This window comes from Streptomyces sp. Y2F8-2 (assembly GCF_014905555.1).
Lineage (GTDB): Bacteria > Actinomycetota > Actinomycetes > Streptomycetales > Streptomycetaceae > Streptomyces > Streptomyces cynarae.
On the sequence record NZ_BNGS01000009.1, the window covers coordinates 57,404 to 114,263 of the forward strand.

General features: G+C 70.9%; 51 protein-coding genes and 1 pseudogene (2 of these 52 cut by a window edge). 10 read left to right on the forward strand and 42 right to left on the reverse strand.

All coding sequences use genetic code 11. The features are described from left to right. The 11 genes from SY2F82_RS27790 to SY2F82_RS27840 all read right to left on the reverse strand — a co-directional run. Nucleotides 1-186, reverse strand: partial view of an FAD-dependent oxidoreductase gene (locus tag SY2F82_RS27790; protein ID WP_200421892.1) — the beginning only. It extends 1,341 nt beyond the left edge of the window; the window shows 186 of its 1,527 coding nt (coding positions 1-186); its start codon is at nt 184-186; the stop codon falls past the left edge of the window. Between the two features lie 43 nt (nt 187-229). Continuing rightward, nucleotides 230-1,114: an SDR family oxidoreductase gene (locus tag SY2F82_RS27795; protein WP_200421893.1), complete on the reverse strand. Its 885-nt coding sequence runs from the start codon at nt 1,112-1,114 to the stop codon at nt 230-232. A 106-nt stretch (nt 1,115-1,220) separates the two neighbouring features. Next, nucleotides 1,221-1,703 carry a GNAT family N-acetyltransferase gene (locus SY2F82_RS27800; RefSeq protein ID WP_200421894.1) on the reverse strand — a complete coding sequence of 161 codons (483 nt, stop codon included), beginning with the start codon at nt 1,701-1,703 and terminating at the stop codon, nt 1,221-1,223. Between the two features lie 53 nt (nt 1,704-1,756). Further along, nucleotides 1,757-1,936 (reverse strand): hypothetical protein, encoded by a 180-nt coding sequence (locus tag SY2F82_RS27805; RefSeq protein WP_200421895.1) that lies wholly within the window; start codon nt 1,934-1,936, stop codon nt 1,757-1,759. Between the two features lie 427 nt (nt 1,937-2,363). After that, complete coding sequence (locus SY2F82_RS27810) at nt 2,364-3,095, reverse strand: DNA polymerase beta superfamily protein (protein WP_200421896.1); 732 nt, start codon at nt 3,093-3,095, stop codon at nt 2,364-2,366. 172 nt (nt 3,096-3,267) lie between these two features. Continuing rightward, nucleotides 3,268-3,501 carry a hypothetical protein gene (locus tag SY2F82_RS27815; RefSeq protein WP_200421897.1) on the reverse strand — a complete coding sequence of 78 codons (234 nt, stop codon included), beginning with the start codon at nt 3,499-3,501 and terminating at the stop codon, nt 3,268-3,270. A gap of 99 nt (nt 3,502-3,600) precedes the next feature. Further along, entirely contained in the window at nt 3,601-5,076 is a 1,476-nt protein-coding gene (locus SY2F82_RS27820; protein WP_200421898.1) for an SDR family oxidoreductase, read from the reverse strand. 326 nt (nt 5,077-5,402) lie between these two features. Next, complete coding sequence (locus tag SY2F82_RS27825) at nt 5,403-6,764, reverse strand: wax ester/triacylglycerol synthase family O-acyltransferase (RefSeq protein WP_200421899.1); 1,362 nt, start codon at nt 6,762-6,764, stop codon at nt 5,403-5,405. A 144-nt stretch (nt 6,765-6,908) separates the two neighbouring features. Continuing rightward, nucleotides 6,909-9,239, reverse strand: a complete 2,331-nt coding sequence (locus SY2F82_RS27830; RefSeq protein WP_200421900.1) for a GH92 family glycosyl hydrolase — start codon at nt 9,237-9,239, stop codon at nt 6,909-6,911. Between the two features lie 54 nt (nt 9,240-9,293). Continuing rightward, the gene (locus SY2F82_RS27835; RefSeq protein WP_200421901.1) at nt 9,294-9,548 is read right to left on the reverse strand and encodes a hypothetical protein; all 255 of its coding nucleotides are present in this window, start codon (nt 9,546-9,548) and stop codon (nt 9,294-9,296) included. Nucleotides 9,549-9,626: 78 nt separating this feature from the next. After that, nucleotides 9,627-10,019, reverse strand: coding sequence for a helix-turn-helix domain-containing protein (locus SY2F82_RS27840; protein WP_200421902.1), 393 nt, complete (start codon nt 10,017-10,019; stop codon nt 9,627-9,629). 104 nt (nt 10,020-10,123) lie between these two features. Between SY2F82_RS27840 and SY2F82_RS27845 the strand changes: the two genes are divergently transcribed. Then, nucleotides 10,124-10,969 carry an SDR family oxidoreductase gene (locus tag SY2F82_RS27845; RefSeq protein ID WP_200421903.1) on the forward strand — a complete coding sequence of 282 codons (846 nt, stop codon included), beginning with the start codon at nt 10,124-10,126 and terminating at the stop codon, nt 10,967-10,969. A gap of 34 nt (nt 10,970-11,003) precedes the next feature. Here the strand turns inward: SY2F82_RS27845 and glgC are convergent, their stop codons facing one another. From glgC to SY2F82_RS27860, 3 genes are all read right to left on the reverse strand, one after another. Continuing rightward, a complete protein-coding gene (gene glgC / locus SY2F82_RS27850; RefSeq protein WP_200421904.1) occupies nt 11,004-12,224 on the reverse strand; it encodes a glucose-1-phosphate adenylyltransferase in 1,221 nt (406 codons plus the stop codon). Between the two features lie 44 nt (nt 12,225-12,268). Further along, on the reverse strand, nt 12,269-13,420 hold the full coding sequence (gene glgA, locus SY2F82_RS27855) for a glycogen synthase (protein ID WP_200421905.1): 1,152 nt from the start codon (nt 13,418-13,420) through the stop codon (nt 12,269-12,271). Between the two features lie 74 nt (nt 13,421-13,494). Further along, nucleotides 13,495-14,208, reverse strand: a complete 714-nt coding sequence (locus SY2F82_RS27860; RefSeq protein ID WP_236041832.1) for a (2Fe-2S)-binding protein — start codon at nt 14,206-14,208, stop codon at nt 13,495-13,497. 239 nt (nt 14,209-14,447) lie between these two features. Between SY2F82_RS27860 and SY2F82_RS27865 the strand changes: the two genes are divergently transcribed. Continuing rightward, nucleotides 14,448-15,533, forward strand: a complete 1,086-nt coding sequence (locus tag SY2F82_RS27865) for a DMT family transporter (RefSeq protein ID WP_200421907.1) — start codon at nt 14,448-14,450, stop codon at nt 15,531-15,533. A gap of 39 nt (nt 15,534-15,572) precedes the next feature. Here the strand turns inward: SY2F82_RS27865 and SY2F82_RS27870 are convergent, their stop codons facing one another. Continuing rightward, nucleotides 15,573-16,784, reverse strand: coding sequence for a transglycosylase family protein (locus SY2F82_RS27870; protein WP_200421908.1), 1,212 nt, complete (start codon nt 16,782-16,784; stop codon nt 15,573-15,575). A 355-nt stretch (nt 16,785-17,139) separates the two neighbouring features. Here SY2F82_RS27870 and gndA point away from each other — a divergent pair, with 355 nt between their 5' ends. Further along, on the forward strand, nt 17,140-18,579 hold the full coding sequence (gene gndA / locus SY2F82_RS27875) for an NADP-dependent phosphogluconate dehydrogenase (protein ID WP_200421909.1): 1,440 nt from the start codon (nt 17,140-17,142) through the stop codon (nt 18,577-18,579). A 769-nt stretch (nt 18,580-19,348) separates the two neighbouring features. Here the strand turns inward: gndA and SY2F82_RS27880 are convergent. The 16 genes from SY2F82_RS27880 to SY2F82_RS27955 form a co-directional block, all read right to left on the reverse strand. Continuing rightward, the gene (locus SY2F82_RS27880) at nt 19,349-20,038 is read right to left on the reverse strand and encodes an aspartate/glutamate racemase family protein (protein WP_200421910.1); all 690 of its coding nucleotides are present in this window, start codon (nt 20,036-20,038) and stop codon (nt 19,349-19,351) included. Next, complete coding sequence (panD, locus tag SY2F82_RS27885) at nt 20,035-20,457, reverse strand: aspartate 1-decarboxylase (protein WP_200421911.1); 423 nt, start codon at nt 20,455-20,457, stop codon at nt 20,035-20,037. Before panD ends, SY2F82_RS27880 begins: the two co-directional genes overlap by 4 nt. A 748-nt stretch (nt 20,458-21,205) precedes the next feature. Next, complete coding sequence (locus SY2F82_RS27890) at nt 21,206-21,598, reverse strand: DUF2267 domain-containing protein (protein WP_067043084.1); 393 nt, start codon at nt 21,596-21,598, stop codon at nt 21,206-21,208. A 22-nt stretch (nt 21,599-21,620) separates the two neighbouring features. Beyond that, complete coding sequence (locus tag SY2F82_RS27895; protein ID WP_236041833.1) at nt 21,621-21,899, reverse strand: hypothetical protein; 279 nt, start codon at nt 21,897-21,899, stop codon at nt 21,621-21,623. A gap of 283 nt (nt 21,900-22,182) precedes the next feature. After that, on the reverse strand, nt 22,183-22,683 hold the full coding sequence (locus tag SY2F82_RS27900; protein ID WP_200422146.1) for an Hsp20/alpha crystallin family protein: 501 nt from the start codon (nt 22,681-22,683) through the stop codon (nt 22,183-22,185). A 48-nt stretch (nt 22,684-22,731) separates the two neighbouring features. Continuing rightward, nucleotides 22,732-24,546, reverse strand: a complete 1,815-nt coding sequence (locus SY2F82_RS27905) for an FAD-dependent oxidoreductase (protein ID WP_200421912.1) — start codon at nt 24,544-24,546, stop codon at nt 22,732-22,734. Further along, the gene (locus SY2F82_RS27910; protein WP_200421913.1) at nt 24,546-24,809 is read right to left on the reverse strand and encodes a UBP-type zinc finger domain-containing protein; all 264 of its coding nucleotides are present in this window, start codon (nt 24,807-24,809) and stop codon (nt 24,546-24,548) included. Before SY2F82_RS27910 ends, SY2F82_RS27905 begins: the two co-directional genes overlap by 1 nt. Nucleotides 24,810-24,814: 5 nt before the next feature. Then, nucleotides 24,815-25,261 (reverse strand): thioredoxin, encoded by a 447-nt coding sequence (trxA, locus tag SY2F82_RS27915; protein WP_200421914.1) that lies wholly within the window; start codon nt 25,259-25,261, stop codon nt 24,815-24,817. After that, nucleotides 25,258-27,897 (reverse strand): ATP-dependent chaperone ClpB, encoded by a 2,640-nt coding sequence (clpB, locus tag SY2F82_RS27920; protein WP_200421915.1) that lies wholly within the window; start codon nt 27,895-27,897, stop codon nt 25,258-25,260. The genes trxA and clpB overlap by 4 nt, the downstream gene beginning before the upstream one ends. Continuing rightward, nucleotides 27,888-28,262 (reverse strand): chaperone modulator CbpM, encoded by a 375-nt coding sequence (locus SY2F82_RS27925; RefSeq protein WP_236041834.1) that lies wholly within the window; start codon nt 28,260-28,262, stop codon nt 27,888-27,890. Before SY2F82_RS27925 ends, clpB begins: the two co-directional genes overlap by 10 nt. Further along, entirely contained in the window at nt 28,259-29,197 is a 939-nt protein-coding gene (locus tag SY2F82_RS27930; RefSeq protein ID WP_200421916.1) for a DnaJ C-terminal domain-containing protein, read from the reverse strand. Before SY2F82_RS27930 ends, SY2F82_RS27925 begins: the two co-directional genes overlap by 4 nt. A gap of 6 nt (nt 29,198-29,203) precedes the next feature. Then, complete coding sequence (locus SY2F82_RS27935; RefSeq protein ID WP_200421917.1) at nt 29,204-29,788, reverse strand: nucleotide exchange factor GrpE; 585 nt, start codon at nt 29,786-29,788, stop codon at nt 29,204-29,206. Between the two features lie 10 nt (nt 29,789-29,798). Next, nucleotides 29,799-31,703: a molecular chaperone DnaK gene (gene dnaK, locus SY2F82_RS27940; RefSeq protein ID WP_200421918.1), complete on the reverse strand. Its 1,905-nt coding sequence runs from the start codon at nt 31,701-31,703 to the stop codon at nt 29,799-29,801. 81 nt (nt 31,704-31,784) lie between these two features. Next, entirely contained in the window at nt 31,785-32,312 is a 528-nt protein-coding gene (locus tag SY2F82_RS27945) for a general stress protein (RefSeq protein WP_236041835.1), read from the reverse strand. Nucleotides 32,313-32,748: 436 nt separating this feature from the next. After that, a complete protein-coding gene (locus SY2F82_RS27950; RefSeq protein WP_200421919.1) occupies nt 32,749-33,315 on the reverse strand; it encodes a type 1 glutamine amidotransferase domain-containing protein in 567 nt (188 codons plus the stop codon). A gap of 497 nt (nt 33,316-33,812) precedes the next feature. Continuing rightward, nucleotides 33,813-34,262, reverse strand: coding sequence for a DUF1931 family protein (locus SY2F82_RS27955; RefSeq protein WP_200421920.1), 450 nt, complete (start codon nt 34,260-34,262; stop codon nt 33,813-33,815). 350 nt (nt 34,263-34,612) lie between these two features. On the opposite strand from SY2F82_RS27955, the gene SY2F82_RS27960 reads away from it, so the two are divergent. After that, nucleotides 34,613-35,002 (forward strand): DUF2267 domain-containing protein, encoded by a 390-nt coding sequence (locus SY2F82_RS27960; protein ID WP_200421921.1) that lies wholly within the window; start codon nt 34,613-34,615, stop codon nt 35,000-35,002. Here the strand turns inward: SY2F82_RS27960 and SY2F82_RS27965 are convergent. From SY2F82_RS27965 to SY2F82_RS27975, 3 genes are all read right to left on the reverse strand, one after another. After that, on the reverse strand, nt 34,999-35,253 hold the full coding sequence (locus SY2F82_RS27965; protein WP_200421922.1) for a hypothetical protein: 255 nt from the start codon (nt 35,251-35,253) through the stop codon (nt 34,999-35,001). The genes SY2F82_RS27960 and SY2F82_RS27965 overlap by 4 nt on opposite strands. Nucleotides 35,254-35,266: 13 nt before the next feature. Next, nucleotides 35,267-36,112, reverse strand: a complete 846-nt coding sequence (locus tag SY2F82_RS27970; RefSeq protein ID WP_200421923.1) for an aldo/keto reductase — start codon at nt 36,110-36,112, stop codon at nt 35,267-35,269. A 101-nt stretch (nt 36,113-36,213) separates the two neighbouring features. Beyond that, the gene (locus SY2F82_RS27975) at nt 36,214-37,401 is read right to left on the reverse strand and encodes an MFS transporter (protein WP_236041836.1); all 1,188 of its coding nucleotides are present in this window, start codon (nt 37,399-37,401) and stop codon (nt 36,214-36,216) included. 266 nt (nt 37,402-37,667) lie between these two features. On the opposite strand from SY2F82_RS27975, the gene SY2F82_RS27980 reads away from it, so the two are divergent. Beyond that, nucleotides 37,668-38,558, forward strand: coding sequence for a LysR family transcriptional regulator (locus SY2F82_RS27980; RefSeq protein WP_200421925.1), 891 nt, complete (start codon nt 37,668-37,670; stop codon nt 38,556-38,558). Nucleotides 38,559-38,633: 75 nt separating this feature from the next. Here SY2F82_RS27980 and SY2F82_RS27985 read toward each other — a convergent pair whose 3' ends face one another. Continuing rightward, complete coding sequence (locus tag SY2F82_RS27985; RefSeq protein ID WP_200421926.1) at nt 38,634-39,014, reverse strand: DUF2267 domain-containing protein; 381 nt, start codon at nt 39,012-39,014, stop codon at nt 38,634-38,636. Nucleotides 39,015-39,213: 199 nt separating this feature from the next. Here SY2F82_RS27985 and SY2F82_RS27990 point away from each other — a divergent pair, with 199 nt between their 5' ends. Beyond that, entirely contained in the window at nt 39,214-40,638 is a 1,425-nt protein-coding gene (locus SY2F82_RS27990; protein WP_200421927.1) for an NAD-dependent succinate-semialdehyde dehydrogenase, read from the forward strand. A gap of 57 nt (nt 40,639-40,695) precedes the next feature. Here the strand turns inward: SY2F82_RS27990 and SY2F82_RS27995 are convergent, their stop codons facing one another. The 3 genes from SY2F82_RS27995 to uvrA form a co-directional block, all read right to left on the reverse strand. Further along, nucleotides 40,696-42,477 carry a CdaR family transcriptional regulator gene (locus tag SY2F82_RS27995; RefSeq protein ID WP_200421928.1) on the reverse strand — a complete coding sequence of 594 codons (1,782 nt, stop codon included), beginning with the start codon at nt 42,475-42,477 and terminating at the stop codon, nt 40,696-40,698. A 163-nt stretch (nt 42,478-42,640) separates the two neighbouring features. Further along, on the reverse strand, nt 42,641-43,303 hold the full coding sequence (locus tag SY2F82_RS28000) for an SDR family oxidoreductase (protein ID WP_200421929.1): 663 nt from the start codon (nt 43,301-43,303) through the stop codon (nt 42,641-42,643). Between the two features lie 175 nt (nt 43,304-43,478). Further along, nucleotides 43,479-45,947 carry an excinuclease ABC subunit UvrA gene (uvrA, locus tag SY2F82_RS28005; RefSeq protein WP_200421930.1) on the reverse strand — a complete coding sequence of 823 codons (2,469 nt, stop codon included), beginning with the start codon at nt 45,945-45,947 and terminating at the stop codon, nt 43,479-43,481. Between the two features lie 481 nt (nt 45,948-46,428). Between uvrA and SY2F82_RS28010 the strand changes: the two genes are divergently transcribed. The 4 genes and pseudogenes from SY2F82_RS28010 to SY2F82_RS39155 form a co-directional block, all read left to right on the forward strand. Next, a complete protein-coding gene (locus SY2F82_RS28010; RefSeq protein ID WP_200421931.1) occupies nt 46,429-47,547 on the forward strand; it encodes a hypothetical protein in 1,119 nt (372 codons plus the stop codon). A 296-nt stretch (nt 47,548-47,843) separates the two neighbouring features. Beyond that, nucleotides 47,844-49,019 (forward strand): glutathione-independent formaldehyde dehydrogenase, encoded by a 1,176-nt coding sequence (locus SY2F82_RS28015; protein ID WP_200421932.1) that lies wholly within the window; start codon nt 47,844-47,846, stop codon nt 49,017-49,019. Nucleotides 49,020-49,320: 301 nt separating this feature from the next. Beyond that, on the forward strand, nt 49,321-51,498 hold the full coding sequence (locus tag SY2F82_RS28020) for an FUSC family protein (RefSeq protein ID WP_200421933.1): 2,178 nt from the start codon (nt 49,321-49,323) through the stop codon (nt 51,496-51,498). A gap of 62 nt (nt 51,499-51,560) precedes the next feature. Next, a pseudogene (locus SY2F82_RS39155) lies at nt 51,561-51,771 on the forward strand (short-chain dehydrogenase); the annotation flags it as partial. A 161-nt stretch (nt 51,772-51,932) separates the two neighbouring features. On the opposite strand, the gene SY2F82_RS28025 reads toward SY2F82_RS39155, so the two are convergent. From SY2F82_RS28025 to SY2F82_RS28040, 4 genes are all read right to left on the reverse strand, one after another. Continuing rightward, a complete protein-coding gene (locus SY2F82_RS28025) occupies nt 51,933-53,357 on the reverse strand; it encodes an aldehyde dehydrogenase family protein (RefSeq protein WP_200421934.1) in 1,425 nt (474 codons plus the stop codon). After that, nucleotides 53,354-54,232, reverse strand: coding sequence for an SDR family NAD(P)-dependent oxidoreductase (locus tag SY2F82_RS28030; RefSeq protein WP_200421935.1), 879 nt, complete (start codon nt 54,230-54,232; stop codon nt 53,354-53,356). Before SY2F82_RS28030 ends, SY2F82_RS28025 begins: the two co-directional genes overlap by 4 nt. Beyond that, nucleotides 54,229-55,575 carry an NAD(P)/FAD-dependent oxidoreductase gene (locus tag SY2F82_RS28035; RefSeq protein WP_200421936.1) on the reverse strand — a complete coding sequence of 449 codons (1,347 nt, stop codon included), beginning with the start codon at nt 55,573-55,575 and terminating at the stop codon, nt 54,229-54,231. The genes SY2F82_RS28030 and SY2F82_RS28035 overlap by 4 nt, the downstream gene beginning before the upstream one ends. Before the next feature lie 239 nt (nt 55,576-55,814). Then, nucleotides 55,815-56,860: the 3' portion of an MFS transporter gene (locus SY2F82_RS28040; protein WP_200421937.1), read on the reverse strand. The gene runs 157 nt beyond the window's last position; only the last 1,046 of its 1,203 coding nucleotides appear in the window; the start codon falls outside the window, past its right edge — the gene reads right to left on this strand; the stop codon is at nt 55,815-55,817.

Sequence of the window (56,860 nt, forward strand, 5' to 3'; positions counted from 1 at the left end):
GCGTCCGGCCTCCAGCACGGCGACGCTGCGGCCGCCGCGCGCCACCTCCCAGGCGGTGCTCAGGCCCGCGACCCCGCCCCCGACGACGGCCACGTCGACGGTGATGTCCTCGGTGAGGGCCGGCCGGGGAACCCCGGGTGCCGTTTCGATCCAGTACGACGTCTGCGTGCCGGTGTGGTCACTCATGGCGCACCGAGTTCCCCGGGGCGGGCCGTCGAAGCGCGGCCGGTCAGGGCAGTGGCGTGCCGCCCGTGGCGTTGACGATCTCGGCGGTGATGTAGCTCGCGTGCTGGGAGGCGAGGAAGACGTACGCGGGAGCGATCTCGGCCGGCTGGGCGGGCCTGCCCAGGGGTGCCTGCTTGCCGAAATTGGTGGTGTCCGGGAGCGTGGCCGGGATCAACGGGGTCCACACGGGCCCCGGGGCCACCGCGTTCACCCGGATGCCGTCGGAGGCGACCATCTGCGCCAGCCCCTGCGTGAAGGTGACGATGGCGCCCTTGGTCGTGGCGTAGTCGAGCAGGTGCGGACTGGGCTTGTACGCCTGGACGGACGTCGTGTTGATGATCGATCCGCCGGGCGGGATGTGCGGCAGAGCCTTCTTGCAGAGCCAGAACATCCCGTACAGGTTCGTCCGCATCACCCGGTCGAACTGCTCCGTGGTGATGGCCTGGATGCCGTCGGACTGGGCCATCTGGTACGCCGCGTTGTTGACCAGGACATCGATGCGTCCGAACTCGGAGAGCGCCCGTTCGATCAGCCGGTCGCACTGCTCCTCGTCACGGATGTCGCAGGACACCGGGACCGCCTTGCGGCCCGCCTCTTCCACGAGACGCGCCGTCTCACGGGCCTCGCCGCTCTCCTGCTCCAGGTGGGTGAACAGGATGTCCGCGCCCTCCCGCGCGTAGGCGAGCGCGACGGCGCGTCCGATCCCGGAGTCGCCGCCGGTGATGACGGCCTTCCGGTCCGTGAGGAGGCCGCTGCCGCGGTACGACTCCTCCCCGTGGTCCGGCGGCGGGTCCATGGGGCCGGTCCAGCCCGGATGCGGCTGGTCCTGCTGGGGGAACTCCGGCTGGGGATGCTGCTGTCCGGGGTGCTGAGGTGCGTTGTCGTTCACGGTGCGCCGAGTCCCCCCGCCGGACGGGATCGACACATGCACGGACGCATCGAAACAGACGCATCGAACACATCATTCGCGCACATATATTCGACTGAGAGAGTCCCTACAGCGCCCGGTACATGACGTGCAGGCCCACCCTCCCGAACCGGGGATGGTCGTACGCGTCCGGAACGGTGCCCACGATCGCGAACCCGAGTGACGTCCACAGCGCCACCGCGGGGTTGGTCTCGACGACCGCGTTGAAGACCATGCCCCGGTAGCCCTGGGCCTTGGCCGCGGCCAGGATGTACTCGGCGAGAGCGCGGCCGATGCCCTGTCCCGCGTGGTCGGGGTCCACCATGAAACCGGCGTTGGCGATACCGGCCGCGGGGCCACCGTAGTTGGGCGTCACGTAGGCCGAGCCGACGACCGCTCCGGTGTCGTCCTCGGCGACGTACACGCGTTTGGCCGGCGCCATCCACAGGGCGCGGGCCGCCCCCTCAGAAGTGTCCGGGTCCCAGGTGTAGGTCTCCCCGGCGGCGACGATCCGGTGCCAGAACGGCCAGATGCGCGGCCAGTCGCCGGCCGCGGCTGCTCTGATCAGCATGGGCGTGAGTCTGGCACGCCCATGCCGTCAGCGATCACGACGGGGCCGACGGGTCAGTCCACACTCGGCAGGATGTGCGGCTCGGCGAGGTCGTCCTCGTAGCCGGCCAGCCGGATGGGGGCGGAACGGGCCCACACGTCCAGGCTGCCGAGCTTCTTCTCGGTACGACGGCCCCCGCGCTCCGTGCGTTCCTTGGGGCGCTGTTCGTGATGCGTCGTCTTCTCCGGTGTCACCGCGCACTCCTTATGTGTCGGGTAACCCTCAGGACGTTCCGGTCCAGTGTGCCGCTGTGCCCTCGACGTCCGGTCGGGTATGAGTCAGAAAGGTCGGACGCGGTGGCGCCGGCAACTCGTGCGGGAGCAGGCCGTGGTGACCGGCCTGTTCCAGGACGGACCGTGGGTGTGGGTAGGACCCCAATGGCTGTCCGTACACCTCAGGTTAACCAAATGAGCGGGCTCCCGCTCGATGGGGCTGAAACAAGCGTGTAACTGTCTTGAGTCGTACGGCTTCCAACGGTCGCGCTTTCCGCCGTTTTGGCGGCGTTCAACATGGTTCGCGGCCACCCGTTCGGTCCCCTCCTCGAACTGCTCACCGGTACGGCAGGTGTACGGACCGGCGCTCACGGTGCTCGGTTCAGGTCCCGTTGGCCGATACGCGAGCTCACCCTGATCCGCTGATGACCGGCAACGGACAAGCGGCCTGCGCACCGGGCGCGTAGAAGTGGGCGCGGACACGGCGCAGCCATGCCTCGACGGCCGTCTCGTCGGGCCGTTCCGGCAGCGCGGCGCGCGCCTCGCCGAAGGCGTTCTCGTAGTAGCGGAGCAGGGGCAGCGCGGCCGTCGGGTCGGCGGCGACGCGCTCCCCGAACTCGTGGTACTCCTGCGGGTTCTCCACGCGGAGGGTCAGGCGCCCGGTGGTGTACAGCTCCAGGCCCTGGTGGCAGAGCCGCTTGAGGTGGCGGGCGTGTTTGGCGGTGCGTCTGCGCGTGTCGGCGGAGAGGGAGCCGTCCGCTCGGGCCTCCAGGCGGCGGAACTGCTGGGTTGCGTAGCCGAGATAGGCGTCACGGACCCGCTTGGCGCACAGGAAGGACGCCCGGATGCCGATCAGCTCCTCGCCGAGCGCGGTGCGCACCTCGTACAACTCGTCCGGGAGCCAGACCAGTTCCGTCGCGGTCGGATTGCCGCCGAGCGCGAGCCGGCACCACTTCGCGGCCTCGTGCAGGGTGCGGTCCGGGGCGGTGGAGACGTGGGACTCCTTGGGCGGGTGCAGTCCGTGCAGCCGCTCCGTGGCCGCCGCGAACAGGCCGAGCCGGTCCACGTCGGATCCCTCGTGGGCGAGCCCGTACGCGGTCGAGCCGACGATGCCGGACAGCAGGACGTTCGGAACGGTCACGGTCGCCCGCCTCCCTTGGTTCTCACGCTGCGCCGGGACGGCCGCGGTCAGTGGGGACTCGAGGTCATGGCGGGGCGTTAACCGCAGGGGCGGCACCACGGCGAAGGGTTTTCGCACGTACGCCCCGGGGCCTCCGCCTCCGGGGCGCACGCCGTACGGGACAGGCGGTCGCTCAGGGGAACAGCGCGATCCCGAACAGGATCAGCAGGATGATGCCGACGATCATCATGACGGTGGCCCAGGTGCTGCGGTGCTTCACCGGCTCGGTGGGGCCGCCGCCGCGCGGCCGGTCCTCCGGCAGGACGCAGTCCGCCGGACGATCGGACATGTAGAACTGTTCGTCGCTCGGGTAGACGTTGCGGGGATCACCGGCGGCGCGGGGATCGATCTCATGTGGAGTGGACATGGGACCTCCTTGCGCGGTGCTCGTCGAGGACGAGTTCCCGGCCGGCGCCGGATGACGCGTCAAGGGCGCCGCGTCACCGCCTTCGGGCCGCTTCCGGGCTCACCACTTCCCCGGCGCGTAGTCCTTCAGGAAGACGCCGTACAGGTCCTCGCCCTGTTCGCCGCGCACAATCGGATCGTATACCCGGGCCGCGCCGTCGACGAGGTCGAGCGGCGCGTGGAAGCCCTCGTCCGCCAGGCGCACCTTGTCCGGGTGCGGGCGCTCATCGGTGATCCACCCGGTGTCGACGGCGGTCATCAGGATGCGGTCCTTCTCGAACATCTCCTGGGCGCTGGTGCGGGTGAGCATGTTCAGGGCGGCCTTGGCCATGTTGGTGTGCGGGTGGCCGGCGCCCTTGTAGCCGCGGCTGAAGACGCCCTCCATGGCGGAGACGTTCACGATGTAGGTGCGGCGGGCCTGCGACGCCGCCATCGCCGGGCGCAGGCGGCTGATCAGGATGAAGGGCGCCGTCGAGTTGCACAGCTGGACCTCGAGCAGCTCGATGGGCGTGACCTCCTCGACCGTCTGCACCCAGCTGTTGGTGTCGTGCAGGTCGGGGACGAGGCCGCCCGCGTCGATGGCCGTACCGGCGGCGATGCGTTCCAGGGACGCCGAGCCGGAGACCAGCGCGAGGTCGGTGACGTCCTGCGCGGTCAGCGCGCCGCCGCCGGCCACGGGCAGCGCGGCCACGGCCCCGGAGCCGAACGTGCCGATGACCTCGGCGGCCGGCAGCTCGCCCGCCGGGAGCGGGGCGGACTCGGCTGCCACGAGTTCGCTGTAGGCCTGCGGGGAGCGGCGCACGGTCTGCGCCGCGTTGTTGATCAGGATGTCCAGCGGTCCCTCGGCGGCGACCGAGTCGGCGAGCGCCACCACCTGGGCCGGGTCGCGCAGGTCGATGCCGACGATCTTCAGCCGGTGGATCCACTCGTCGCTGTCGGGCTGGGCCTTGAAGCGGCGGATCGCGTCGTTCGGGAAGCGCGTGGTGATCGTGGTGTGGGCGCCGTCGCGCAGCAGGCGCAGCGCGATGTACATGCCGATCTTGGCGCGGCCACCGGTGAGCAGGGCGCGCTTGCCGGTGAGGTCGGCCCGGGCGTCGCGGCGGGCCCGGTTCTCGGCGGCGCACTTCTGGCAGAGCTGGTGGTAGAAGTAGTCGACCTCGACGTAGCGGGTCTTGCACACGTAGCAGGAGCGGGGGCGCTGGAGTATCCCCGCGATCCGGCCGGCCTCGGTGGCCGAGGACGGCAGGATGCCCTCGGTCTCGTCGTCGATGCGCTGCGCGGAGCCGGTGGCGGTGGCCTCGGTGACCGCCTTGTCGTGGGCGGTCTTGGCGGCACGGCGCTCCTGGCGGCGGCGCTGCTTGACCGTGCGGTAGATGTGCGAGGTGGCGCGGCGCACCTTGATCGCGTCGGGGTGGTCGACGTCGAGCTTGTCCAGCTCCTCGAGCACACTGAGGCAGACGGCGAGACGCTCCGGGTCGATGCCGGGCCCGTACGCCACCTCGTCCATGGCCGCCGGGCCGTCCTGTGTCACCGTCATCGCGCTGCCGTTCCTCGCTCTCCCGCGCAGCGCTCCGACCGCGCTCGCTTTCGAACGGGGAATTTTACGGAGCGGCGGGGCGGGTCACCAAACCCGCGATGATCACTTCAGCACTTCTGGGGTCCCCCGGCTCGAAGAGCTTGCCGGAAGTTCGAGGACGAGGCCGTGGGCCGACGGCGGGGGCCCGGGGGCGCAGCCCCCGGAAACGGGACCGGTAGCGGGGGCGGCGGAGCCGGGAGGACCCCGCCGACGAGCGGGCCGCCCACCACCGCGGACACGTGCCCCGGCACCACTCGGGATGCCGGGACCAACGCGTCCGTCCCCGTTCAGATGCGGCAGGCCGCCAGCAGTGTCTCGACCTCGTCCGGGACCGCCCGGGCCAGGCGCTCCAGGTCCGGGACCGCCCGGCCGTCCGCGACGAGCCCGTAGTGGACGCGGCCGCGGTACGTGGAGATCGCCACCGCCAGGGACTGGCCGCGGGCCAGGGGGGCGAGCGGGTAGACCTCGGCGAGCGGGTTGCCGCCGAGCCTCAGCCCGAGGCTGGGCAGCGGCACGCTGGTGACCAGGATGTCGAACCAGAGCCGTGCGGCCTGGCTGACCAGCGGTCCGCCCAGCCGGTGCCCCAGCGCCGGCACATGGTCGGCGAGCAGCGCGACGGCGCCCGCGCCCCGGTTGGGCCCGGCGTCCTTGTTGCGGTCCATGGCCGTACGGACCGTCCGCAGCCGCTCCAGCGGGTCCGGATCAGCGACCGGAAGCCGTATCAGGTAGCCGGAGAGCCGGTTGCCCTGTGGGTGCGCGGTGCGCGGCCGGCGCTTGGACACCGGGATGAGCGCGCGCGGCTCGACACCCGCGCTGCCGTCGCCGCGCTCATCCAGCCAGCGCCGCAGGGCGCCCGCGACGACCGCGATCAGCACGTCGTTCACGGTGCCGCCCGCCGACTTCCGCACCCGGTGCACATCGTCGAGGTCGATGGCGACACCGGCCGTACGGCGGGTGCCGCTGGGCTCGGAGGTGAGCGCGGACGAGGAGCGCATGCCGAGGGTGGACAGGGCGACGGAGGTGCCGATGTCGAGAGCGCGCCCCACGTCGGCGAGCGTGCCGCGCAGCAGCCCCGGGAGCCTGCGCACATCGGGCAGGAGGCCCCGGGCGGGCTCCGGCGGGCGCGGCCGGGGCTCGGGCATGTCCATCGGGTCCATGACGGCGGCCGCGAGGGTCAGCGCGCGCAGCCCGTCGGCGAGCGCGTGGTGGAACTTGAACAGCACGGCGAAGGAGGTGCCGTCCTCCCCCGGCAGCACATGCGCCTCCCACGGCGGCCGGCCGCGCACCAGCGCGCGCTCCATGAGCCGCCCGGCCTCGGCGTGGAAGTCGGCGGTGGGCGCGTGCAGCCGCACATGGCGCAGGGGGTCGAAGTCGGGATCGGGCTCCCGGGTCGCGCCGCCCAGGGCGAGCGGGAGGCGCGCGGCGGCGAGGTCGCGCGGCAGGCGTACGTCCGGCAGCCAGACGTCGCGGATCCGCATGCGCAGTCCCGGGACCGCGGCGGCGCGGGCCGCCAGCAGATCCGCGGCATGGGCGCCCGCGGTCGGCGAGTGGCAGGAGAACACGCCGAGGGCACCGAGGTGCATGGGGTGCCGGGCGGACTCGATGTTCCAGAACGCCAGGTCGAGTGGTGCGAGCAGGTCAGAAGTCAATGGCTTGCCTCGCGTCGACGATGAGGGAAGCACGAGTCAACCTCCGACAGACGATTACGGTCAAGTACGATCAGGCTACGTACAGTTAACAGCGGATTAAGTCCCGCCTCGCCGAGAGAGGCGGGACTGATGTGGCGGAAGAGGTCATTTCAGCGGGGGCGGCGCGGCCTGCGGTGCCGTACCCCACCCGGACGGCCGCGCGCCGACCGTGAACTCCAGCGTGCCCAGTCGGCGCAACGCGTCCGTCGTGACGTACGTGCGTTCGTACGCCGTTCCGTCGATGCGCACCTTCTGGACGTACCGGTCGCTCTGTGACGTGCCGGGTGCGGTGACGGTCAGCTTGCCGCGCGGGTAGTACGCCCGGTCGAGCACCAGGTCGACGCGGTCGAAGACCGGGGTGGTCAGACCCCAGGTGGGATAGCCGGGCTGCACGGGGAAGAGGCCGATGGACGACAGCACGTTCCAGGCGGACATGGTGCCGAGGTCGTCGTTGCCGGTCATCCCGGTCGGGCCGTTGGTGAAGAGGGTCAGCGCCGCGTGCACCACGTCCGTGGTCTTCCACGGCTGACCGGTCGACAGATACGTGTAGGGGGCGATCAGGTCCGGCTCGTTCTGCGGGTTGTACGTGGCCGCGTCGTAGTAGGCGTACGCTCCGTGCACCCACACCTCACGTGCGGTCTTCTCCGGGTCCTTGAGCAGCGCGTCGTAGGCGAAGAAGGCGTCGAGCCGGTCATTGGCCGCCTGCCGGCCGCCGATGAGGCCGACCATGCCGGGCAGGTCCTGCGGCACGAGCCACTGGTACTGCCAGGCGGTGCCCTCGTGGAAGCCCTTGCTCCTGGCCGGATCGGCCGGTCCTGCGAAGGCGCCGGACGCCTCGCGGGCGCGGAAGAAGCGGGTCGAGGGGTCGAAGAGGGTGCGGTAGTTCCGCGACCGGGCGGCGTAGCGGGCGGCGTCCGCGGGGTGTCCCAGGTCACGTGCCATCTGGGCGAGCATGGCGTCGGCGAGCGCGTACTCCAGCGTCACCGATCCGCCGTGGTGGTAGTCGGAGTCGCCGGGCTTGGTGTAGGGGCGGCCCTTGATGTAGGGCGCGAAGCCGTGTGCGATGTACTCGCGGTTCGCCTCACGGCCCGTGTACATGGTGTCGGCGGGCGGCAGGCCGTCGGCGTTCTTCTTCAGCGCGCGGTACGCCCGCTCCTCGTACCCCTTGAGCAGCCCCTGATGATAGGCGTGGGTCAGGTACGGGGTGACGGGGTCGCCGCTCATGATGTTCGTCTCGACCGGGCCGTAGCCCCACTTGGGCAGCCAGCCGCCCTGCTCGTCGACCTTCAGCAGGGAGATCGCCATGTCGCGCGCCTCGCGCGGCGCGAGCAGGGACAGCAGCTGGGACTGGGTGCGGTAGGTGTCCCACAGCGACCAGTTCTGGAAGTACGTGAAGCCCTGCGCCCGGTGGACCTTCTGGTCCCAGCCGGTGTAGCGGCCGTCGGCGTCGCTGCCGATGTTCGGCGCGAGGAACGACCGGTACAGCGAGGAGTAGAAGGTGGTGTGCAGGGGGGTGTCACCGCCCTGGACCCGGACGTCATCGAGACGGTCCTCCCAGGCACGGCGGGCGGCCTCCCGCACGGTGTCGAACGAACGGCCGTACGTGGTAGCGAGGTTGACGTCGGCGCCGTGTGCGTCGACGTACGACAGCGCGGTGGTCGCCTCGACGGTGCGGTCCTTGGTGGTGTCGAAGGTGACGTACGCGCCGTTGCGTCCGGGCCCCGCCGACTTCGTCGCCCCCGGGGTGATCGAGTCCTGGTACCAGGTCCCGTGCGCGGTGAACGGCCGGTTGAAGCGGGTGACCGTGTAGACCGTGTACGGCCGGGTGGAGCGGCAGAAGCCGCTGCCCGTGATCTCGGTGCGCACGGTGCGGTCGTCGAGGATCTCCACCTTGGAGGACACGTTCTTGTGCAGCGCCTGGCCCGCGTTGAGCAGCACGTTCGCCTTGTCGGTGGCCGGGAAGGCGTAGCGCTGCACGGCGGTGCGCTGGGACGCCGTCAGTTCGGCGTCGATGCCGCTGTCGAGGCCGACCCGGTAGTAGCCGGGGCTCGCCTGCTCGTTCGCGTGGCTGAACACGGCCGCGTACTTGGCGTAGTCCGTCTCGGTCACGTCACCCGTCGTCGGCAGCACCGGCAGGTCTCCTCCGATGGCGCAGCCGACGCCGGAGAGGTGCACGAGGGAGAAGCCGCGGATCCGGCTCTGGGTGTGGTCGTAGCCGGTGTTGTGCCCGGTGTCCGGGGAGAACTGCACCATGCCGAAGGGCACGGCGGCGCCGGGGAAGGTGTTGCCCTCGTCCTGCGTGCCGATGAACGGGTTGACCAGACCGGTGAGCCCGCCGTCGCGCGGCTCGGCGGCATGCGCGGCCGGCGGGAGGCACAGCGTCGCGGCCACCACCGTGCTCGCGGCGGCGAGGCGCAGGCGCCGGGTGCGTCTCATCTCGGAAGACCTCCGGAGGATCGATGTCGTCGAGCACATGGTGGTGGCGGGGCGTCAGTTTCCCGGGCAGCCGGCGGGGTTGTTCCGTGACGCGTCGCAAATCAGCACCTGGTGCGCGACCCGCAGACGCGTCGTCCGGCTCGGGAACCCGGCGGGAGCGGGTGAGCAGACCGCGGTCGACATCCACGAGTCGTGGGTGAGCCGGAGCCGCCCGCGCGGGCCGATCGGCCGGCCGGCGGGCACGCTGAAGATGCGGCGGTACCCCATACGGTCCTCGTGCCGCTCGATGCCGGAGAGCTGCGACTTCACGGGATGGGGAACGAGGGTGTGCGCGCCGAGGTTCTTCCCGAGCGGCGGCCGTTCACCCGCCCGTGCCGCCCGGCGGTGCTACCGGGCCGGGGCGGTGTCGTAGTCGTTACGGGCTTGTTCGACCTCGTCCAGGTGCTCGGCGGACCATTGTGCGAGGTGGGCGAAGAGCGGGGCGAGACTGCGACCGAGTGCGCTGATCTCGTACTCGACCCGTGGGGGGACCTCCGGGTGGTACGTGCGCACGATCAGCCCGTCGCGCTCCAGTTGCCTCAGCCGCTGGGTCAGCACCTTGGGCGTGATCCTGTCGATGCGCCGCTGGAGTTCGACGAAGCGCTGACGGCCGTGGGCGTGGAGGCTCCACAGGATGGGGGTCGTCCAGCGGCTGAACACGATGTCGACGACCGGGGCGATGGGACAGGCGAGTTCGGGGTCGGTCCCGGCCGACGCCGCCCAGGTCGCTTCACCGGCCATGCGCACCCCTTTGGGATAGCCACTTTCCTGTAGGTACCTACTATACCGACGGTGTTAGCGTCCCTGTGTCTCGACAACCACCGTGAAGAAACAGGGAGTTGACCATGTTCGTAGTGACGGGGGCGACCGGCAACGTCGGCCGGGCGCTGGTGCAGATCCTGGTGGCCGGCGGCGAGCAGGTGACCGCGACGTCGCGTGGGATCTCGGAGGCCGACATGCCGGAGGGCGTCCGGCGGCGGACGGCGGACCTGACCGACCCGGAGAGCCTATGGCCCGTGTTCGACGGCGCCGATGCGCTCTTCCTGCAGAACGGCGGCCCCAGTGCGCACCTGCTGAGCCCGCGGGACATCCTGGACGTCGCCAAGGCCGGCGGTGTCGGACGGGTGGTGCTGCTCTCGTCGCAGGGGGTCGTGACCCGGCCGGAGTCGGGCTCGCACGGGGGCGTCGCCCGCGCCATCGAGGACGCCGTACGGGAGTCGGGCCTGGAGTGGACGATCCTGCGACCCGGCGGCTTCCACTCCAACGCGTACGCCTGGGCCGAGCCCGTCCGTACCCGGCGGGCCGTCGCGGCACCGTTCGGAGACGTCGGACTGCCCACCGTCCACCCGGGGGACATCGCCGAGGTCGCCGCGGCGGCGCTGCGCGAGGACGGTCATCACGGCCGCGTCCACGAACTGACCGGGCCGTCGCTCACCACGCCCCGGCAACGGGCGGAGGCGATCGGCGACGCGCTCGGCGAACCCGTACGGTTCATCGAGCAGACCCGCGACGAGGCCCGCGCGGAGATGGTGCGGTTCATGCCCGAGCCGGTGGTCGAGACCACCCTGGCCATCCTGGGCGAGCCGACCCCCGCCGAACAACGCGTCAGCCCCGACGTCGAACGCGTCCTCGGCCGCCCGCCCCGCGCCTTCGCCGACTGGGCCCGGGAGAATGTCGCCGCCTTCCGCTGACGTACCAGCCGGTGTCGGCCAGGGCCCGCAGGGACTACGACACCCGCTGCCCCTTCCCCAGCGCGATGACTCCGCCCTTCGACACCGTGTACAGCTCGGCGTCCCGCCCCGGGTTGACGCCGATCGTCGCGCCCGGGGGTACCTCCACGTTCTTGTCGAGGACCGCTCCGCGGACGATCGCGCCGCGGCCGACGTGGACGTTGTCGTGCAGGACCGAGCCCTGGACGACGGCGCCCGGGTCCACCAGGACGCCCGGGGACAGGACCGACCGCGTCACCTGGCCCCGGATCAGGCACCCGGCGCTGATGATCGACTCGCTGGCGATGCCGCCCGAGTTGAAACGGGCCGGTGACAACTGGTTGGAGTGCGTGTAGATGGGCCAGTTGCGGTTGTAGAGGTTGAAGGCCGGGCGCTCCGCGATCAGGTCCATGTGCGCCTCGTAGTACGCGTCCAGGGTGCCCACGTCCCGCCAGTAGCCCCGGTCGCGACTGGTCTCGCCGGGCACGTGGTTGGCGCTGAAGTCGTACAGCTGGGCCTCGCCGCGCTCGGTGAGCTGGGGCAGGATCGAACCGCCCATGTCGTGCACCGAGGTCTGGTCCTCGGCGTCCCGCTGCAACGCCTCGATCAGCGCCTTGGTGGTGAAGATGTAGTTGCCCATGGAGGCGAAGACGGTGTCGGGGTCGCCCGGCAGCCCGGGCGGGTCGGCGGGCTTCTCCAGGAAGCGTTCGACCGTCTGGCCGTCCGAGCCGGGCGTGATCACGCCGAAGGAGGAGGACTCCGCGCGCGGCACCCGTATGCCCGCGACGGTCACGCCCGCCCCGCCCTCGATGTGCTGTGCGAGCATCTGCCGCGGGTCCATGCGGTAGACGTGGTCGGCGCCGAACACCGCCACGTACTCCGGCTGTTCGTCGTGGATCAGGTTCAGCGACTGCAGGATCGCGTCCGCGCTGCCCAGGTACCAGCGCGGACCGAGCCGCTGCTGGGCCGGTACCGGGGTGACGTAGTTGCCGAGCAGGCTGGACATCCGCCAGGTGGTGGTGATGTGCCGGTCCAGGGAGTGCGACTTGTACTGCGTGAGCACGCAGATGCGCAGGATGTCGCCGTTGACGAGGTTCGACAGGACGAAGTCCACGAGGCGGTAGGTCCCGCCGAAGGTCACGGCCGGTTTCGCGCGGTCGGCGGTCAGCGGCATCAGCCGCTTGCCCTCCCCGCCGGCCAGTACGATTCCCAGCACCGAAGGTCCACCGCGCCGCATGCCGCCGCCCCTCTACGCCCGGTTGTGCTGCACTTTGCTGATTACTACCCCTGTTTGAGGACATCCTCGTACAGGCGGACCGTGCGCCGGGCCACCGCGTCCCAGCCGAACTCCCCCGCCGCGCGCTCCCGTCCGGCCTCGCCCATCCGCCGCGCGGCCACCGGATCGGCGAGGACGGCGTCGAGAGCACGCGCGAGGTGCTCCTCGAAGCCGTCGTCCACGTCGACCAGCAGGCCGGTACGGCCGTCGTCCACGACCTCCGGGATGCCGCCGGTGCGCGAGGCCACCACGGCGGTGCCGCACGCCATGGCCTCCAGGTTGACGATGCCGAGCGGCTCGTACACCGACGGGCAGACGAACACCGTGGCATGGGTGAGGAGCTGGATCACCTCGGGGCGCGGCAGCATCTTGGGGATCCAGTGCACGCCCTCACGGCCCCTGCTCAGCTCCTCGAACAGGTCACGGAACTCACGGTCGATCTCGGGGGTGTCCGGCGCGCCCGCGCACAGGACGACCTGGGCCGCCGGGTCGATGTGCCGCACCGCGCGCAGCAGATGGGGCACGCCCTTCTGGCGGGTGATCCGCCCGACGAACAGGACGTAGGGGCGGTCCGGGTCGACGCCGATGCGGGAGAGGACGTCCGTGCCCGGGTCCGGCCGGTACAGGGTGGTGTCGATCCCGTTGTGCACGACGTGGACCCGTGCCGGGTCCAGGGCCGGATAGCAGGTGAGGATGTCGTCGCGCATGGCGCCGGAGACGGCGATCACCGCGTCCGCGGCCTCGATCGCGGTGCGCTCCGCCCAGCTGGAGAGCGCGTACCCGCCGCCGAGCTGTTCGGCCTTCCAGGGGCGCAGCGGCTCCAGCGAGTGCGCGGTCATCACGTGCGGGATGCCGTACAGCAGCTTGGCGAGGTGGCCGGCGAGGTTGGCGTACCAGGTGTGGGAGTGGACCAGCTCACGGCCCTGGAGGGCGGCGGTCATGGCCAGGTCCACGGAGAAGGTGCGCAGCGCGTCGTTGGCGGAGTCGAGGCCGGTCCACGGCCGGTGGCGTATCACCCCGCCCGCGCCGCCCTCACCCCAGCAGTGCACGTCGAGGTCGACGAGGGAGCGCAACTCCCGGGCGAGGAACTCGACATGGACGCCCGCACCGCCGTACACGTCCGGCGGGTACTCCCGGGTCAGCAGTCCCACACGCACCCGGTACCCCCTGTCTCAGCGGCTGGTTCCCACATGGTCACCCAGATGCGGCCGTTGCGGAAGACCACCTGTGTTCACTCGCGCCCCGGCGGGCGGTCGAAGCAGCAGTCGCCGCACAGTCCGCCCGCGGGCAGCCGGTAGTAGAGGCAGCAGCTGCGGCGGCGGCCGGCGGGGTCAAGGGTGCCGGACAGGTCGGGGTGCGCGAACAGTCCCGCGGCGAGGGAGCGGGCCCGCTCCCCCACGTCCGTACGGCCGGTCTCCCGCGCCCAGCGGTCGATCATGCGGACCGTGCCGGCGAGCGCGGAGCCCGCGTTGCCCCACAACAGCCGTGCGGAGACGCCGTGGCGCGCGCTGAGGACGGCCATGAGGGGCGCGAGGTGCCCCTCACGCACGACCGCGTCGAGCGAGGCGACGGGCAGCGGGCGCACCTCGCTCAGCCAGAGGTCGTCGGGCACACCGCCCTCCGGGTCCCAGCGCAGCAGCTGGGGATCGAGGTCGGGCACCCGCCCGTACAGCGCCGCACTGCCCAGCGCGACGGACCAGATCCGGGCCGCCAGGCCCTGGTGGGCGAGGGAGGCGGCGACCCGGGGTTCCGGTGCCCGGAGACTGTGCGCGACCTTGCGGATGCGTTCGGCCAGCGGATCCGCGCCGCCCTCCGGCGGCTCGGACGCGTACGCCTGCGCCAGCGTGGGCAACGCCCCACGCGGCGGTGCTCCGGTGCGCAGGACGAAGAAGCCGCCGAGCGCGCCGAGCGCCGAGAGGTCGGGGTCGATGTCCTCGAGGTCCACAAGGTCAGTACTACCAAGCGCGCTCCGGGCTCCGGGCTCCGGGCTCGGCCTGGGGACCGGCCCGTCGGCGCCCCTCTCGGGGATGAGAGAAACGCTCTCGTACTCCATCGGCAGTATGACCCAATGGGTGCTCAGGGACGACGACGGGGAACAGCCTCGGGCGGCATCGTGTTGACCATGGAAGAAGACCGTTCGTCGCGCCGGGCCGCCCGCTCCGGCCCCACGCGAAGGAGTCGCTGATGAGCGCCCTCGCGTTGTCCGTGCTCCTGTCGCTCGTCTCCGCCGTCGCGTACGCGGGCGGGGCGATCGTGCAGGAGCAGGTGGCCGTGTCCGCGCCCGGCCGGTCCTACGCGCCGCTGCGCAGGCCGGCCTGGTGGGCGGCGGTCGTGCTGAACGGTCTCGGCGGACTGCTGCACGTGGCGGCGCTCGCCTACGGCCCCTTGAGCCTGGTCCAGCCGCTGGGCGCGCTGACCATCGTGTTCGCGCTGCCGATGGCGGCCCTGTGCGTGGGTCGCCGGGCGGGGACGACCGCCTGGCGCGGTGCCGTCATGGCGACCGTGGGTCTCGCGGTCCTGCTGTCCCTGGTCGGGGTCTCCGACACGCACTCCCTCGGCGGTGCCCAGCGGTTGACGCTGGCCCTGGTCACCGCCGGTGGCGTGATGGCGCTGATGGTCGCGGGACGGGCGACGCACCGGCATCCGGCGGTCCGCAGCGTGCTGTTGGCGGTGGCGTCCGGTGTCGCGTTCGGCATGTCGTCGGTGTTCACCAAGACGGTCGCGGTGGACTGGACCGGCGGGGTCTCCCTCGCGGACCTGCCGAGCCTGGCGGCGATAGGCGTCTTCGCGACGGCCGGTCTGCTGCTGTCGCAGGCCTCCTACCGGGGCGCGGGCCTCGCGGCACCCCTCGCCACGCTGACCGTCGTCAATCCGGTGGCGGCGGCCGCGGTGGGCATCACCCTGTTCGGCGAAACCTTCCGCTACGGCATCACCGGCACGGTGCTCGCCCTGGTCTGCGGTGTGCTCGCCGCCGGCGGACTGATCCTGCTGACCACGGAGCGGATCGACGGCGATCGGCGCCCGACGGCGGTCGGCGAGGCCGTCACGGGGGCCGTGGGCGAGCCGTGGCCGAAGGCGCGGCCGGTCCCGGAGCCCGCGACGCCCGTGCGGAAGACGGTCCCGGGCGGGCAGGGCATGGTGGAGAAGGCGTACGAGGACTGGCATCCCGGCGCGTACGGCGTGCCGTCGCGCCCGTACGACCCCCTGCACACCGGGGTGTTCATTCCGGCGCCCGTCCCGGACCGGTATCGCGCTCGGGCCGGGTCCTGACCGGTCCGGTCCCGTCGGACTGCATCGGCCCGCCCGGTGTCAAACGGGTACGCCACCCGCGCGGAGATAGGCGACCGGGTCGATGTCGCTGCCGAACCCGGGCCCCGTCCGCACCTCGAAGTGCAGATGGGGACCCGTGCTGTTGCCCGTGGAGCCGGAACGGCCGATGCGCTGGCCGGCCACCACGCTCTGCCCGTCCTTGACGGAGATCGCCGACAGATGGGCGTACTGCGTGTAGCGGCCGTCGGCGTGCCGGATGACCACCTGGTAGCCGAAGGAACCGCCCCAGCCGGCACCGACCACCTGCCCGGCCGCGACGGCCCGCACGGAGGTGCCGGTCGGCACGGGGAAGTCGACGCCGGTGTGGTAGCCCTTCGACCACGCCGACCCGGCGGCGTGGTAGCGAGTGCCCGTAGCGGCGTTCACCGGGGCGACCATGGGGTGGGTGGGGGCGCTGTGGTGTGAAGGCGTCTTCCGGGGGGTCGACTTGTGGGTTCCCTCGGACGTCTTGTGGGTCCGCTCGGACGTTTTGTGAGTCGTCGCCTCGGACGTCTTGCGGGTCCGCTCCGGCGTCGCCTCCGGGTGCGCCGGGGCCTTGGCCGCCTTGCCCGCCTTCGCCCGCAGGTTCAGCCGCTGCCCGGGCAGGATCAGGTCCGGGTCCGCGCCGACCGTCGTCCGGTTGGCCGCGTACAGCCCCTGCCAGCCGCCCTGGACGTGGTGGGAGTCGGCGATGCCGGAGAGCGTGTCGCCGTGCACCACGGTGTACATCTCGGTGGTGCCCGCCTGTGACTGGGGCGTGGTCTGCGGTTTCACGTCGCGCACGGAACGTTTGACGGTCGCCGGCGCGGTCTGTGATGTGCCCGGGCCGGATCCGCCCCGGGTCAGACCCGCGCGTGCGGAGCACACCGGCCAGGCGCCGGGCCCCTGTCCCTCGAGGACCTTCTCGGCCACGGCGATCTGCTGGTCCCTGGAGGCCATATCCGCGCGCCGCGCGTACGCCGTCCCCCCGTAGGCCTCCCAGGTCGACTGCGTGAACTGCAGTCCCCCGTAATAGCCGTTGCCGGTGTTGATGCCCCAGTCGCCGCTGGACTCGCAGGCGGCGACCTTGCTCCAGGTGTCCACGTCGGCCGCGTGCGCGACGCCGGTGCCGATGAGCGGGAGTGCCATGCCGGCGCCGCCCGCCGTGACGGTGAGCGAGGCGCGGTTGATCCTTGTCGGCTGATACCGGCGGTGCCGGCCGCGTACGGCCATGGAAAGCCCCCTCGACATGCGTCAGGAGGGGCAAAAGTAAACGCCGCGAACAGGCCATGACAAGACGGGGAATCGGTCGCTCCGTCGCGTCAACTGGCCGGGAATCGCGCCTGGTTGCGGCCGGCGGAGAGAACTGCCGGGGTCCGCGCGTGACGCCGGCTCCTCGGTGGGAGACCCCGGACGGCGGCGGGAGATCGCGTACGGCGTCGGGAGATTCCGGATGTGCGGCGGGTGTACCGGCGCGTCACGATGGTCACCAGGCAATACTGACCAGCACGAGCGGCACCACCCTTCGATGATGTCGTCCGGACCGAACCGGCACCGCCGATTCCAGGACCTCTAGGAGCCAACCGTTATGAGCACTTCAGCCCAGATCGGCGTCACGGGTCTCGCGGTCATGGGCCGCAACCTCGCCCGTAACTTCGCGCGCAACGGCTATGCGGTCGCCCTGCACAACCGGACCGTGTCACGGACCCATGAGCTGGTGAAGGAGTTCGGACACGAGGGCGACTTCGTGGCGACCGAGTCCGCTGAGGACTTCGTGGCGGCGCTGGAGCGGCCACGGCGCCTGATGATCATGGTGAAGGCGGGCGGGCCGACGGACGCCGTGATCCAGGAGTTCGCACCGCTGCTCGAGCCCGGTGACATGATCATCGACGGCGGCAACGCGCACTTCGCGGACACCCGCCGCCGCGAGAAGGAACTGCGGGAGCGGGGCATCCACTTCGTCGGCACCGGCATCTCCGGAGGCGAGGAGGGCGCGCTGCACGGGCCGAGCATCATGCCGGGCGGCTCGGCCGAGTCGTACGAGTCGCTGGGCCCGATGCTGGAGAAGATCTCCGCGAAGGCGAAGGACGGCGCGCCGTGTGTGACCCACGTCGGCCCGGACGGCGCCGGGCACTTCGTGAAGATGGTGCACAACGGCATCGAGTACGCCGACATGCAGTTGATCGGCGAGGCGTACCAGCTGCTGCGCGACGTCGCCGGCTACTCCCCCGCCGAGATCGCGGAGATCTTCCGCACCTGGAACACCGGCCGCCTGGACTCGTACCTGATCGAGATCACGGCGGAGGTGCTCTCCCACGTGGACGCGGCGACGGGCAAGCCGTTCGTGGACGTGGTCCAGGACCAGGCGGAGCAGAAGGGCACCGGCCGCTGGACGGTGCAGATCGCGCTGGACCTCGGCGTTCCGGTGTCCGGCATCGCGGAGGCCGTCTTCGCCCGCTCGCTGTCCGGGCACACGGCGCTGCGCGAGGCGTCGCGGGGCCTGGCCGGGCCCAAGGCGTCGCCGCTCGGCACGTCCGAGGCGGCGGCCTTCGCGGACCGGGTGGAGCAGGCGCTGTACGCGTCGAAGATCGTGTCGTACACGCAGGGCTTCCACGAGATCGCGTCGGGCAGCGCGGAGTACGGCTGGAACATCGACCTCGGTGAGGTGGCGTCCATCTGGCGCGGCGGCTGCATCATCCGCGCGGCGTTCCTCGACCGCATCCGCGCGGCGTACGACGCCCGGGCGGACCTGCCGAGCCTGCTGTCGGACGAGACGTTCGCGCAGGAGATCGCCGCGGCGCAGGACGACTGGCGCGAGGTCCTGGTGGCCGCGACCCGCCAGGGCGTGCCGACGCCGGGCTTCTCGGCGGCCCTCGCCTACTACGACGCCCTGCGCGCGGAGCGGCTGCCGGCCGCGCTGACCCAGGGGCAGCGTGACTTCTTCGGCGCGCACACCTACCGGCGGACGGATCGTGCGGGGTCGTTCCACACGCTGTGGGGCGGGGACCGGTCGGAGGTCGAGGCGTAGGGCGCAGGGCGGCTCAGAGGCCGGGCGGCTCGGGGCTTCGGGGGCGGCGGGCTCGGGGGCTTCGGGGGTGGGCGCCTCGGGGGCTTCGGGGGCGGGCGGCTCTGGGGTCGCCGGACGCCGGCGTGCCCGTCCGTCGGCGTCCGGGTACGGCAGTGGCCGCGGAGTGGCCGGAGACGGCAGTGGCCCGGTGCACGGGGGTTTCCGCCCGTGCACCGGGCCGGTGTGCTTTCCGTGTCGGGGCGTCCTACGAAAGGGGCGGCCCCGGTTCTCCGGGTTCGGGGACGGGGTCCGGGCCCGGCGGTTTCGGGATCGGCGACGGGGGCGGCTCCGGCGTGGGCACCGGCCCCGGGCCGGGGTGCGGGCGGTCGGGGCCCGGTTCGGGGTGCGGGCGGTCCGGACCCGGTCCCGGCGGCACCGGCTCGGGTCCCGGGGGCGTGGGGCCGGGTGCCGGAGGTGTCGGCTCGGGTCCCGGTGGCGCGGGTCCCGGTTCCGGGGGTGCGGGCTCAGGCCCCGGCGCGGGGCCCGGTTCGGGGGTCGGCTCCGGTCCCGGGGTCGGTCCCGGTCCGGGTGGTGGTCCCGGCTGTGCGGGATCGGGGAGCGGATGCGTCATCGTGTCCTCCAGCCAGTCGTACGTCGGCCTGGACTTGTCCCCCGGGTACCCGGGCGCCGTACGGGCACTCACCCCGTTGCGGGACGGGCCGGGGCCCGACCGGGCCACCGCGGTCCGCCGCGGCCGGCCGGGCACAGCGCACGGCGGCGCCGCCACCGGTCAGCCGTGTGAACCGTTCCGAGGGCCGCGTGAACCGTTCCGAGAACCATGTGCCGCTGCGGTGGCCGCAGCGGCGAGTCCGAGCTCCGGGCTCGACAGGACGGGGACGGTGGTCGCGGTCAGGTGCCGGGCCGGGGCCATGGACGCCTGGGCGAGGACGATCGCGTCGGCGTCGGTGACCGAGTCGGCGGCGTCGGCGATCAGGCGGAGGTAGCCGTCGGTGTCCCCGGCCTCGAAACGCGCCCATGCGTCGTCGACGAGCAGGGTGCGCGGTTCGACGTGACCTCGGCCCACCGCCTCCTCGCGCACCAGGGCGACGGTCGGCTCGAGGGTGCTCTCCAGCGCGGCTACGACGACGATCCGGGGCCCTGTGGCCACCGCGGCCGCGGCCATCGGCCGGTCCACGCGCAGCACCGGCACACCGACGTCCGCGCGCTCGGCGACCGCGCCGATGGTCGAGCAGGTGCACAGCACGGCGCGTGCGCCCGCCGCGGCGGCCCCTCGCAGGACGTCCCGGACGTCGTCGGCCACGACGCCCGGGCCGTACGCGCGGGCGCGGTCCAACAGCTCCGTCGCCACGTGGTGCGTCAGGCCGAGCCCCGGATGGGCCGCGTCGCGCAGGGTCTCGAAGACGGGGACGTGGACCGGCGAGGTGTGCAGCAGGGCGAGCGGGCCGGTGTGCGGGGTCACCCGGCGGCCACGGCCTGCGGACTGCGCTCCTGGTCCGATCCCGGTACCGGGGCGGACGGGTCGGCGCCCAGGGCCACGATCCGGTTCTCACCGTCCACGTGCACCACCCGCGGCCGCAGGCTCCGTGCCTCGGCGTCGGAGACCTGGGCGTAGCTGATGATGATCACGAGGTCGCCGGGGTGGACCAGGTGGGCCGCGGCTCCGTTGATGCCGATGACACCCGAGCCGCGTTCGCCCTCGATGACGTACGTCTCCAGGCGGGCACCGTTGGTGATGTCGACGATGTGGACCAGCTCCCCGGGGAGCAGGTCGGCGGCGTCGAGGAGATCGGCGTCGATGGTCACCGATCCCACGTAGTGCAGGTCGGCCTGGGTGACGGTGGCACGGTGGATCTTGGACTTGAACAGAGTACGCAGCACTTTGGACTCCTGAAAGACGGCTCCCTGCCTGCTTTGTGCAGGTCAAGGGCGGTCTTTACTGTACACCGGCACGCGTCGGAGTTGATGATTGTGAGGAACATCGCTTCATTCAGACGACAGGGTTCCCTGCCTGCATTTCCGTGCGAACCAGGCTGTTGTGACGCCGCCGATCAGACGTCTGCCAGGAAGACCCTCTGGGGACTGATGCTGATCAGACGCTGACTTGCTTGACGATACGTCAGTTATGAGAAGTTGGGCGCGCCGCGTGACGGTCAGGACCCCAATGACCGCCGTGACCACGCCGATCGCAGGTACGAGCGGGGGAAACACCGGGCCGGACGGGCCGAAAGCCGCCTTGCCGAGGATGAGCGACGCCACCAGCGTGACGGCGTGGGACTCAAACATGCCCTGGTCCAGGTTGTCGCCGCATTGGAGGAGCCAGCCATCGGGCCGGACTGCTGGGTCGGCTGTCCGCGGGACAACGACAGCGCCTGCGCTGCCCGCCGTCGCAGGCGTGCTCGGTGGACCGGCCGATGCTGGCACTGCTCAGCGACCGGCGGTCCTGTGCCGGCAGCCGGCCCTTCGAACGCATAAGTTGGACGTGGTTGGCACCTGTCCGTCGTACCTTCCCAGGCGCTGCTGTCACAGAAAGGGGAACCGACGGAATGCGAGCTGGAGAACCACGAAAATCCATCCCATAGAACTGTCAGACGATCATCACGCTCAGCAGCCAACGCCCCTCACGGGCTCAGTCCGCGAGGTCGGCCTTGCCGAACAGGACCGCGTAACTGGAGGGGAGCTGGCTGATGATCTGATTCAGCTCTCCGCCGGTGACAGCGTCGGCGACGGTGGTCAGGACCGCGCTGGCGTCCCACTGCGCCGTACGAGGTCGGGCATGGGTGCGCTCGGCGACCCGGCGGTAGAACTCTTCGATCCCGAAGCTTCGCGCCTGCTGCGGCGCGGCATGGTCCAGGACTTGTCCCAGCGGGCCGGGCAGCTGGGATGCGAGGTCCTTGACCTCTCCCGGGCTGATCCGTTGGGCCAGCACTTCGAGCACGGCGTTGGTGACGTCCGCGGCTTCGTCCTGGTCGTTGTATTCGCCTCGCTCGCGCACACGGGCGAGGAACCCATCGTATTTCATAGTTGACTTCCTTCTGCCTTGGTCACCGCTGGTCATGGGGGGCGCCCGGTGCGCCGTCGGGGCGGCCGGGTCCGTCCGCCGGCGCGTAGCTGCCGTTCGCAACGCCCTTGGCCCGAGACTCACGCAGGGCACGGCGCAAACGCCCGGAGCCCCAGGAACGGCCGCCCACCGCCTGTTCGAGTCGGTCGCCGCTCGTCGGGCCGGCTTCTTGGAGCGCGTGGGTCATCTGTTCGATCTCGTCGTCGAGGCGTTGTCCGGCCGTGGCGGACGTACGACTTGCCGTGCCCGCGGTGCCGGCCATCCTCGGCGAATACAGGGTGCTGCCCGGTCCGGTGCCCGGGCGGTAACGGCGGGCTCCGGCGCGCTCCTACTCCCGGCGGCGGGCGGTGCGGTCGGCGATTTCAGGACCTCGCTCACCGTCAGGCGGACCTGGTTCGCTCCCGCGTACGCCACGAAGAACGTCAGCGAGACCAGCAGGAAAAACCACCAACGGTGGGGAGTCGCGTAGCGCGTCTCCGCCGCCGTGAGGGGCGCCGACCCGGCCGCAGTGCCGGATGGGTGCCCGGAACCGCGGCGCTCGCGTCTCAGCCGCTGCTCTCGGTACTTTCACTCCTCTCGGTGATCTCGACGTGTCGCGGCTTTGCGACGTCGGCCTTGGGGACGGTGATGCTGAGCACTCCGTCCTGCATCTCAGCCTTGATCTTGTGGGTGTCCAGTTCTCCGGGCAGCCGCAAACGGTACTCGAAGGCTCCGACGCGGCGGGTGCTGCGGCGCAGGACACCCTTGCGTTCCCGCTCCTTGATCTCTCCGGTGACCACGAGTTCGGGACCGTTGGCCTCTACGTCAATGTCCTTGCTCTTCACACCGGGGAGTTCGATCTCTATGTGGAACGCGTCCTCGGACTCCGACACGTCCGCGAGTGGCGTCCACGCAACCGCGGGTGCCGCGCCCACCGTCGACTCCAGCAGGCCGCTCATCTGGTTGAGCAGTTCGTCGAACTCGACCAGGGGGTTGAGAGGGGTGGGTGCCCAGACGGGCCGTTCCTGCAGGCCGCCACCGCGGTGGCGCCGGACGGGCATGGCCATCGCCATCGCCTCCTTCTTCCTTCTCGTGATCTCGTCGTCCGCCATGCGTCATGCGAGCCATGCGGACTCCTTGTGACGTATGCGTGGGGAGACGTCCGAGTGGCCCGCGACAGCTGACGTGCCGGTGGTGCCGGGTACGGCCGAGTGCCCCAGGTGCCGGTGCACGAAGTGGATGGCCATCGCGCCCTCACCGGCCGCGGAGGCCACCCGCTTCACCGAGCCGCTGCGGACGTCCCCGACCGCGAAGACCCCGGGCAGGCTGGCCTCCAGGGTCATGCACGAGCGCCCGCGGCCGTGCCACACCTCGGGGGAGGCGCAGGCTTCCTGAGCCTCCGGCCCGGTGAGGACGAAGCCGCGGGAGTCGAGGGCGATGATGCCGGCGAGCCACTCGGTGTGAGGGTCGGCGCCGGTGAAGACGAACAGGCTCCGTACCGCGAGCCGGCGGTGCCCGCCCGTGCGGTTGTCGACCACGTCGAGCTCCTCCAGCGCTTCCTGGCCGATGACCTCGGTGACCTCGGTGTGCAGCATGACCTCCACCCGCGGATGGCGCTCGACCTGGTCGACCAGGTAGCGGGACATGTTGGCCTCAAGGCCGGCTCCTCGGACCAGCAGGTGCACCTTCGGTGCGTATCCGGCGAGGAACAGCACCGCCTGGCCCGCCGAGTTGCCTCCGCCGACGACGGCCACCGGGTCGGTGCGGCACTGCTGGGCCTCGTAGACGGTCGCCGAGTAGTGCACGCTCGTTCCCTCCAGGCGTTCGATGCCGGGCACCTGGAGCCGGCGGTAGCGGGCACCCATGGCCAGGACGACGGCGCGGGCGGCGATCTCGCTGCCGTCGGCGAACGCCACCACGTAGTGGTCGTCGTCCTTGGGATGGAGACCGGTCGCCTCCAGCGGAAGGCTGATCCTGGCGCCGAACTTGTCGGCCTGGAGCACGGCGCGTTCGGTGAGTTCGGCGCCGGAGATGCCGGATGGGAAGCCGAGCAGATTCTCGATGCGGGACGACGTGCCGGCCTGGCCGCCGGTGGCCATCGCCTCCACCACCGTGGTGCTCAGGCCCTCGGAGGCGGCGTACACCGCGGCAGCGAGGCCGGCGGGTCCGGAGCCCACGATGAGGACGTCGCCGTGGCGGTTTCCGGCGGGTAGTGACGGCAGGCCGATGAGCCGGGCCAGTTCCGCGTTGCTGGGGTTGCGCAACAGGGTGGTGTCCCGCCAGATGACGAGCGGTGTCTCCTCCGGGCTGACGCCGAAGCGGCGCAGCAGCTCCTCGGCCTCCTCGTCGGTCTCCAGGTCGATCCAGCGGTGCGGCAGCCGGTTGCGGACGGCGAACTCGCGCAGCCGTCTGGTGTCGGGCGAGTAGCGCGAGCCGATGATGCGGAAGCCGGCGCCCTGTCCGACGAGCAGCGCGCGACGGCCCAGACAGGCGCGCAGCACGATGTCCCCGATGGTGGAGTCCTGGGACACCAGGTGGCGCAACTGGTCCAAGGAGACGACAAGGACCTCGCCCGGCTCCCTGGCGACAGCGGTGTAGAAGGCCACTTGTCCGTACAGCAGGCCGAGTTCGCCGATGAAGCGACCGGGGCCGTGCACGCGCAGCACGTGCTCCTCGGGAGTGCCGTAGTCCTCGACGACGGCGACGGAACCGCTGAGGACGACGAAGAACGTCTCGCAGCGCTCCCCCTCCCGGATCAGCACGTCGTTCGGAGCCATGCTCCGGCGTTGCCCGTGCTCCGCCAGACGTGCTATCTGGTCCTCCGTGAGGCGCGGATACGCGCCGTAGATGTCCGGGGTCTCCCAGAAGGCGGCCTCGTCCGCCTTCTCCGGCACCGGTTCTTCGCCCGGCAGCGACTGGCGGCCGGACATCAGACGAACGCCTCGTGAACGTAGCACCAGCGCCAATCCTCGTCGGGCTGGAACGACTGCACGATCGGATGGGCGTCGGCAGCTGCGTGCCTGCGCGCGTGCTTGTTCGGCGAGGAGTCACAGCAGCCGACGTGCCCGCAGGTCAGGCAGAGCCTCAGGTGGACCCACGGGGAGCCGAGCATCAGACACTCCTGACACCCTTCTGGGGTCAGCGGCTTGACCGGCCGGACGAGCGCGAGGTGGGGGTCTGCATGCAGGGTCATCCGGATCACCCTTTCCGGGCGGTGATCGACTGTTCCACCCACCGGCGCAGAGCGGGGGCGGGCGCCGCCCCCGCCTGCCGGGCGACCGTCTCGCCCCGGTCGAGGATCAGCAGTGTCGGTACGGCCTGGACCCCGAAACGCTGCGACAGTCGCGGGTTCTTGTCGACGTCGACCTTGACGAGTTTGATGCGGCCGGCGAGGTCGGTGGCCACCTTCTCCAGCGCCGGACTGACCATGCGGCAGGGGCCGCACCAGGTGGCCCACAGGTCGACCACGACGGGGACGTCGGCCCGCTCGGCGACCTCGGTGAAGTCGTCGTCGCCCGCGTCCACCATCCACGGCAGGGGCTGCTTGCAGTGGCCGCACTTGGGGCGGCCCTCCGCGGCCACGGGCACCCGGTTGGTCCGCCCGCAGTGGGGACAACTGACGGTCGTCGCCTGCATCGTGCTCATGCCGCCCGCGCTCCCTTCACGTCCTCGGGCTGGTCGTAGGTGACTACCAGCTCTCCATGTTCGGCGTCGACGCGGACCGTCGCGCCGTCCTGGACGTCACCGCGCAGCAGGGCGCGCCCGACCATCGTCTCGACCTCGTGGGAGATGTAGCGGCGCAGCGGCCGGGCCCCGTACACCGGGTCGTAGCCCTGGTGGGCGATCAACTCCCGGGCCGCCTCGGTGAGTTCGACAGTGATGCGGCGTTCGGCGAGCCGGCGGCGCAGCTCGTCGAACTGCAGCTCCACGATCCGCTCGATCTGCCGCTCACCGAGCGGTTTGAACAGCACGATGTCGTCGACGCGGTTGAGGAACTCCGGGCGGAAGTGCCCGCGCAGCTCGCCCATCACCAGGGCGCGGGCGTCCGGCTTGATCTCACCCTCGGCGGTGGCGCCGTCGAGGAGGTGCTCGGAGCCGATGTTCGACGTCATGATGATCACGGTGTTACGGAAGTCGACGGTGCGGCCCTGAGCATCGGTGATGCGGCCGTCGTCGAGGATCTGCAGCAGGGTGTTGAAGACATCGGTGTGCGCCTTCTCGATCTCGTCGAACAGCACAACGGAGTACGGCTTGCGGCGTACGGCCTCGGTGAGCTGGCCGCCTTCCTCGTAGCCGACGTATCCAGGTGGTGCGCCCATGAGCCGGCTGACGGTGTGCCGCTCCTGGTACTCACTCATGTCGAGACGGACCATGTTCTCCTCGGAGTCGAACAGGGCCGCCGCGAGGGTCTTGGCCAGCTCGGTCTTCCCGACGCCGGTGGGGCCGAGGAAGATGAACGAGCCGATGGGGCGGCGCGGGTCGCGGATGCCGGAGCGGGCGCGGATGATGGCGTCGGCGACGAGTTTGACGGCCTCGTCCTGGCCGATGACGCGCTCGCGCAGGATCTCGTCGAGGCGCAGCAGCTTCTCGCGTTCGCCCTCCTGGAGACGGGCGACGGGGATGCCGGTCCAGGCGGCGACGATCTCGGCGATCTCCTCCTCGGTGACAACCTCGCGCAGCAGCCGGTTCTGCCCTTGTTTGGTGGCCAGCTGCTCCTCCTCGGCCTTCAGCCGGCGCTCCAGGTCCTGGAGGCGGCCGTAGCGGAGTTCGGCGGCGCGGTTGAGGTCGTAGGCGCGTTCGGCCTCCTCCGCCTCGTGGCGGACCTGCTCCAGTTCCTGGCGTAGCTCCTGCACGCGGCGGATGGCCTGCCGTTCGGCCTCCCACTGAGCACGTTTGGCGTCGGCCTCGCCGCGCAGGTCGGCCAGTTCCTTGCGCAGTTCCTCCAGGCGAGCTTTGCTGGCGGCGTCGGTCTCCTTCGACAGGGCCGCCTCCTCGATCTCCAGGCGGGTGACGCGGCGGGTGATCTCGTCGAGTTCGGCGGGCATCGAGTCGATCTCGGTACGCAGCCGGGCGCACGCCTCGTCGACGAGGTCGATGGCCTTGTCGGGCAGGAACCGGTCGGTGATGTAGCGGTGACTGAGGGTGGCCGCGGAGACCAGTGCGGTGTCCTGGATCTTCACGCCGTGGAAGACCTCGAGGCGTTCGCGCAGTCCGCGCAGGATGGAGATGGTGTCCTCCACGCTCGGCTCGTCGACCAGCACCTGCTGGAAGCGGCGTTCGAGGGCGGCGTCCTTCTCGATGTGCTTGCGGTACTCGTCGAGGGTGGTGGCGCCGATCATGTGGAGTTCGCCGCGGGCGAGCATCGGCTTGAGCATGTTGCCCGCGTCCATGGCCCCTTCGGCGGCGCCCGCGCCCACGACGGTGTGGAGTTCGTCGACGAAGAGCAGGATGCGTCCCTGGGCGGCCTTCACCTCGGACAGGACGGCCTTGAGTCGTTCCTCGAACTCGCCGCGGTACTTGGCGCCGGCGACCAGGGAGCCCATGTCGAGAGCGAACACCGTCTTGTCGCGCAGGCCCTCGGGGACGTCACCGCGAACGATGCGCTGGGCCAGGCCCTCGACGATGGCGGTCTTGCCGACGCCGGGATCGCCGATGAGGACGGGGTTGTTCTTGGTCTTGCGGCTGAGGATCTGGGTGACGCGGCGGATCTCCGCGTCACGGCCGATGACCGGGTCCAGCCGCCCGGACCGAGCCTCGAGGACGAGGTCGCGGCCGTACTTCTCCAGAGCCTCATAGGCCACTTCGGGGTTGGCGGAGGTGACGCGCTGGTTGCCGCGGACCTGGGTGAGCGCGCTCAGGAACGAATCCCGGGTCACGCCGTGCTCCTTGAGCAGGCGTCCGGCGGCGGTCGCCGAGCCCTCCTCGGCCAGGGCGAGCAGGAGGTGCTCCACGGACACGTACTCGTCCTTGAGGCGTTTGGCCTCCCGCTCGGCGGCATCGAGCAGGCGGGACAGGCGCTGAGTGACGAAGACCTGGCCGGGTGCCGCGCCGGGACCGGTGACCTTCGGGCGGCGGGAGAGTTCCTCGCGCACGGCCGCGCGCAGCTCCTTCGGCTCGGTGCCGGCCTGTTGCAGCAACCGTGGGATCAGACCGTCCTCCTGATCGAGAAGCGCGAGCAGCAGGTGTTCCCCGTCGACCTCGGTCTGCCCCATGCCGACGGCCGCGCTCTGGGCCTCCTGGAGTGCTTCCTGGGACTTCTGCGTGAGACGGTTCATGTCCATGGGGGTGTTTCACTCCTCGTACCGGCGCGGCGCAGGGCGGCTTCGAGCATGCTGATGCGGTCCAGCAGGTCGAGCACCAGGCCGATGGATGCGTAGTTGAGGCACAGCCCGGTGCGCAGCCGCTGGACGCGGGCAAGGGCGGCCGGTGCCGTGGGTTCGAACACCAGCCCTCCGGAGGCGTCGCGCTCGGCCTCGACCAGGCCCAGAGCGACGAACCGGCGGATGAGGTCGGGATGGACCCCGGAGCGGCGGGCCACGGTCTGCAGGGAGAGCCTGGGCACCGGCACGATCGCGTACCGGACGCGTGCCGGCGCGGGAGTTGTCAGCCGAGACGCCGGGCGCGCCCCGGCGCGTGGGTCACTCATCGTGTCCTCCTGGGGTCGAACGAGGAGACGGCGGCGAGCTCCTCGAAGAGTGCGCGCTCCCGGTCGCTGAGCCTGGACGGCACCATGATCCGGAGCTCGGCGTAGAGATTGCCGTTCGTGCCGTGCGGGTTCGGCATGCCCTCACCGCGCAGCCGCAGCCGCCGGCCGCTGGACGAGCCCGCGGGCACGCTGACCTTCGCCGTCGCCCCGCTCGGCGTGGGCACCGGAACCGTCGCGCCCAGCGCGGCCTCCCAGGGTGTGACCGGAAGCTGCACGTACACGTCCCGGCCGTCGAGGCGGAACTGGGGGTGCGGCTGGATCCGCACCCGCAGGTACAGGTCCCCCGCGGGGGCGTCACCGTTGCCCCGGCCGCCCTCGCCCGCCAGCCGGATACGCTGCCCGTCGGTGACACCCGGTGGCACGTCGACCTCGTACCGCCGCGGCTGCCCGGTGGGACCGGCGAGCGTGACGGTGCGATGACCTCCGCGGTAGGCCTCCTCGACGGTGAGCGGCAGTTCGGCCTCCTGGTCGGCTCCGGGGACACGCACCCGTCCGGCGCCCCCGAAGAACGAGCCGAACAGGTCGTCGACGTCGACGCCCTCCGCGCCGAAGCCGCTGGTGGCGTACCGGACCCGGGGGCCGTCCCCGGTGGACCAGCGGAAGCCGCCGCCGGGTCCCGCGCCGGCACCGACCCGCTCCTCCCAGTCCTCGGGGACCTTCCGGAAGTCCTCGCCGAAACGGTCGTAACGGGCCCGCTGGTCGGGGTCGGACAGGACACTGAAGGCCTCGTTGATCTCCTTGAACCGCTCCTCCGCCGCGGGGTCCTTGTTGACGTCCGGGTGGTACTTGCGGGCCAGCTTGCGATACGCCCGCTGGATCTCGTCCTTGTCGGCGTCTCGCGGGACCCCGAGAACCTCGTAGAAGTCGCGTGCCATGGCCGCTCACTCCCGCTTGGCGACGGTCACGGCGGCCGGCCTCAGCTGCCGCTCGGCCTCGCCGTAGCCGGGGCGCAGCACCTGCGCCACGGTGTTCGGTTCGGCGTCGGGGTCCTGGACCACGCCGACGACCTCGTGCCGGGAGGGGTCGAACGGGACGCCGGTCTCGGCGTGACGCTCGTAACCAAGGCGTTCGAGGATGGACACGGCCTGGTCGCGCACGGCGCGAACCCCCTCGACGATCGCCCCGGGGTCGGAGCCCGCGTGGTTCAGGGCCAGTTCGAGGTTGTCGACGACGGGAAGGAAGGCCGCGGCCGTGCGGGCGCGTTCGAGCGCGCGCTCCCGGTCCAGTTCCCTGGCGTGTCGCTTGCGCAGGTTGTCCAGATCGGCGAGAGCACGCCGCCAGCGGTCCTCGACCTCTTTCAGCGCGGCCGCGTACTCGTCCTCGACCCCGGCCGGACCGGTGGCCGCGTCGGGCCCCGGTTCGGCCTGCGTGGTCGGCGGCGCGGGCTCGGGCAGGTGGCCCTGCGGCGGTTGTCCGGCGCCTTCGGGCGGTAGGTCGGACGATCGGTCCTGGGGAGAAATCGGCATGGCCGGCACCTCAGCCCTTGTCGAACTCGGCGTCGATCACGTCTTCGTCGGCGCCGGCACCGCCCTGCCCGGCGCCGTCCGGCCCGGTGGTGTCCGACGGACCACTCGCCGCCGCGGCTTCGGCCTGGTGGGCGGCGAGCCCGGCGTAGACCTGCTGGAGTTCGGAGATCAGCGGCCTGACCTTGTCCACTCCGGCCTCGTTCTTGACCGCGTCGCGGGCCTCGGCCACCAGCATCTCGGCGCGCGCCTTTTCGTGCGCGGGCGCGGCGTCGGCCAGTTCGTTCAGGCGCTTTTCGACCTGGTAGGCGATCGCGTCGAGTTCGTTGCGGGCGTCGACGGCCTCGCGGAGTGCCTGGTCCTGGCCCCGGTTGCTTTCGGCTTCCTGGACCATGCGTTCGACCTCGCTCCGGTCCAGGTTGGAGCTCTCGCTGATGGTGATGCCCTGTTCCTTGCCGGTGTCCTTGTCGCGCGCGCTGACGTTGAGGATGCCGTTGGCGTCGATGTCGAAGGTGACCTCGATCTGCGGTTCGCCCCGCGGCGCCGGCCGGATGTCGGTGAGCTGGAACCGGCCGAGGACCCGGTTGTCGGCGGCCCGCTCGCGCTCGCCCTGGAGGACGACGATGTCGACGGCCGGCTGGTTGTCCTCGGCGGTGGAGAAGGTCTCGCTGCGGCGCACCGGGATGGTGGTGTTCCGCTCGATGATCTTCGTCATCACTCCGCCGCGCGTCTCCACGCCCAGGGACAGGGGGGTGACGTCGAGCAGCAGGACGTCCTTGACCTCGCCCTTGAGCACCCCGGCCTGGATCGCGGCACCCAGGGCCACGACCTCATCGGGGTTGACGCTCATGTTGGGGTCCTTGCCGCCGGTCAGTCGACGCACCAGGGCCTGGACGGCGGGGATGCGGGTGGAACCGCCGACGAGGATGACCTCGTCGATGTCGCTCTCGCTGACCTTGGCGTCGGCCATGGCCTGCTGGACCGGACCGAGGCAGCGCTCCACCAGGTCGCCGGTGATCTGCTCGAACGTGGACCGCATGATCGAGTCGGTGAGATGCTTGGGCCCGGAGGCGTCGGCGGTGATGAACGGCAGGCTGACCTGGGTCTGGGTGACGGAGCTGAGCTCGGTCTTGGCCTTCTCGGCCGCCTCGAACAGGCGTTGCAGCGCCTGCGGGTCCTTGCGCAGGTCGATGCCGTTCTCCTTCTGGAAGTCGTCCGCGAGGTAGTCGACCAGACGCCGGTCGAAGTCGTCGCCGCCCAGATGGCTGTCACCCGCCGTGGAACGCACCTCGACCACGCCGTCGCCGACATCGAGGATGCTCACGTCGAAGGTGCCGCCGCCCAGGTCGAAGACGAGAACGGTCTCGTGCTGCTTCTTGTCCATGCCGTACGCGAGGGCGGCCGCAGTCGGCTCGTTGATGATCCGCAGCACTTCCAGTCCCGCGATCCGTCCGGCATCACGGGTCGCGGTGCGCTGGGCGTCGTTGAAGTAGGCGGGCACCGTGATGACCGCCTCCGTGACCCGTTCCCCCAGCTGCTTGGAGGCGTCGTCGGCGAGTTTGCGCAGCACCAGGGCACTGATCTCCTCAGGCGCGTACAGCTTGTCACGCACCTTGAAGCGGGCCTCGCCGTTCTCTCCCGGGACGACGTCGTAGGCGACGGCCTTGGCCTCGTCGGGGATCTCGTCGAAGTGCCGGCCGATGAACCGCTTGGCCGAGTAGATGGTGCCCTTGGGATTGAGGATCGCCTGGCGGCGGGCCAGCTGGCCCACCAGGCGCTCGCCGGTGTCGGTGAAGGCCACGACGGACGGTGTCGTGCGGTTGCCCTCGCTGTTGGGCACGACGGACGGCTCGCCGCCCTCCCACACCGCGATCACCGAGTTGGTGGTGCCCAGGTCGATGCCCACTGCCTTGGCCATGAGGAACTCCTTCCGCGGCGGTCGACGTCCGTCGGCGACCGTTCATCCTCCGGGCCCTGTCCGCCCGGCTTCGAAACTCGTTCAGCTGGGGGCGGGGCCGCTGCGCGGGCGGCCGCCCCTGGAGGAGGCACTCCCCGTGTTCGCGCCGGCCCTGCTGTCCAGCCCGGCGACCAGCCGGACGGCCTCATCGGCGACGTCCTCGTCCACCACGACGTCGTACCGGCTGGGCTCCATCGAGCGGACCGAGGCGAAGTTCCTGCGGCCGCCCTGGGCCGCGTGCAACAGCACGCCGAGCAGCGCACCGACGACCGCTCCGAAGATCAGCCCGTACAGGGCGAGGAGCAGACCGGAGACGACCGGATTCAGCCAGTTCAGCAGCCCGAAGATCCAGCCGACGAGTACGCCGGGCAGCGCTCCGGTGGCTGCGCCGTGGAGGGCGGCCTCGCCGTACCCCATTCGACCGATCACTTGTTCGACCAGGCGCATGTCCCGACCGATGATCGCCACCTTCTCAACGGGAAAGCCCTGGTCGGCGAGGTGATCGACGGCATGTTCGGCTTCCTGGTACGTCGAGTACGAGGCAACGGCCCTGCGGGCCTGCTCGGTCATGGCCACTCCTTCCGCCGACGGACCGCCGAGCGGTCCCGACAGGTCCCAGAGTGGCTGTTCGCCCGGTCACCCCGCCTGCGCCCAGCGGGTCCAAAAGTGGCACCGGCGGTCGGTCTGCGAGGACAGGAGGCGGGACGACGATTCGGGTTCGCGGCGGGGTACCTCACGGTTCGGCCCGGCGTGAGGTAGCGGGGTTCACGGATGTTCCGAGTCCTGGTTCCCACCCGGGACGCAGGACCGACCCCTTCCTCCACTCCAGGCTGGTACGGCGCACCGCGGCGATCCTGATCCCGTGGCGACATTCGACGCGGCTGCGCGACGCTACGGGCCGGCGGCCGTACGGAGGCGACCGCCACGGCTGACCGGCCGGTGGGGTGGAGAGCGGGCCCACCTCCACCGTGCACCGCCTGCTCTCTCCGCGGCCAGGCCGTTGGGTTCAGCCGGGCATGGGGTGGTGCGCCCGGGCGAACTGCTCCACGACGGCGGCGCAGAAGGCAGGCAGGTCGGCCGGGCCGCGGCTGGTGACCAGCTGCCCGTCGACGACCACCTCCTGGTCGGCGACGACCTCCGCGCCGGCGTTGCGCAGGTCGGTGCGGATGCTGGGCCAGGACGTCAGGCGGCGACCGCGCACGGCGTCGGCCTCCGCCAGGGTCCACGGGCCGTGGCAGATCGATGCGACCGGTTTCCCGCTGGCCATGAAGTCCCTGACGAACTGCACCGCGTCGCGGTCCATGCGCAGCTGGTCGGGGTTCATGGTGCCGCCGGGCAGGAGCAGGGCGTGGTAGTCGTCGACGGAGGCGTCGGCGACCAGGCGGTCCACAGGGAAGGTTCCCGCCGCGTTGAGGTCGAACTGGCGGGCCTGGATCTCGCCGGGATGGAGCGAGACGATCTCGGTCTTCGCCCCTGCGCCCTGCAGCGCACCGCGCGGCTGGTCGAGTTCCACGCGCTCGACGCCGTCGGCGGCCAGAATCCCCACCCGCATCCCCCGCAGTTCCTGTGTCATGATGCGGCTCCCTTCACGAGTCGCTGGTTGTACGACACGAGTGGCAGGGACACCCGGCAGGGCCCGTCCGGATCCCTTTCCCGGACCGGGGACTGCAAGGCGCGGCCGAGGGTGCCCCGAGCGTGTATGCGCGCGCGACCAGCCGGAGCTGCCGTCCGGGTGGAGGACGACTTCGGTCCAGCCGTCGTCGCGGGCGTCGAGGTGCTGGTATCCGTCTGCTGCCTTGTTCATCGACACGCGCATCGAGGACTTCCTTCACCCTCTCGGCGCGCAATCCCTCATCTGCCTGCCCGAAACGGCATTCCGAATCCGAGGCCGTTGCGTGGGAGAAATCAGGCGTGATTTTCCCGGCCCAGGAGACCAGCCGCGCTGAGAGGGCAATCGCGAATCCTCGAGCATCTGCGGCGCGACCCCGGCCTCGACAAAGGCTCCCGTCTCCTTCCGGCCCCCGCCCGGCATGTCAGTTCAGATCGGTGACATGCACCGGGGCGCGACCGCTACAGCAGCCGGTCGAACACCGCGGTCACGCTGTCCCAGTGGCTGGTCTGCGGGTTCTTGACATCCGGGTACATGATTTTGAACGTCTCGGCGAGGGCGACGCTGAGACCGCCGATGATCTCGGGGTAGCGCTCTTCGGTCTCGTGGGTGGGTGTCCTGTCGAGGGGAGGGTGCGCGGCGAGCTGTTCCACGATCGGCTTCAGCTCGACCTCCTCGTCGAGCCGCCGGAACCGGTGGATGCTCTCCTGGAGGCCCTTGGTGATCGGTAGGTCCCACGGTTCGACGGTATCCCGGCCGTTGGCCTTGGCCGACGCCTGGCCGACGACCAGGAGGTCGTAGAGCTTGGCGTCGACGAAGTCGCCGTACCGCTTCAGGTCGTTCTTGTCCACGTCGAGGCCTGCGGCGGCGCGGAAGAACCTCTCGAACTTCGACACACCCATCACGGTCATGCCTCTCGCCTCCTCACCGGGAACCGGACGGCGTCGTTCGCTCCCGCCGGCGCCGCCATCGGCTGTTACCGGTCGAGATTCGCAGAGCCCGCCTGCTGAGCGCCTCCGCACCCGAGGCCGAAAAAGAACACCCCCTCCTACCCTGGCAGAGCAGCATGGAATGCGCAGGCATCCCCCGGTCAGCCGTACGGCCGTCCCTCTCGAACGCTCTCGACGCCGAACGGGCCGACCGGGCCGACCGGAAACGCGACGGCGGAAAAGCCGGCCGCGCCCCACAGGCACGGCGCCCTGACGCACATCCGGCAGACCGGCGACGGTGTCCCCTTTGCCGTGGCGGAGGCCGTCCGCACTTGTGCTCGGAGGTCCACGGAGCCCGCCGTTTTTCCGCCCGTCGGGAGCAGGCAGGGTGTGGCCCGGAGAAGGCGGAGCCCCTCACCCGTGCCACCCTGGAAACCCTGGCCGAGCGGCTCACCAGGGGTGAGGCGGAGGACCTCGCGTCCGAACTGCCCAAGCCGCTGAAGGAACCGCTGGTCTCTCCCACTCCGGAGGCCGAGCCCTTCGGACTCGACGAGTTCATCAATCGGGTGAGCAGGCGAGCAGGGGTGAGCCCGGACGAGGCCCGCGAGGGCGTACGGGCGGAGCTGACCACCCTGAGGGACGCGGTCAGTGATGGCGAGTTCCGCCACGTAATATCCCAGCTGCCCCGGGACTTCGAGGCTCTCGTCGGCGCCCCGGGCTAGAAGGAGCCATGACCGACGAGGTCGGCGCCACCATCGAGGACACGGAACCGGCCGTACTCACGGCGGCCACCGTCACACTGGTCGAGGGGCGGACGTTTTGCGTCTCGGGCAAGAGCCGGCCGCTTGAGGTCGATCACCAGAGTGCCGGCGCCCGCATCGGCCGCCCCCTCGACCGCCACACACAGTGCGGCGAGGCGGGTCGACGGGGACCGCAGCGAACCACCCATTCCGACGACGAGCGGGCGTGTCATCCTGTCAACTCCTTCAGAGCATCTCCAGGGGCGTGGGCCCGCTGGGTGGCGGGAACGCCTCGTCGAGGGCGTCGAGCGCCTCGGTGGGAAGGTGGAGGTCCACCGCGCCGCGGTTCTCCCGAACGTGGTCGGGTGATCCGGAACGCGGGATCGCGGTCACCCCCTGTTCCAGCACCCAGGCGAGTGCCACCTGGGTCGGCGTGGCTCCGAGGGCCCGGGCCACGGCATCCAGTGCCTCGACCTTCAGGAGCCGCCCCTGCTCGATCGGGGAGTAGGCCATGACCGTCACCCCGGCCTCGCGGCACCAGGGGAGAAGATCCCACTCGATGCCGCGCCGGGAGAGGTTGTACAGCACTTGGTCGACGGCCGAGGCGTCGCCACCGGGGAGGGTGGTCAGCTCGGCCATGTCGGCCACGTCCAGATTGCTCACGCCCCAGTAACGGATCTTCTCCGCCTCCATCAGGTCGGTGAATCCCGCCAGGGTCTCCTCGAGTGGCCACCGTCCCCGCCAGTGCAGCAGGTACAGGTCCAGCCGTTCCGTACGGAGCCGCCGCAGGCTGCCCTCGCAGGCAGCGACGGTGCCCTTCCGGTCGGCGTGGCCTGGCAGCACCTTGCTGACGAGGAAGACCTCCTCCCGGCGTCCGCGGAGGGCCTCCCCGACGAGTTCCTCGGTTGCGCCGTCGCCGTACATCTCCGCCGTGTCGACGACGGTCATCCCCAGGTCCACGCCCAGCCGCAGTGCGGCGATCTCCTGTTCACGCCGGGCCGGGTCCTCGCCCAGGTACCAGGTGCCCTGCCCGAGCGCCGCGATCTCCTCACCAGAGGGGAGCGCGATCGTTCTGGCCGATTCCGCAGACATCTCGGGCCTCCCGTCTGCCGCGGATCCGTGTCACGCGCACCCGCACCGGGTGCCCAGGTCCGCGCCTCCCAGACAACCGTGTCGCATGCGCCGCCGGGAGGTCAGGAGGGGCGAGCGGACTGCGCCGAGAGCTCGCCGGGACCGGGTGCGCGATCCCGCAACGCGACGACCACCGACACAACGGCGCCGCAGGAGAGGACCGTCGCGAAACCGATCATCGCGGTCTGCACGGCGAAGTGCCGCAGGGCGATGCTGAACAGGACGGAGGGCAGGCCCATTCCCAGGTACGCGACGACGAAGAACACGGCGAGGACCCCCGCGCGTGAGGCGGGCTCGGCCACTGAACCGGCACGTTCGACGCCTCCCTTGAACAGCAGCCCGGAGCCGGCTCCCGACAGGGACACGGCGACCAGGTAGAGCCAGAGCGCCGGATGGTGGAGGGCGACGGCGCACAGGACCAGCCCGACCGGGAAGACCACTGCCCCCACGGTCAGGAGCCGGGGCAGTGGGAGGCGGCCCAGCACCAGCTGGGCGGCCGCCGCGGAACCGAACATGAGGAAGGCCGCCAGGCCGACCACGAGGTGCGAGTCGGTGTGCAGGGTGCCGTGGAGCACGCTCGCCCCGAGGGAGGAGATCAGGCCGAGGATCGCGAAGGCGAAGGCGCCCAGCGCGCCGGCCGCGCCGAACGCCCGCCGGCCGCCGGGGCGCAGGACGAACCTGCTGGACGGTTGGGCCGCGGGCAACTCCAGGTCCACGGTCTCCGGGGTGCACAGCACCAGCGCCAGGCACACTGCCATGGCGAGCGTGAAGATCGCCTGGGCGGTGATCAGGGGCGCGGGAAGCCACTCGGCGGCGGCTCCGGCGACCAGGGGCCCTGAGGCCAGGCCGCCGAGGTTGGCGGCGGTGGCCACGATGCCGGGCAGCACCGAACCCGTCCGTTCCGGACGGACCTCGTGGTGGAGGTCGTGCAGGTACGTCGTCGCGGTCGAGGCCATCAGCCCCAGTCCGACACCGTTCAGGATCCTGCCCGCGATCAGCCCCGGCAGGTCCCGCCACACGATCAGTACGACCGACGCGACGATGCCGACCAGCAGCGCCGGGACGATGATGCGCCTCCGGCCGAGCCGGTCCGACAGGTGCCCCAGCCCTAGGAATGCGGCCGCTGCGCCCACGACCATCGAGGCGTACGCCACCGTGACCGTGGTCGCGCCGAAGTGGTCCCGAGCCTCGTACAGCGGCCACAGCGGGGTCGGCGCGGTGCCGAAGGCCATCAGCACGGTGAAAGCCACCGCCACGAACCAGAAGCCGGTCGTGTGCGAGGCACGGCGCCGGGCGGGGGCGCGGGGCGGCAGGTCGGCGGGAGCGGGTGCTGGAATCCGGTGGGTCGGGTCGTCGGGAGCGTCGGCTGTGGGACGGCTCAGCGGCGTCGGAACGGCAGGCAGGGGTACCCCTCCTCGGGCGGAAGCGGATGGCGCTTTCCATCCTCCTCACCAGCCAGAATCAGTGCCAACGAATGTTTTTGCTGGGCTCCAGCAATGCGAGTGATACTTCTGCTGTGGAGCTACGTCAGCTGGAGCACTTCATCGCGGTCGCCGAGGAGCTGAGTTTCACTCGTGCCGCACGCCGGCTGCACGTGGTGCAGTCAGGGGTGTCCGCCGCGATCCGCTCCCTGGAGCGCGAGCTCGGCTGCGCGCTGTTCGAGCGCACGTCGCAGCAGGTCCGGCTCACCGGGGCGGGCGCCTCGCTGCTGCCGGAGGCTCGGGCCACCCTGAACGCCGCCCAGGCCGCCCAGGACGCCGTACGCGCCGCACAGGACACGCTGCGCGGCACGGTGAACGTGGGGGCCATGGCCTCGGTCGAGGTGGTGGACCTGCCTGCGCTCCTCGGGCAGCTGCACGCGCGGCATCCGGCGATCGACGTCCGGCTGCGGCTGGCGACGGCCGGCTCGGCGGGACTGGCGCAGGCGCTGCTCAGCGGGGACCTTGACGTGGCCTTCCTGTCGCTGCCCGAACGCAAGCCCGCCGGGATCGACGCACGGGAGCTGGCCACCGTGCCGCTCGTCCTGGTGGTGAGCGCCGCCCATCCGCTCGCGCAGCGGGGAAAGGTGGTACTTGCGGACCTCGCGGGGGAGCCCTTCGTGGACTTCCCGCCGGGCTACGGCAACCGCGAGGTGGTCGACCGGGCGTTCGCGGCAGCGGGCGTCGCACGCCGGGTGGCACTGGAAGTGCCCGACATCGACATGGGGGCGGCACTGGTCCGGCACGGTCTGGGCATCGCCTTCCTGCCCGCGTTCGCCGTTGCCCGCACCCCCGGCCTGCACGTCCTGGACGTCCACGGCACCGTGCTCCGCTGGAGCATGCATCTCGGCACGTCGTCGACCCGGCGGCCCAGCTCGGCTCTGCGGGCGCTGCTCGACCTGGTCGACCTCCACGTCATCGCACTGTGACGCCCGGGCCGCGGCCCGGGCCTTCGTGTGCGCCTCACGCCATGACGGCCGCGAGGGACCGGCGATCCGCGGGTGTCACCCGGCGGGTTTCATGGCCTGGGAGAAGTCCGTTCCGAGCTGCGCCATCAGGTCGTTGAACTCCTTCTCGCTGATCGCCTCGCGGAGCACGGCCAGTACGGTTCGCACACCCCGGTCGGCCTCCTCCTCCTTGAGCATGGTGCGTTCGGCCACGCGCCGCACGCTGTCCTTGTGGCCGAACCGCTCGATGCGATCCGTGGTTCCCCGGCGCACCGCCTCCGCGAGGCCCTCGGGGAGCTCGGTGACCAGGTCCCTGGCCTCCCCCGGGCTCAGCCTGTGGGCCAGCGTCTCGAGCGTGGCCCAGGTCAGGTCCCCCGCCTCCTCCCGGCCCAGTCCGGTGCGCTCGGCGACGGTACGGACGAATTCCTGCTCATCCATGGGTCGTCCTCCTTCGCTGCTGTGTTGCGACGAACGGCGCGGACGCCCTGCAAGCCTGCCACGCCGGCCCGGCCCGCGCCCGCCCACGGACGGCGATGACCACGACTGCCCCCAGCCTGCCGTGACATGGGACCGGATCAGCACGTGTGAGCGGGTCCGGGCGTGGAAACCCGAGGGGTCCCGACTCCAGGGAGGCGTCATGGACGCCCATGTCACTGCCCAGGCAAGCCCCATCGCCACGGTCAACCCGTACACCGGTGAAAGGGTTCGTGAGTTCCCGGCGCTGAGCGACGAGGACGTAGGGCGCGCGATCGACGCGGCGCACCGCAGCTTTCCAAACTGGCGTGCCCGGTCGACGGCCGACCGGGGGGCCCTCGTGCAACGCGCCGGCCGGCTCATGAGGGAGCGCAAGGAGGAACTGGCGCACCTCCTGACCCTTGAGGTCGGCAAGCTGATCAACTCGAGCCGTGCAGAGGTCGACCTCGCGTCCGACATCCTCACCTACTACGGAGAGCACGGCCCCGAGCTGCTGGAAGAACGACCCCTGCCGGTGCCCGAGGGCACGGCCGTGCTGGTGAACGAGCCGCTCGGCGTCCTTCTCGGCGTTATGCCGTGGAACTTCCCGCTGTACCAGGTCGTCCGATTCGCGGGTCCGAACCTCGTCCTGGGCAACACGATCCTGCTCAAGCACGCGAGTAGCTGCCCCCAGTCCGCACTGGCACTCGAGCAGCTGTTCACGGATGCGGTTGTGCCGACCGGGGTCTACACCAATCTTTTCGTGCGGGGCAGAGACGTCGGGAACATCATCGATGACTCTCGAGTGCAGGGAGCGTCACTGACCGGAAGCGAGCGGGCGGGCGTGAGCTTGGGCGAGATCGCCGGCCGCAATGTCAAAAAGTCCGTCCTCGAGCTGGGTGGCAGTGATCCCTTCGTCGTGCTGGACGATCACAACCTCGAGCGCACCGTGTACGCCGCGTTCCTCGGCCGGATGGGCAACACCGGGCAGTGCTGCGTGGCGGCCAAGCGCTTCATCGCCCTTGCCGACGTCTACGACGCCTTCGTCACCGGGCTGCGTGACCGGATGAGCGAGGTGCAACCGGGAGATCCGGCCGACCCCGCCACCACGCTCGGCCCGCTGTCCTCCGAGGCCGCGGCCGAACTCCTGATGGAGCAGGTTCGTGACGCGGTGGACAAGGGAGCCACGGTGGTGCTGGGCGGCGGGCGGCCCGACCTGCCGGGCGCCTTCGTCGAGCCGACTCTTCTCACCGACGTCACACCGGACATGCGGGCCTACCGGGAAGAGCTCTTCGGCCCCGTCGCCACGGTCTACCGGGTCGCCGACGAGGACGAGGCCGTGGCGCTGGCCAACACCTCTCCCTACGGCCTGGGAGGCGCGGTCTTCGCCGCCGACCCGGAACGTGCTCGCGGAGTCGCGGACCGGCTGGAGGCGGGCATGGTATGGATCAACCACCCGACCGCGTCCCGACCGGAGCTGCCCTTCGGCGGCATCAAGCGCTCCGGCTACGGGCGCGAACTCGGCGACGTGGGCATCGTGGAATTCGCGAACCGCAAGCTCGTGCGCTACGTGGACGCCGACGCCCCGATCGAAGAAGTGCTGGGCTGACCTACGACGCCACTGCAGCGCTGCTGACACCACTCCCACAGGAGTTCCAGCGAGGCGTCAGCCGGGCCCGCCCAGCACGATCTTCCACACTCGGGTCGCCACCTGGAGGTTCAGCCGGTCCTCGACGTTCGCGAGGTCGTTGCCGCTGATGTCGCGGATGCGCTGGAGCCGATAGCGCAGCGTGCTGCGGTGGATCGCGAGGGATTCCGCGGTCTCGTCGTAGTTGCCGCCGCAGTCGAAGTACCGGGACAGGGTCTCCACCAAGGTCGCGTGGTGCCGGGAGTCGTAGTCGATGAGCTGCCCGAGCCACTCCTGTACGAACGTCTCCAGTTCCCGGTAATCGTTGCCGGGTCCCAGGATGCGGTAGAGGCCGAGCTCGTCGAAGAACGCCGTGCCGTAGCGCTCGCGGGAGTGGCGGCGCACGTCCAGGGCGCGCTGCGCCTCCTGGTAGTGGTGGGGGATGTCGTTCAGGGAGTCGGAAGGGGCGCTCACCCCGATCGTCCCGGACCGTGTTCCGGTCTCCCGGGCGAGCGCCTCGTACAGCGAGCGGGCGTGCGGCCTGTCGTCGGCGACCAGGACGACGTGGTCGGAGCGTCGGGTCAGCAGCGAGCGCATGCCCACGGCAGAGGCCGCCCGCCCCACGGTCTGTGCGAAGGAATCGTCGGCGGTCCGGTTCGACCACTGCACCACGACGACGTAGTGGCTGCGGTGCAGGTCGTGTCCGACTGCCTCGGACCGGGCGTAGGCGCTCGCCTCGTCCGTCCCTGCCAAGAGGTCGTCCACCAGCTCGCGGTGCAGCCTCAGCTCCACTTCCGCCAGATTGCGCAGGTGCGTCAGCTCCGGGGCGAGTGACGCGGCAGCGTGTTCCAGCGCGAGCACGGTGTGCTCGTCGGCCTCGTCCCGGGCATCGACCAGGGCCAGCACGCCCAGGATCTCGCCGTGCGGGCGGATCAGGGTGATCAGCCGGTCCCTTATCCGCACCGGCCCGGCCTGACGGGCGACGGCGTACAGCATTTCGTCCTGGCGCACTGGGTCCGGTTCGGGATAGGGGACGGGGCGGCTGGGGCCGGTCCAGGACCTCAGCCGACCGAAGCGGTCCTCGACCAGCACAGGTAGTCCAGTGAGCCCGTGCAGTGCGCGGGTGACAGCTTCCTCGCCGCCACCCGAGGCAGCGACGCCGGCCATGAGCGCGTGAACGGCTCGCTCGTAGCCCAGCTCGGCCACCACAGAGATCAGCTGCCGCTGGAGGGCTGTGCGTTCGTCCCTCAGTCGGTGCAGCTCCAGCGCGTCCTCGCGTCGGCGGCGATGTGCGAAAGCGACTGACAGTGCGGCAGCGGTGTGCCGGACGAGCGTGGCGAGCAGGGATCGCTCGGCCTCGGTGGGCCGGGAGCGGGACGTCACCACGAGGTAGCCGTGGAGTCCCTCAAGTCCGCGTAGCCCCAGGGCCCGACCCCAGGGCCTGCCGGGTACGGTCACGTTGCCGTCCTGCCCGGCCAGCTCCCGCACCCTCCGGCTCACGGCCGAGGCAGGCATCTGCCCGTCCCTTGGACTGGGGACCAGGTCGCCGCCCACATTGAGGTATCCGGCCTCGGCACTGTATGGCCCCGCGGCGGCTATGTGGTCCATGGCCAGGCGCAGAATCTCGACTTCGTCCAGAGTGCCGAACAGGGCGCGGGAGAGCGCGACCAGTTCGTGCAGGGCATGGTCGGCTGGGGTTCGAGCGGGCGGGCAGGGCCCTCCGCGCGCGGCCGTGGGGTCCCGCCCGGCGCTGCCCCGCGGAAGGCTGCCCTTCCGGTGGGAGTAGCGGTGGTGCAGGCTGGGCGCCTGACTGCCGACCATGGGACCACTCCGTCCCTCGAAGCCCTCAGAGAACCGCGCGGCATGTCGCGTACCCGCTCACGGGCCGGCTACCCGAGATGTGTGGATCCTTTCTCGCGTACTCGTGGGGCGACCGGACCTGTGCAAGTCATTACCCGCACCCGGGCGAGGGCGGAGTGCGGCGTCAGCCGCCGGCCACGGCGCGCACCGCCTCCTCGACCGGGGTGGACCCGCTGATCAGCTCGAGGATGCGCCCGGCGGTCCTGGGCTCGTGGAGCAGGGCTGCGAGCACCGCAGCCACGTCGTCGCGCGGCACCTGGCCGCGGTCGGTGTGCTCGGCGAGCGTGACGCGGCCGCTACCGGGGTCGTCGGTGAGCATCCCCGGGCGCAGAATCGTCCAGTCCAGTCCCGGACGGGAGGCGATGTCGGCGTCCGCCTCGCCCTTGGCCTTCAGGTAGGCGGCGAACACCGGGTCGGTGCCGGGCGGCGGCGGACTGTCCACGCCCATCGCGGAGATCACCAGAAAGCGGCGCATCCCGGCGCGCTCGGCCGCGTCGGCGAGGAGGATGGCCGCGTTCCGGTCCACCGTCTGCTTGCGGGCCGCGCCGCTGCCCGGTCCGGCGCCCGCGGCGAACAGTGCCGCGTCGGCGCCGCTGAGGTGGCCGGCCACCTCGTCCACCGAGGCGTGCTCCAGATCGCACACCACCGGTTCCGCGCCGTCCGCGCGCAGGTCGTCGGCGTGGTCCGGGTTGCGGATCAGCCCTGTGACGTTGTCGCCGCGGGCCGAGAGCAGCCGGGTCAGCCGGCGCGCGATCTTGCCGTGTCCACCCGCGATCACCATGTGCATGGGGTCATTCTTGCCACACGCGACCGCTCAGGCCGGGCTGCGGGACTGCCGCGGCAGGTCGCGTCCCGCGGTTGCCGTAAGGCCGGCGTACTCGCGCACCGCGCTGGTGTGCGAGACCACCCGGCCACCGGGTCGCGCCGCAGGTGCTCGGGGAATCGCGATCGCGATTCTGTCGTCAGGAGCGCGCGAGCCGGGCCGCGAGATACGGTGCGGTGGCGCTGCGGCGGGCCCTCGCCACCTTGGCCGGCGGACCCGCCGCGACCACCCGCCCGCCCGCGTCGCCGCCGCCCGGACCGAGGTCGATGACCCAGTCGGCGGTGGCGATCGTGGCCAGGTCGTGCTCGACGACGACGACCGTGTTGCCGGCGTCGACGAGCCGGTGCAGTTGGCGCAGCAGTAGCGCGATGTCCGAGGGATGCAGCCCGGCCGTCGGCTCGTCGAGCAGGTAGAGCGCGTGCCCGCGGCGGGCCCGCTGCAGTTCGGTCGCCAGTTTGATGCGTTGCGCCTCACCGCCGCTGAGTTCCGTCGCGGGCTGGCCCAGCCGCAGGTACCCCAGTCCCACCTCGCGCAACGTCTCCAGACTGCGGGAGGCGGCCGGGGCGGCGGACAGGAACTTGGCGGCGGCGTCGACGGACAGCGCCAGTACTTCCGCGATGTTCTTGCCGCGGTAGGTGACCTCCAGCGTTTCGGTGTTGTACCGGGCGCCTTCGCAGGTCGGGCACGGCGCGTAGGTGCCGGGCAGGAACAGCAGTTCCACCGCGACGAATCCTTCGCCCTGGCAGGTCTCGCACCGCCCTTCGGGCACGTTGAAGGAGAACCGCCCGGCCGAGTAGCCGCGCGCCCTGGCTTCGTCCGTCGCCGCGTACAGCTTGCGCACCGCGTCGAACATCCCGGTGTACGTGGCCAGGTTGGACCGGGGAGTGCGGCCGATGGGCCGTTGGTCGACCCGGACCAGCCGGTCGAACGACTCGACCCCCGACGCGTCCTGGACGTCGACCTCCAGCTGCGCCTCGTCGGGTTCCTCGGGCACGAGTCCGAGGTGGCCGCGGACGACCTCGGCGAGCACCTGCGTCACCAGCGTCGACTTTCCGGAACCGGACACGCCCGTCACCGCCGTCAGTACGCAGAGCGGTACGTCGACGGACACGTCACGCAGATTGTGGCGGGAGACCCCGCGCAGGTGCAGCCAGCCGTGCGGTGTGCGCGGGCGGTGATCGAGCGGCTGGGCGCGCCCGAACAGGTACTGGCTCGTGGCCGACTCCCGGACCCGCTCGAGACCGGCGACCGGGCCGCTGTACAGCACGCGTCCGCCGCCCTCGCCCGCGGCGGGGCCGATGTCGACCACCCAGTCCGCCCGCCGTACGACGTCCATGTCGTGCTCCACGACGAACAGCGAGTTGCCCGCCGCCTTGAGGCGGTCCAGCACGTCCAGCAGCGGTTCCGCGTCAGCCGGGTGCAGGCCCGCGGAGGGTTCGTCGAGGACGTAGACGACGCCGAACAGCCCCGAGCGCAGCTGGGTGGCGATCCGCAGGCGCTGCGCCTCGCCTGGCGACAGGGTCGTCGAGCGGCGCCCGAGGCTGAGATATCCGAGGCCCAGGTCGAGCAGTACGTCGACCCGCGCGACCAGATCGCCGCAGATCCGGACCGCGACCTCGGTCGTCTCCCCGGATCGGGCGGTCGAGGTGGTGGCGTCGGCCTCGGACCGCCCCGCGACGGGCCGCAGCAGCGCCAAGACCTCTGTGAGCGGCATCGCGTTGATCTCGGCGATGGAACGTCCCGCGAAGGTCACGGCGAGCGCCTCGGGCCGCAGTCCGCTGCCGTGACACGCGGGGCAGGGCACACTCCTGACGAACCGGAGCGCCCGTTCGCGCATCTTCTCGCTCTTGGAGTCGGCGAGGACGTGCATGACGTGCTTGCGGGCGCTCCAGAACTTGCCCTGGTAGCCGTAGTCGACGCGGTCCTCCTCCGGCTCGATGTACACGGAGGGCTGCTCGTCCGTGTACAGCAGCCAGTCCCGGTCCTTCTTCCTGAGCCTGCGCCACGGTCGGTCGATGTCGATCCCCAGGCCGCTCACGACACTGCGCAGGTTGGCGCCCTGCCAGGCGCCCGGCCATGCGGCGATCGCCCCCTCGCGGATGCTCAGCGAGGGGTCCGGGACGAGCAGGTCCTCGGCGACGTCGTGCACGACGCCCAGTCCGTGGCACTCCGGGCAGGCGCCGGCCGCGGTGTTGGGGGAGAACGACTCGGCTTCCAGCCGTGCGGCGCCGGGCGGATAGGTGCCGGCGCGGGAGTACAGCATGCGCAGCAGATTGGACAGGGTGGTGAGGGTGCCGACCGTCGAGCGCGAGCTGGGCGACCCGCGTCGCTGCTGCAGGGCCACAGCCGGTGGCAGTCCGGTGATCTCCTGCACGTGCGGTGCGCCGACCTGTTGCAACAGTCTTCGGGCGTACGGTGCCACGGACTCGAAGTAGCGCCGCTGGGCCTCCGCGTAGAGCGTGCCGAACGCGAGCGAGGACTTGCCCGAACCGGAGACGCCGGTGAAGGCGACCATCGCGTCCCGCGGAATGTCGACATCGATGTTCCGCAGGTTGTTCTCACCGGCGCCCCGGACATGCACGAAGGGGTCGGTCGCGTCCCTGTTCACCGTTCCTGATTACCTGATCGCGCCGGGAACCGCGCGACAGGCGCCGTCACCGGGCCCCGCTCCCGGGAAACCTTCGAGAGTGCTTCGCCGTTGATCCGTATGTGGGCGTGAAGGGGAGCCCCGCCGCGAGGCGACCGCCCTTCGCGCCCACTCTCGATCCGCCCCGGCCGGGGACCCCCGAACCAGTCGAAGTCTTCGCCTGTCCCCTGCCTGCGCACCTCCGGGCAGGACACCGAAGCGGGGTGTCCGGTGGCGCGGCGTGCGGTGCCGCCCGGGGTGGCGGCGCGGAGCTGGTGTTCGTGGTGGCGCACGCAACCGTGTGCCCGGTGGTGGGGCAGGTCCTGCACGGCGGAGCACGAGGAGACCTGACCGTACCGCCTGCACCTGCTGGCAGGGGCCAGCGTGTCACGCGGCGTCGGCGTTACCTCGGGGGCATCCTGTGACCACGTGCGATCGCGGGGGCAGCCGGCGATAAGGAGTCATGCGTGTGTCGTCTCAGGACGTTACGGTCGTGGCTCTTCTGGCGGATCCGGATGCGCCGACGGAGATCGCGCAGCGCATGGCCCAGATGCTTCCTGATCGGCTCGCCGACAGGTCACAGGGACGACGGTTCGACGTCGAGGTGGTCAGTGAGCCCTTCACAGCAGGGACCGAGGACCTGCCCACATTGACGCGCCGGATCATGGACCGCGGAAGTGAGGGGAACTGGGACATCGTCGTGGCCCTCACCGACCTTCCCCTGCACTCACACGGGCGCAAGCTCGTGGTGGAGCTGAGTCACGAACACGGCTTGGCGCTGCTGTCCCTTCCCGCGCTGGGGGGCTTCCGGCTGCAGACCAGGGCCCGGCAGGCCGTGGAAGAAGCCGTGCTCAGTTTGGCGGGCCCGCAGGCCACTGGGCCTGAGGGCCCTCCGGGAAGTCAGCCGCTGCGGGGGCCCTTCATCGGTCGTCTCGCGCCCATCCATCCGGGCCAGGTCGGTGAGGAGGAGATCGCCGATCTCCGGTACGTCGTCAGTGGGCCGCGCGGTTACCTGAGGGTGCTCGGCGGTATGGTCCGCGCCAACCGGCCGTGGCGCTTGGTGCCGGGCTTGTCGAAAGCCCTGGCGGCCGCACTCGCCACGGGAGCAGTCGCCACTGTGAACTCCACCATCTGGAACCTGGCCACCTACCTGAGCACGCCACGCCTAGTGATCGCCATGGTCGGGTCTGTCGGTCTCATGATCGGCTGGCTGATCGTGGACGCGAACCTGTGGCATCGAACGGATGAGGTTTCGCCGGAGGCGAGGAAGAGGGCCGCTCTCTACAACGCCTCGACGATCGTGACCGTGGGTATCGGGGTGATCGTCTGCTACGTGGGTTTGATGGTCATCAACGTGGTGTGGGCGCTGTTCATCCTCAACGACCGGGTGTTCGCCACCACGACACGAACCCCGCTGCACACCACGGAGTACTGGACCTTGTCCTGGTTCGTCGCTTCGGTCGCCACGGTGGGCGGCGCGCTGGGATCAGGCCTGGAGAGCGACGAGGCGATCCGGGCAGCCGCCTACTCCAAGCGCGAACAGGAGCGTCGCAGCGTGCTGCAGGACGACCACGGTGACTAGCGGGTGACCTCAGTCGGAGATGTGCCGTCGGTTGCTGATCGTCCGGATCCGGAGATTCCGCTGATCGGTCGGTGCGTGGTTGTTTCGCCTCGGGGGCTGACGGGGACCCGGAGGCAATGCCGCCGGAGCGCCGAAGCTCCGCCTGGCGGGCCGGCGGCACATGGTCGGTCCATCTCATCCGGGTGCACGGCCCGCAGAGGCGTGCCGGAGCCACGGACGCCGTCGCAGCATTCCGAGAGTCAGGCTCCTTGCGCCCTCTCCATCTCCGCCATGCCGCGACATCAAGGGAAGTCACCATGAAAGCAGCGGTATATGAAGGACCGCGAACGGTCACAGTGAAGGACGTACCGGACGCGAAGATCGAACACCCCTGCGACATCATCGTCAAGATCACCACCACCAACATCTGCGGTTCGGACCTGCACATGTACGAGGGCCGCACCTCGTTCGAGTCCGGCCGCACCCTGGGGCACGAGAACATGGGCCAGGTCGTGGAGGTCGGACCGGCCGTCCGCAAGGTCCAGGTCGGCGAGTACGTGGTCCTGCCCTTCAACATCGCCTGCGGCTTCTGCAAGCAGTGCGAGCAGGGTCTGACCAACTACTGCCTGACCATGCAGCCGGAACCCGCCCTCGCGGGAGCCGCCTACGGATTCGCCGACATGGGCCCCTACCAGGGCGGCCAGGCGGAACTGCTGCGCGTGCCCTACGGCGACTTCAACGCGCTGCGTCTGGGCGAGGACGCCGCCGAGCGGCAGACCGACTACGTGATGCTCGCCGACATCTTTCCCACCGGCTACCACGCCACCGAGATGGCCCACGTCAAACCGGGCGACCAGACCATCGTCTTCGGGGCCGGTCCCGTCGGGCTGATGGCGACCTACTCCGCCCTCCTCAAGGGCGCCGGCCGCGTCTGGACGGTCGACCACCAGCCCGACCGGCTGCGCAAGGCGGAGGAGATCGGGGCCATCCCGATCAACACCGCCGAGCAGAACCCTGCGGAGGTCGTCAAGGAGGCCACCCTCGGTCTGGGCGCCGACAACGGCTGCGAATGCGTCGGCTACCAGGCACACGATCCCCAGGGACACGAGGACGCCAGCCTCACGCTCAACGGCCTGATCGACTCGGTCAGGTTCACCGGCGACATCGGCGTGGTGGGCGTGTTCCTGCCCCAGGACCCCGGCGGCGCGGAGGCCCAGGGCGAGCTGGAGGCCCAGGGCAAGGTGCCGATCGACTTCGGGAAGATGTGGTTCAAGGGCCAGCACATGGGCACCGGGCAGGCTCCGGTGAAGAAGTACAACCGCGCCCTGCGGGATCTGATCGCCGGCGGGAAGGCGAAGCCGAGCTTCGTCGTCTCCCACGAGCTCAGCCTGGACGAGGCCCCCACCGCCTACGAGCACTTCGACGCCCGTGACGAGGGCTGGACCAAGGTGGTCCTGCATCCCAACGGACACGGCAACGGCCACAAGCGGTAAGAGATCCGGTGCCGCCGTGCCCCCTGCTTCCCTCGGACCGGGGGTGGCGATCTGCCCGTCCGCCGGACGGGGCTGGGGGCAATCGCCGCGCTCCGGCCGGACCTGAACCAACAACGATTGCCCGCGCTCCGGCCTGGAGGACGGACGGCGGACGCTCAGCAGTGTCCGCAGTGGCAGCACCACCTCCAGCGGCTGCGGCCGCCAGCCAGCGGGCCGTGGGGGAGGCTTCCTTGCACGAGGGCTGCCGCACCTCAACCAGGCCGACGCGACCCGGCAGGGCGTTCCGGCCAGGCGGACACCTGTGACGTGGCTGCGGGCCTTCGGGGAGGTCGTGCGATCCGGGCTCAAGATCGAGGAGACGCGGCTGGAGCCCCTGCTCGCGCTGCGCGCGGCCGCTGGGGTGGCGATCGTCGTCGGGCCGGCGCTGTGGCTGGTCTCCCCTGCGTATGCCGCGTCCGCCGCCCTCGGCGCCTACTCCGCGGGTGGGGCCACCTTCCAGCGCAGCTGGCGTCCACGCAAGGTGGTCGCGCTCGGCGCGGGCGCAGGTCTGGCGCTCAGCACCTTCGTGGGCTACCTGGCGGCGGGGCGATTCGTGACGTTCCTGCCGCTGCTGGCCGTATGGGCCTTTGCCGCGGGAATGGCGTGGGCCGTCGGATCGACTGCTGGGATCGTCGCAGCGACGACCGTGGGCAGCATGATGGTGACCATCACCTTGCCCACGAGCATCGGGCGAGCCCTGGAGCACGCCGGGATCATCGCACTCGGGGGCGTGACGCAGGCCGTGCTGATCTTGCTGTTCCCGATCCGGCGTTGGGGCGCGCATCGTGACGCGCTCGCCGACGCTCTGGCCGCAGTGGCGGACTACGCCCGCCGGTTGCGGCACGACCCGACCGCCCCGTTCGACCCGGAGCCGTTGATGACGGCCCGGGACGCGGCTGCCGTGACGCCGTCACAGGCCCGCACCCGTCCCCCCGTCCTGCACGGCCCCCGGGGACTCGCCGAGCGCATACGGCCGGTGGTCGCGGCGCTCGCCGACCCGGACGTGGGCGCCCCGGCGGAGGGACCCGGGCGGGACCGCGCGCGGGAGTTGCTCGACGCGGCCGCCGACGTCCTGGATGCGGCCGCTCGTTCGATCCGACGCGGCACTCCCGCCGAGGTGCGGCCCGGGAGCATGGACGTCCTGCGCGTCGACGAGGAGCACGAGGTGCTGGAGGGCCCCGCGCGGCAAGCCGCCGAGCGGCTCGTGGAACTGCTCGGCGAGGCGTTGGAGATCGCCGGGTGCGGCTGCGCGCCCGGGAGGACGCCCACGCCGCCCGGCCTCGCCGGCGCCCAGTTTTTGATGCGCCCGACCATGCTCCGGTTGGTCCCGGTCCTCGTCCGGACGGTCCGCCGTGAACTCCGCCGGGACTCGCCCATATTCCGGCACGCCGTCCGCCTGGCGGCGGTGGCCACGCTCGGCTATCTGATCGCCGCCCGGCTACCCCTGGGCCACGGCTACTGGGCACCCATCGCCTCGGTGATGGTGATGCGGCCGGACTTCCACCGGACGTACGCGCGTGCGGTGGCCCGTCTCGCCGGGACCCTGGCGGGGGTCGCGCTCGCCACCGGCATGGTGCGGGCCCTGGGCCCGGGCGCCCACGTGTCCGGCGCGCTGGCGGTGGTCTCGGCGGGCCTGTCGTACACGCTGATCCGGACCGGCTACGCCTACTCCCAGTGTTTCACTGCCGCGTACGTCGTCTTCCTGCTCGGCATGGGCGGCCAGGCATGGGAGCAGACGGTCCCCGAGCGGGTGGTCCTCACCCTGCTCGGCGGGGCCCTGGCGATGCTGGCGTACGTGGTGTTCCCCGCATGGGAGACGCCCAAGCTGCCGGGCCGACTTGCGGACTGGCTCGCTGCCAATGGCCGCTATGCGGCCGCGGTGCTCCGCAGCTACGCCGAACCGACCCGGGAGCATCACGCCGACATGCGCAGGGCACTGCTCGCAAGCAGGGAGGCACGTGCCGCCTGGCAGGAGGCATACGACCGCGCGAGGCAGGAACCGGTCCGCCCCAGGGGTCTGACATCGCGCGAGGCGCAGGAGGCGCAGGAGGCGCTCAAGCGGTTCGGCCGGGCGGCGATGCTCATGGAGAGCCATGTACCGCGGGCCGACAGCCGTTTCATCCCCGAGGCGGAGCGGTTCGCCGAGGCCCTCGAGGCGGACACCGAGCAGGCGGCAGTCGCCGTGCGCGAGCACCGGAACCCGGACTGGGGGCGCGTGGAGGAGGCGCTCCACGCGTGGGAGGGCGCCGCCGTCGGCAACGGGAGCCCGGTCGTGCGGCGCGAGGCGGAACTGCAAAAACAGGCCTTGGAGGACCTCGCGACAGCCGTGAGCCGCACCCCCCTGGAACGGGACGTCGGCTCTGCTCGCGAGGAGCAGCGGGTGCGGGCGGCCCTGGCTGCGGAAGGTAACGGATCAGGGCCCGCGCATCGGGGTGGGTGACGGCGCGGCGACAGAGAGCGCCGCACCTCCTGGAACGGAAAGAGTCTCCCGGCCGCGTCGAGACCGCGGCGTCAGCGGGCCGCACAGTGACAGTGGGCAGCTTCGCGGCGCGGTCCGAGCGACTGGATTTCGGCGATCTGCAGGTGCTTCGGCTTCGAACTCGATCGCCGCCTGCGCCCCTTCGCCGGCACGGTGCTCAGTATGGTCGCCCACCCCGGCGGCGCACTGGACTCGCTCACCCCGTCCCGCCCACAGGCAGCGTCATCCGTGCCGTCCGTCCTCGCCCTGGAATGACCGAGTTCAGCTTCCGCGATCCGAGACGGGGGATGATGTGCACGATGGGCGGCGCAGGACATGTCCGGTCAGCCGTCGGCAGGTGTTTCACGACTCACACCGACCCGTCGCCAACCCCCCTGACGGATGATCAGCCCGAATCACCGGGTGCGGATCCAGACGGTCTTCTCCCGGGTCCACTGGTCGAAGGCGTTGGTCGATTTCTCCGCGCCTCCGAACCCGGACTGTTTCCAGCCGCCGAAGGGTGTGGTGATGTCGCCCTCGCTGTAGGAGTTGACGGAGACCACGCCGGCCTGGACGCCGCGTGCCAACCTGAGGGCGGTGTCGAGGTCGCGGGTCCATACCGAGGCGGCGAGTCCGTATTCGGTAGCGTTCGCCAGGTGGATCGCCTCGTCTTCGGAGGCGAAGGTCTGGACGGTGACGACGGGGCCGAACAGTTCCCTGGTGAGCACGTCGCTGCCTTCGGGCGCGTGGGTGATCACGGTGGGCGGGTAGTAGGCCCCACGCTGCGGCAGGCCGTGCGGCAGCCCTCCGGTGTGAATGCGGGCTCCACCGGCCCGGGCGGCTTCCACCGCCGCCGCGACCCGGTCGAAGGCCGCCCGGTCGATCAGTGGCCCCACCTGAGTGCGAGGGTCCGCGGGATCACCGATGACCAGGCGCTTCGCGGCGATCGTGAACCGCTCCAGCACCTCGTGGGCGATGCTGTGGTGGACCAGGACGCGGGAACCGGCCGTGCAGTTCTGCCCCATCGTCAGGAATGCGGCCTCGATCATGTGGTCGATGAGCTCGTCGCCGTAGGCGAGCGCGTCGGACATCAGCACCTGGGGGCTCTTTCCGCCCATCTCCAGACAGACGCGTTTGAAGTTGCTGTCGGCCGCGTCCTTGAGGATGCGGCGCCCGGTTTCGGTGGAGCCGGTGAACGAGAGAGCGCCCACGACGGGGCTGCGGGCCAGGGCTGCGCCGGTGACGGAGCCGTGGCCGGTCAGGACCGTGAGGACCCCCTCGGGGAGGCCGGCCTCGGCGGCGAGTTCAGCCAGGTGCAGGGCCGAACGCGGGGTCGCCTCGGCGGGCTTGACCAGCAGGCAGTTGCCCGCGGCGAGGGCGGGACCGGCCTTCCACGCGGTCATGGCCAGCGGATAGTTCCAGGGCAGGATCGCCGCCACCACGCCGATCGGCTCCCGAGTCATCAGGCCCAGGCTGTCGTGTCCGGTTCCGGGTGCGATCCTGCCGAACACTTTGTCAGCCGCTTCGGCGAACCAGCGGATCGACTCGACGGCGCCGGGCACATCGCCGGTGAGGCACTCCGTGATCGGCTTTCCGGCGTCCTCGCTGTCCAGCCGGGCCAGAATCCCGGTGTCGCGTTCCATCAGGTCGGCGAGCCGCAGCAGCACCGCGGCGCGTTCCCGGACCGGCAGCTGCGACCACACGCCGGATGCGAGGACCTGCTCGGCCCGCTCGGCCGCCTTGGCGACGTCTTCCGCGCTCGTGGCGGGCACAGTGGTGATCAGCTCCCCGGTGGCCGGGTTGACGACCTTCAGCGTGGCGGGGCTCTCGGCTGCGGTCATTTCTCCTCCACCAGTTCCCAGCGTCCGTCGACCCGCCGGGCCAGTCCCCGGCGGCGCAGATCCTCGAGATAGCGGGCCATGCCGCGCTCCCCCCTCTGCCGGAACAACGGGAACACCTTCGGCAACAGGTTCGGCGCCAGCATCGCGAGCCGGACCAGACGGGACTCTCCGGTCCGGGGGTATGCCTCCAGACGGGGCTTGTCGAGCAGGGCCACCACGGCCGCCACGACGTCGGCGGGCTGCTGTGGCGGGTCCTGGAACTGCATGGAGTTCCCGCCGTCCACGGCTTCCTGGCGCAACATGCGGGTGTCGGTCGCCGACGGCAGCACCGATCCGGCCAGGATGCCCTTGCTCCTCAGGTCGAGCCCGATGGCGAGCATCGCCCCGCGCAGCCCGAACTTCGAGGCCGTGTAGATCGGAGTCTCGCCCAGCGGGAAGATCCCGCCGAGGGAGACGGTGGTGACCACGCGGGCGTCCAGGGACGCCCGCAGCAGCGGGATCGCGATCCTGGTGGCGACCAGTGGCGAGATCAGGTTGAGGGTGATCTCCTTCTCGATGCTCTCGACGCTGCGCACGTCGAAGCGTTCGGCGCTGGTCATTCCGACGTTGTTGACGAGCACGTCGAGGCGGCCGTACGCGTGGGCGACCTGATCGAAGAGGTGCTCCACCTGTGCCCGGTCCACCAGGTCGCAGCCGATGGCTGTGTGTCCGGCGCCGGGAAGCTCGGCGGCGACCTGCTTGGCACGGGCACCGTCGATGTCGACGACCACGCAGCGGGCGCCCCCGGCGGCGAAGCGACGGCACATCGCGCTGCCGATCCCACCGGCGCCGCCGGTCACCAGCATGACCTTGTCATGGAAGTCGAAGCCGCTCATGACACCGTCTCCACGTCCCGCAGGGACCGCACGCGCGGCGGTCGGCCTTCGGTGCGCCAGCCCATCTCGGCCGCGATCCTGACGAGGTGCTTCACGAGGGCCCCGCTGTCGACGTAGCCGGTGTGCCGGGGCGAGTCGACGAACTTGATGCCGCCGGACAGGTCCGGGCGGTCGGTACGGATCATGCCCCCGAATCGCTCCGCGTTCGGCAGCCGGTGCCGTGCGTCGTGGATGTGCCCGGCGATCAGCTGGGCCTGGGTGTCGAAGAGCCGGTACGCGCCGGAGTTGGTCTCGACGAAGCCGACTCCGAACAGGCCCTGGTGCTCGCGGGAGAACGACGACAGGTACAGGTCGGGGTGCTGCTCGTCGCCGAAGTACTTCTGCGCGACCGGCACCTTGTGGACGTAACCGGTGGCCAGCAGGATCAGGTCGAAGTCGTCGCGGGTGCCGTCCGTGAAGTGGACCGTCCTGCCCTCGGTGCGGGCGATCCCCGGCTTGGCGGTGATGTCTCCGTGCTGGAGGTGGTGGAGCAGCATCGAGTTGATCGTGGGGTGGGTCTCGAACAGCTTGTGGTCCGGCTTCTGCAGGCCCAGGCGCGTCGGGTCGCCGTTGAGGATCCTCAGGAGGGTGCCGAAGACCCGCTGCGCCAGCCACATCGGCAGGTGCGGCCCGTCATTGGCGATGGTGTCCACCGGCCGGCCGAAGAGGTGCTTGGGGATGAACCAGTAGCCGCGGCGCATGCTGATCACCGCGTGGTCGGCGCTGCGGGCCGCGTCGCAGGCGATGTCGCAGCCGGAGTTCCCCGCTCCCACGACCAGGACCCGCTTGCCGCGCAGTTCCTCGGCGCTGCGGTAGCCGATCGTGTGGCGGACCTCGCCGGTGAAGTTCCCCGGCAGCTCCGGGATGTTGGGGTGCCACTGGGAACCCGTGCACACCACGACCTGGCTGTGCACGGTTCGCTCTCCGTCGGTCCGGGTGACCGCCCAGGTGCCGTCGGCGTTCTTCTCGACGCTTTCGACCTCGACACCGAACTGGATGCGCTCCGTCAGCTCGTAGGCGTCGGCGAAGGATTTCAGGTACGAGAGGATCTGCCGGTGCGGGGGATAGTCTGCGAATTCGTCGGGCATGGGAAATCCTCCGAAGCCCGAGAGAGTCTTGCTGGAAATGAAATGGGCCGACTCGTACATCGGGCTGCCAGGGTTGTCGATGTCCCAGATGCCTCCGGGCCCAGTGTGCCGCTCGAGATGCGTGTACGGCAGGTCCCGCTCCATCAGGGCTCTGGCGACCGCCAGCCCGGCAGGACCCGCTCCGATCACGCACGTGTCGTACTGAACATTTCCCATGAACCAGATCCTTCTTTCCAGCCGTTCACCGCCCCATTCCTGAAGGGCTGAAGGGAACTTATTCATCTGCAATGCAACGGAAAACGGTCCGTGCGGTCAGAGAGGGGGCTCGGGCGGCCAGATGCTCGCCGCCCACGCACCGACCACGCTGCCTGCGAGGCGTCCGGCTCCGGCTGCGGTGCGCGGGCGCGGGCGCGGTTTCGCGGGCTCGGCAGAACCCGGCAACGGCTGCGCGCGGCCTACGCCGTGAACCGGTGGTTGAAGGATCGTGCGGTCGCCAGGATCGCGAGGACCAGTGCGGCGGGGATCGCGTAGGCGAGTCGGAAGTGGCCGGTGGACCCGAGGACTCCGCTGGCTGCCCCGCCGGCGAGCACACCTGTGTAGTTGAAGACGTTCATACGGGCCAGGACCGCTTCGGCCGCCCCCGGTCGCAGACGTCCGGCGGACGCGAGGCACAGGGGGACGAGTGCGGAGACCCCCAGCCCGGTGCACGCGGCGGCCAGGACCGCGTACGGCCAGGCGGGGGCGGCTGCCAATCCCGCCAGCGCCGTGGCGGTGAGCAGAGTGGCGGCACGGACCACGGCCACGGGGCCGATCGTGCGTACGAGGTGGTCGGCGCAGGCCCGCCCGGTGACGGTGCCGATCTGATAGGCCGCGTAGGCCAGGGGGGCGATGGACAAGGCGGTGTCCAGTGTCTGGTGGAGATAGAGGGTCGACCACGACGAGACCGTGGAGTCGATGACATAAGCGACCAGGAGGACAAGGCCGAACGGGGCGAGTCTCACCCACAGTCCGCGACCGAGCACGACGGACTCCTCGTGGTCGGACACGGCGAACGTCGAGTCGGTGGGAAGCGCGTGAGAGCGGACGCTCAGGGCGAGGGCCAGGACGAGGCCGGCCTGTGCCGTCAGGGTGTACTCGGCGGACCAGCCGAGGTGAGCCGTGCCCGCCGTGAGGAGAGCGGCCGCGACGCCTGCTGCGCTCCAGGCGGCGTAGAAGGAGGCGAAGATGCTCCGGCCGTAGTGGCGTTCGACGGCCGCGGCCCGGGTGTTCGCCGACACGTCGATGCACCCGAGCGCCATGCCGAACAGCCCGTAGGCCACCGCGGCCAAGGCCCGGTCGGGAGCCCAGCCGATCAGCAGCAGAGCCGCGGCGGTCGCCACGACGGCGGCCCGCATGGCGGCGACCAGCCCCAGACGTCGGATCACGGCCAGTCCGGCGAAGCTGCCGACGCCCGCGCTCAGCGCGACGGCCACGACGAGCACGGTCATCGTCAGCGGAGAGA

Excerpts from the sequence above, each read along its gene's own strand:
- SY2F82_RS28035 (WP_200421936.1), bottom strand. The coding sequence starts at position 55,575 with ATGGGAAATGTTCAGTACGACACGTGCGTGATCGGAGCGGGTCCTGCC.
- SY2F82_RS27865 (WP_200421907.1), top strand. The coding sequence starts at position 14,448 with ATGAGCGCCCTCGCGTTGTCCGTGCTCCTGTCGCTCGTCTCCGCCGTC.
- glgC (WP_200421904.1), bottom strand. The coding sequence starts at position 12,224 with ATGCGGCGCGGTGGACCTTCGGTGCTGGGAATCGTACTGGCCGGCGGG.
- SY2F82_RS27905 (WP_200421912.1), bottom strand. The coding sequence starts at position 24,546 with ATGTCCGGCCGCCAGTCGCTGCCGGGCGAAGAACCGGTGCCGGAGAAG.
- SY2F82_RS27910 (WP_200421913.1), bottom strand. The coding sequence starts at position 24,809 with ATGACCCTGCATGCAGACCCCCACCTCGCGCTCGTCCGGCCGGTCAAG.
- SY2F82_RS27870 (WP_200421908.1), bottom strand. The coding sequence starts at position 16,784 with ATGGCCGTACGCGGCCGGCACCGCCGGTATCAGCCGACAAGGATCAAC.
- SY2F82_RS28010 (WP_200421931.1), top strand. The coding sequence starts at position 46,429 with ATGCGTGTGTCGTCTCAGGACGTTACGGTCGTGGCTCTTCTGGCGGAT.
- SY2F82_RS27925 (WP_236041834.1), bottom strand. The coding sequence starts at position 28,262 with ATGAGTGACCCACGCGCCGGGGCGCGCCCGGCGTCTCGGCTGACAACT.
- SY2F82_RS27950 (WP_200421919.1), bottom strand. The coding sequence starts at position 33,315 with ATGACACAGGAACTGCGGGGGATGCGGGTGGGGATTCTGGCCGCCGAC.
- SY2F82_RS27990 (WP_200421927.1), top strand. The coding sequence starts at position 39,214 with ATGGACGCCCATGTCACTGCCCAGGCAAGCCCCATCGCCACGGTCAAC.
- SY2F82_RS27995 (WP_200421928.1), bottom strand. The coding sequence starts at position 42,477 with ATGGTCGGCAGTCAGGCGCCCAGCCTGCACCACCGCTACTCCCACCGG.
- SY2F82_RS27890 (WP_067043084.1), bottom strand. The coding sequence starts at position 21,598 with ATGAAATACGATGGGTTCCTCGCCCGTGTGCGCGAGCGAGGCGAATAC.
- SY2F82_RS27955 (WP_200421920.1), bottom strand. The coding sequence starts at position 34,262 with ATGACCGTGATGGGTGTGTCGAAGTTCGAGAGGTTCTTCCGCGCCGCC.
- SY2F82_RS27800 (WP_200421894.1), bottom strand. The coding sequence starts at position 1,703 with ATGCTGATCAGAGCAGCCGCGGCCGGCGACTGGCCGCGCATCTGGCCG.
- SY2F82_RS27985 (WP_200421926.1), bottom strand. The coding sequence starts at position 39,014 with ATGGATGAGCAGGAATTCGTCCGTACCGTCGCCGAGCGCACCGGACTG.
- SY2F82_RS27965 (WP_200421922.1), bottom strand. The coding sequence starts at position 35,253 with ATGACACGCCCGCTCGTCGTCGGAATGGGTGGTTCGCTGCGGTCCCCG.
- SY2F82_RS27845 (WP_200421903.1), top strand. The coding sequence starts at position 10,124 with ATGTTCGTAGTGACGGGGGCGACCGGCAACGTCGGCCGGGCGCTGGTG.
- SY2F82_RS28030 (WP_200421935.1), bottom strand. The coding sequence starts at position 54,232 with ATGAGCGGCTTCGACTTCCATGACAAGGTCATGCTGGTGACCGGCGGC.
- SY2F82_RS28000 (WP_200421929.1), bottom strand. The coding sequence starts at position 43,303 with ATGCACATGGTGATCGCGGGTGGACACGGCAAGATCGCGCGCCGGCTG.
- SY2F82_RS27840 (WP_200421902.1), bottom strand. The coding sequence starts at position 10,019 with ATGGCCGGTGAAGCGACCTGGGCGGCGTCGGCCGGGACCGACCCCGAA.
- SY2F82_RS27820 (WP_200421898.1), bottom strand. The coding sequence starts at position 5,076 with ATGACGGTGACACAGGACGGCCCGGCGGCCATGGACGAGGTGGCGTAC.
- SY2F82_RS27815 (WP_200421897.1), bottom strand. The coding sequence starts at position 3,501 with ATGTCCACTCCACATGAGATCGATCCCCGCGCCGCCGGTGATCCCCGC.
- dnaK (WP_200421918.1), bottom strand. The coding sequence starts at position 31,703 with ATGGCCAAGGCAGTGGGCATCGACCTGGGCACCACCAACTCGGTGATC.
- SY2F82_RS27970 (WP_200421923.1), bottom strand. The coding sequence starts at position 36,112 with ATGTCTGCGGAATCGGCCAGAACGATCGCGCTCCCCTCTGGTGAGGAG.
- SY2F82_RS27930 (WP_200421916.1), bottom strand. The coding sequence starts at position 29,197 with ATGGCACGCGACTTCTACGAGGTTCTCGGGGTCCCGCGAGACGCCGAC.
- SY2F82_RS27895 (WP_236041833.1), bottom strand. The coding sequence starts at position 21,899 with ATGGCCGGCACCGCGGGCACGGCAAGTCGTACGTCCGCCACGGCCGGA.
- trxA (WP_200421914.1), bottom strand. The coding sequence starts at position 25,261 with ATGAGCACGATGCAGGCGACGACCGTCAGTTGTCCCCACTGCGGGCGG.
- SY2F82_RS27900 (WP_200422146.1), bottom strand. The coding sequence starts at position 22,683 with ATGGCCATGCCCGTCCGGCGCCACCGCGGTGGCGGCCTGCAGGAACGG.
- gndA (WP_200421909.1), top strand. The coding sequence starts at position 17,140 with ATGAGCACTTCAGCCCAGATCGGCGTCACGGGTCTCGCGGTCATGGGC.
- SY2F82_RS27935 (WP_200421917.1), bottom strand. The coding sequence starts at position 29,788 with ATGCCGATTTCTCCCCAGGACCGATCGTCCGACCTACCGCCCGAAGGC.
- SY2F82_RS27945 (WP_236041835.1), bottom strand. The coding sequence starts at position 32,312 with ATGACCGAGCAGGCCCGCAGGGCCGTTGCCTCGTACTCGACGTACCAG.
- SY2F82_RS28015 (WP_200421932.1), top strand. The coding sequence starts at position 47,844 with ATGAAAGCAGCGGTATATGAAGGACCGCGAACGGTCACAGTGAAGGAC.
- clpB (WP_200421915.1), bottom strand. The coding sequence starts at position 27,897 with ATGGACATGAACCGTCTCACGCAGAAGTCCCAGGAAGCACTCCAGGAG.
- SY2F82_RS27830 (WP_200421900.1), bottom strand. The coding sequence starts at position 9,239 with ATGAGACGCACCCGGCGCCTGCGCCTCGCCGCCGCGAGCACGGTGGTG.
- SY2F82_RS28025 (WP_200421934.1), bottom strand. The coding sequence starts at position 53,357 with ATGACCGCAGCCGAGAGCCCCGCCACGCTGAAGGTCGTCAACCCGGCC.